Here is a 57,671-nt window from a genome sequence, read left to right as displayed (position 1 = left end):
TCAATATGATGTAAAGAATGAATATCAAAAATAAAAATCCCGCCGTCTTTTAATGATTGAAACACATTTTGAAATACTTTTTCCAAATCATTTTCTTCGGTTATATAATTGATGACATCGCAATAACTAATAGCTGCATCGAATTGTTCTAATCCTTCTATTTCTCTTAAATCTTGATGTAACCATTGTACAGCTAAATTTTGTTTACTTGCTTTTTGCTCAGCAATGGTAAGCATGTCCACAGAAAAATCAACGCCAATCATTTGATAGCCCCTTTTGGCCAAACGCGTAGTAATTTCACCCGTTCCACAGCCTAAATCAACGATTGTAGAAACGTTTACACCGAAATTATCAAATACCTTTTCTGTAAATACCTGCCATGAATCATAAGGAGCATCCTCCATTAATTGGTCATACAAAGCAGCCATTTTTTGATACGACATAATTATTCTTATTCTATAGCCAAAGATACTTGTGCAGCATCTCCCCATAGCCTTTCTAAATTATAATACGTACGTTCATCTTTATGGAAAATGTGGCAAACGATATCACCTAAATCAACTAAAACCCATCTCGCTTGTTCTAAGCCTTCTAAACGTTTAACAGGAATATCATGTTCATCCATCTTTTCCTTCACTGCGCGAGCAATTGCCTGAACTTGACGTTCATTCGTTCCATGACAAATCAAAAAATATTCAGCAACTAATGAAACCTGATCCATATCTAATGCCACGATGTTTTCCGCTCGTTTATCATTGCATGCTTCCGCAGCTAATTGTAATACTTCCTTTATTTCCATCAATTAATTACCTCCGTATAATTGTTTCGTTAAGTCATTATATGCATGAAATGTATCTGGATAAATACTAGTTTGTTTATGAATTAAATAATTTATTGTATTACGTGAAACCATCCAAGCTGTTTTTAACAAATCTTTCTCTGCCATATCTCTTACTTCGTTTAGTCCCGGAAAATCCCTTCCAGGTTCTATATAATCGGCAACAAAGACAATCATATCTAACTTAGACATATTCGCCTTACCTGTTGTATGGCAATATACAGCACTTTTAATTTCCTCGTCTTTGATTCCATGTTCCTGGTCTATTAATAAAGATCCTACCGGTCCATGCCATAGTTCATGGTGATAAGAAAGTAAGTCCTTTGGCAAATAACTTGTTGTAATCCATCTTTCCATTTCATCTAACGGTCTATATTTCGCATAATCATGAAATATAGATGCGATTTCTACCTTTTTTTGTGATTCTCCATAAAGCCCAGCTAAGGTAAGTGCAGTGTCTGCCACTCGTACTGTATGTTCAAACCTTTCTTTTGTTAAATGGGGTTCCACAATGGATAGTGCTTCGCTTCTATTCATACAACTTATTCTCCTTAATAAAAGTGTAAACAGGGTCAGGAACGAAATACCTGATTGATTCTTTTTTGGATAACCGCTCTCTAAGGAAGGATGAGGATATGTCGATCAATGGGATATCCACTTCTTTGATATTATATGGTGTATCCAATGAATGTCCAGGTCTTTTTACACCAACAAAGCTGATCATGTCCTGGAGCTCATCAATTTTATACCAATGTGGAAGATACTCCACCATATCCCCACCAATAATAAAGTAGAACTCCGTATCCTTATGCATTTGGGTTAATGCTTTCATTGTATCAAAGGTATATGATTTTCCTAAGCGATCTATTTCAATTGTATTGATATGAAACGAAGAATTAGCTTCAATAGCTTTTCGAAGCATCGCTAATCGCATATTTACCTTCATTGCTGCCTTTTCCTTATGTGGAGGTTCATATGTTGGAATGAACCATATCTCTTCTAAATTCAGTGCATTCCGAACTTCCTCTGCAATGATTAGATGTCCAATATGTGGTGGGTCAAATGTTCCGCCTAAAATACCGATTCGTCTCATAAAGTACTCCCCCACAGGAAATCAAGGTAATTGAATCTGCTTATTTTCTTCTGATTCTTTATATAATACGATATTATTACCGATGATCTGTACGATTTCACTTCCTGTTCCTTGTTGTAATTGTTCCGCAACTGTATCTTTATCTTCTAAACAATTTTGCAAAATACTTACCTTAATTAATTCTCGCTTTTCTAATGCCTCATTGACTTGTGTAATCATGTTATCATTCACACCAATTTTTCCTACTTGAAAAATCGGTTTTAAATGATGTGCCTCTGAACGTAAAAATCGTTTTTGTTTACCTGTCAGCATGTTGCTTTCCCTCCAAAATAGTTTGTAATTTTTCTTCCATGTCTCCTATACGAACCTTCGTATGTGTCCAAATTTCAAAAGCTGCTTGTGCTTGGTATAACAGCATAGAATGTCCACAATGAACTGAATTCCCTAGTTCTTTCGCTTGTATTAAAAATTCAGTCATGATTGGTTGATATACAATATCACTGATAATCGCTGAATCCTTACGATTCTTTAAATCGATAAGTTGTGCTTTTTCATTCATACCAACATTTGTTGTTTGTATGATTAGTTCGTAATGACCTAGATTTTCTTCTGCTTCTTTTAATGATAGAATCTCCGTAGTTGTTATGTGGTTTCCTAATGCTTTTATCTCTCTAGCCTTCTTTAATGATCGGTTAGCAATATCAATATACCGAAACCCTTCACTTGAAAGTGCAGAGAAAATTCCTCTGGCTGCACCTCCGGCACCAAGAAGGATAATTCGGATATCTTTATCTCTAAATAACGAAGGATACGTTGCCTTTAGTGAATAGATATAGCCTATTCCATCGGTATTATACCCTATCCATTTCCCATCTTTATTAGCAACGGTGTTAACCGCACCAATTTGAGCCGCGTAATCATCTAACTCATCAAGATAGGGAATTATTTCTTGTTTATACGGTGTCGTTACATTAAACCCGTCTATGTCACTCTCCATCAATTCATGAATTTTATTCGCAAACTCATCCTGTTCAATTTCAACTAATGAATAAGATCCATTATGATTAGTTTTTTCAAGAAATTGATTATGTATCCACGGAGAGAGTGAATGCCCAATAGGATATCCAATCAGTCCTAAATGAAAATTCATCTGTCCCCACTCCTAAATTAATGATTTCCTTATGGTTACATTTACTCCTCTAGGACTGTGTGTTACCACAGTTATACTACCTTCCACACTCACCCAACCTAGTCCGGGAAAAACAATATCCGTTTTCTCCCCATGGATGCGGAAAGTAGTTGTCGTTAATTCTGGTAGCTTTGCTAATGATTCCTCATTTGGAGGTGTAAGCATTTCACCAATATGGTCTTCATATAAAGCATCGGCTTTCTCTAATTTTGTTCGGTGAATTGATAATTGATTAGAAAAATAACAAACAAAGGATTGTCGTTCACCCTTTATAAAGTCCAATCGTGCTAATCCACCAAAAAAGAGTGTTTGTTGATCATTTAATTGATAGATTCGTGGTTTTATTTCCTTATTAGGTGTAATAACCTTTAGATCTTTATCTGAAATATAATGAGCGATTTGTTGTTTATTTACAATTCCAGGCGTATCAATTAAAGCAGTCTTATCATCTAAAGGAATTTCAATAAATCCTAGAGTTGTACCAGGAAAATAAGACGTAGTAATTACTTCATTTTCTCCAATTGATTGCTTGATCAACCGATTAATAAAAGTGGATTTTCCGACATTTGTCGTCCCTACAATATAGACATCTTTATTTTCTCGATAATATTCGATACGATCAGTCAAATCATCCATTCCATGACCTTTGATGGATGAAATTAAGAATACATCCTTTACTTTAAAGCCAGCTTCCTTAGCCGAAGATTGCAGCCATTGTTTAAGTTTACGTTGATTTGTAGATTTTGGCAATAAATCCATTTTGTTTCCTACTAATAGGATTGGGTTGTTCCCTACGATTCTTGGTAAACTCTGGATCATCGAGCCATTAACATCAAAGATGTCAATAACATGAACAACCAATGCATCTCTATTGCGTATGGAGCTTACCATTTTTAAAAAATCATCATCTGTCATCGAGACATCTTGAATTTCATTATAATGCTTTAGCCTAAAACAACGCTTGCAAAGTACATTTTCTCGCTCCAGTGAAGATTTCGGTGTGTACCCTAATTCGTGGGGATCGTTTGTTTGAACAAGAACCCCACAACCTTGACAATGTATTTGTTCCATTATTTATCCTCCCAAGTAATTTTGCCTTTTTTACGGAAATAATTTAAAATCCTTCGTTCAATTGTCCTATTAATACGAGTAATTTTTTCATCAGTCTGTACAATTGGAACGACAAGTATCGTATGTAATCCAGCAGAATTCCCACCTAAAACATCGGTTAATAATTGATCACCAATTACAACTATTTCTTCTCTTTCTAACCCCATTTCTTTAGCAGCGACCTTAAATGCTCTTCGCAAGGGTTTTCGAGCACTAAATACATACGGTGCATTTAAAGGCTCGGAGAAAAACTTAACTCGTTCTTCCTTATTATTCGAAATGATCGTAACTTTAATGCCATGATCTTTCATCTGTTTAAACCAATTGACCACCTCAGGAGTGGCTTCTCTTACATCCCATGCAACAAGTGTATTATCTAGGTCTGTTATGATTCCCTTAATACCTTTGTCTTTTAACTCATTTGGTTGTATTTCAAAGATACTTTTAACATGTTCATTAGGTAAAAATCGTTTTAACAAATCGTACACCTCAATTAACTATTTGATTTTCTTATGTATGTTTAATTTTAAACAACATGTGTAATTATACATTATAAATACTATCCTATAATAACTTTTTTTCTATATCAAAAATAGTAATTATATGCTCGAACTTATAGAGAAATTTGCAGATTCACTAAAAAATTTGTAAAATCGTTCGACAAATTGTACCATTTTTCGCATTGTGGATAACTTTATTAACATTATCCACATTGATTTAACAGGTTTTATTCATTTATTAACCCCCTTATTCACAAGTTATCTACAGGATGATGTAGATAACTGGCGGGTTGTACAAGGCTACGAATCATGGTACTTTATTATTACCTTATTTTAAAAAACTTTGTAAAAATATTTAGGAGGGCTGCATTTATGGAGCATTTGTCAGATGAATTATTACTCGAATCTTATCACAAAGCAAATGAATTAAATTTAAGCCCTGATTTTGTTTCACTGATAAAAGAGGAAATTTATCGTCGCGGTTTATTACATAAAATTAAATTTTCATCATAAAGTATTTGTTCTGCCTCTTAAAAATATGTTTGTTTTTTTTACGAATATATTATATAGGAAGAAACTGAAAATCCCTTATCATTCTTTATATGATAAGGGATTTTATATTTTTGTATTCAACAATATTATGGTATTCTATTTCTTAAAGTGGTAACCCAACAACCAGAACAAATGTTACTTAGCATACGTACATGATCCGTTTATTCAATTCAAAAATTGGACACCAATCAATAACGATAGAAACCTTGGCTTTTGTAAAAGGAATTTCTCAAAAGAGTTCTTTGCTTTTTAAAATCCCATATACACTTGAGTGTAAATCTTACTATGTCGAACATCTTATTTGCAAGACTAGGATAAGGAAGATTAATCTTCTTTCTGTCAATAAAGCAATTTCAATAACTACCCTGCCCAACATATTTTTTTAGCATTATTATAATATTAAAGTATAGGCTAATCTTATTAAGGAGGATTACCATTAGATGATATTTGCAGTATTAATTCCACTTATTTTTGCTATTTTTGTACCGATGCTTAGCAAAATAAAACATAAGATACATACAGGCATTTTTGTATTTTTCATCCCCTTTAGTATATTTCTTTATTTCATTAGATTTGTCGGCAATGATTTTAGTCCCGTACGACATGAGTATAGTTGGATTCCTTCACTTGGGATAAACTTTGACTTTTATCTAGATGGTTTAAGTTTATTATTTGTTTTACTTATTAGTGGAATTGGATCACTCGTAGTTCTCTACTCTGTATACTATCTTCATGTATCGGAACGGTTAGGTTCGTTTTATGTGTATTTGTTGATGTTTATGACAGCAATGTTAGGTGTAGTTTTATCTGATAATTTATTTGTTCTTTATACATTTTGGGAATTAACATCGATTTCATCCTTCTTGCTAATTGGTTATTGGCATTGGCGTGAGCGTTCAAGATATGGCGCACAAAAATCAATGCTAATCACTGTATTTGGTGGATTAAGCATGTTAGGTGGATTCGTTCTACTTACTGTTGTAACTGGTACAACTAGTATTCAAGCAATAATTTCACAAATAGATGTTATTTTAGAAAGCAATTACTTACCACTGATCATGGGACTAATTCTTTTAGGTGCATTTACAAAATCTGCTCAGTTTCCATTCCACATTTGGTTGCCAGACGCGATGGAAGCACCAACACCAGTTAGTGCTTATCTACATTCAGCAACAATGGTTAAAGCTGGAATCTATTTAGTTGCACGATTCTCTCCTGTTTTCGCAACGTATGAATGGTTCTTTATCGTAGTGAGTATTGTGGGAATCGTAACATTATGTTGGGCATCATATATGGCTGTAAGACAAACTGACCTAAAAGGAATATTGGCTTTTTCAACTATTAGTCAATTAGGTATGATTATGGCTATGCTTGGGTTTGGAACTAAAGTAGCAGTTTTTGCTGCCATGTTCCATATTTTAAACCACGCCACTTTCAAAGGTAGCTTATTCATGGTTGCAGGTATAATTGATCATGAAACAGGAACAAGAGATATTCGTAGACTTGGTGGCTTATTAACAATTATGCCAATCACAGCTACACTAGCCCTATTTGGTACATTCTCCATGGCTGGTATACCGCTTCCTTTTTTAAATGGTTTTTATAGTAAGGAACTATTTTTCGATTCTACCTTGCACTTGAACGAAGTTATTAATCCAGTAGCTAATGTTCTTATTCCAATTATTCCATATCTAGCAGTGTTTGGAAGTATATTTACATTTGTATACTCTATGTATTTCTTCTTTGGTGTTTTTACTGGTCCGAAGCAATTCGATAAGTTAAAGATCAAGCCACATGAAGCTCCAATTGGGATGCTAATATCCCCTATCATATTGGTGCTAGGAGTAATCTTGATTGGTCTATTCCCAAATATGGTGAATGGTACATTTTTAATTCATGCTGCTGAGGCAGTAAACAGTGCTGTTGAATATAAAAAAGTATACTTTTGGCATGGTTTTGTTCCAGAACTCTATATGTCCTTAGCTGTTGTTGGTATTGGAACAGTTCTTTATATAACTCGTAAAAAATGGAGCAATGTATATCATGTACTCCCAGGAAAAATGAGCTTTAATAAGTTATATGATGCTTTAGTGAAAAACGTAGATATTGTCTCTGCTAAAATAACGAATACGTATATGACTGGATCGTTGAAATTGTATATGACTATTATTTTAGCAGCTATCGTAGTTGTTACGTTTATTGTAATGTTCGTAACGAATGGATTCCAAATGGAGTACAGTAATTTAGCGGAAGTTACGTTTATTGAAGTTGCAGTTGTTGCCATAATTATCATTGCAGCATTGGCAACAATCTTTACAACATCCAAACTAGGGGCAATACTAATTACTGGTGTTGTTGGATATGGAGTTGCTACATTATTTGTTATTTACCGGGCTCCAGATCTTGCATTAACTCAACTAGTGATTGAAACAGTATCTGTAGCACTATTTTTGCTTTGCTTCTATCATTTACCGAAGCTACAAAAGCGAAAGGAATCTACTCGTTCGAAAGTACAAAATGGGATCATTTCCATAGGATTTGGTGCTTTAATGACGATGATTGCCATTTCAGCCCATAGCACAGATTGGTTCGATCCGATTTCTGATTACTTTCTTGAAACAGCGTACAAACTTGGCGGCGGGCATAATGTAGTTAACGTTATCTTAGTTGATATGCGTGGACTAGATACATTATTTGAAATTGCCGTATTAGGTATAGCTGCGCTAGCAATCTTTAGCCTCATAAAACTTCGCAACAACAAGGAGGCGGAATAAATGGAAATACTTATAGCAATTTTAGCTGGTGTACTCATGACTACAGGAGTATATAACTTATTACAAAAGCAAATTCTTCGTATTGTTATTGGTACGGTATTATTATCGCATGGCGCTCACTTATTTATATTAACGATGGGAAAACTAAAACGTGGACAGCCTCCTATTTTAATGGACGGAATTGAAAATTATGCTGACCCACTCCCACAGGCCTTAATCCTTACTTCTATAGTTATTAGTTTTGGGATTACGAGTTTGTTACTAGTACTTGCATATCGTACTGCAAGAGAAAATAATACAGATAATATGGAAAAATTAAGGGGTACCGAAAATGAGTAACTTAGCAGTATTACCAATTATTATCCCGTTAATAGCAGGGATTATCGTTGCTCTATTTAATTCTAGAGTAACGATAACACGTACATTAACCAAACTTCTATCTATCGTTAGTTTAGGGGTTGTCTCTTATGTCACATTGGTTGTATTTACCAAGGGTTCCATTGTCTTAGAAACTGGTGGATGGGTTGCACCATATGGAATAGCATTGGTGGCTGACCCTTTAGCTGCAATCCTCGTTTTAACGACTAATATAGTTGCCGTTGCCTGCGCTTTTTACGCACCGTATTCCTTATCATTAAGACAGGAACAACATTATTTCTATGCTTTTTATTTCTTCTTAATATCTGGAGTATCAGGCGCATTTCTAACTGGAGACTTATTTAACCTTTTCGTATTCTTTGAAGTATTATTAATGGCATCTTACGCCCTAATTGTTTTAGGAGGAGAAAAAATACAGTTAAGAGAATCAATCAAATATGTATTAATTAACTTATTCTCTTCTATCTTGTTTGTTACTGCAGTTGCATTTATCTATGGAGCTGTAGGAACTGTAAATATGGCTCAAATTGCTGAGCGTGTACAAGACGTGGAACAAGGTGGTATCTTAACAACTGTTGCTATTCTGTTATTTTTTGTATTTGCTACAAAAGCAGCATTGTTCCCACTTTACTACTGGATGCCTAACTCATACATTGTACCTAATCCTGTCGTATCAGCATTATTTGCGGCATTATTAACGAAAGTAGGTATCTATTCCATCCTACGTGTATTCTCGTTAATATTCATTCATGATACAAATCTAACCCATCAATTCTTCATCTGGGTTGCAGGACTATCTATGATATTCGGAGTGATCGGAGCTTTATCTACGAACAATATTAAGTTGATTATTGCTTATAACATTATCCCAGCAATTGGGTTTATAATTATGGGTATTGGTGTATTTAATCAGGATGCATTAAGTGGCTCTATTTACTATTTGATTCACGATATGATTATTAAAACGGTACTATTCTTAATTGTAAGTGTGATTGCATATGTAGCCGGAACTTCAGATCTGCGTAAAATGGGCGGTTTAATTCATTACTATCCTCTACTAGGATGGCTATTATTTATCTCGGCATTTGTTTTAGCCGGTATTCCCCCATTCAGTGGATTTATCGGTAAGTTTCTTTTATTAAAAGGTGCACTTACCAATAGTGAAGTAGCAATTGTTATCATTACACTTCTATCCAGCCTATTGATTCTATACTCTGTCATGAAAATCTTTATTCGTGGATTTTGGGGTGAAAAAGATGAGTCAGGTAAATATGAAAAGAAATCAATAAAAGGATTTATCGGACCAATTGTGCTCCTATTAGCATTTTCCGTCTTTTTAGGTGTCGGAGCTGAATTTATTTATCCTTCTATCGAATCTATTTCAGCATATTTACTTGATCCACAGCTTTATATTGATTCTGTATTAAAGGAGTAGCTAATTATGGCCTTTCAGATTGTTATCAATTTAGTGATCGCTTTTATGTGGATGTTTCTAAGTGAATCCTATACGGCACCCAGTTTTATTGCAGGTTACCTATGGGGGATTCTCTTATTACTCCTATTAAATAGATTTATTCCAGGAACATTCTATTTAAGACGGGTTGGCAAAATCCTACGATTAATTTTCTTATTTATAAAAGAGTTAGTACTATCTAACTTTGATATTGTTAAAATCGTCTATAAGCCAAAACCAAATGTTGAACCTGGTATTTTCGCATTTCCAACGGAACTAAAAGGAAACTGGGAAATCACTTTATTGGCAAATTTAATATCTTTAACACCAGGTACCCTTTCCGTTGCAATTTCTGAGGATAATTCTCAAATATTTATTCATTCCATACACATTGATGATGTTGAAGAATCCATTCAATCCATCAAAAATACGTTTGAAAGAGCAATTATGGAGGTGACAAGATGACAGACACATTATACCAAGCATCAGAAGCTTTACTTGAAATTACGGTATTTATTTGTTTTATTGCTATCTCCATTTCGCTCCTTTTATTACTGTACCGGATGATTGATGGACCTACTAGCCCTGACCGTGCAGTTGCGTTAGATACGATTGGAATTAATTTAATGGGTGTTGCAGCACTAGTAGCTATATACTTAGTAACACCGAATTTAAATGACGTCATCTTGCTAATTGCAGTCCTTGCTTTCTTAGGTACGGTAGCTATTGCAAAATACTTGGAAAAGGGTGTTATTATTGATCGAGACATGGATTAATATTCTAGTAAATATTGTTATTGTCATCTGTTTACTTTTGGGTACGTTCTTTGTGTTATCTGGTTCCATCGGTATTGCTCGATTCCCAGATATTTATACAAGATTACATGCTGCAACAAAGGCATCGACATTAGGATTATCAGGAATATTAATCGGCGCATTTTTGTTTCTGTATATTGAGCATAATATTGTGAGCGGAAAATTATTACTGGCTATAGTCTTCATTTTATTAACTGCGCCTGTCTCCGCTCATATGATATCAAGGGCAGCACACAAAGTTGGTGTAAAGCCGATTACCAAAAACAGAAGAGATGAATATGAAGAAGCAATAAGGGAAAATAGTTAACATTAACGGTGTTCATTCGAACACCGTTTTTTTATAAGAATAACTATTTTCAAGAGTTCTTCATGTATAGTTGAAGTAGAATGCGCAGTGACTTCTTTTAAAATTTCAGCTTACAGCCGCTCCTTCGAAACATTGCTAATACCGCTACGCAGAATACTTCGCTATTGATGGCGACTCCCCTAGAATATATCCTTATGTAACTACCTACGCAATATACAATTGGAAAAAGAGACTTAGGGATAAATTATTTTAAAAAATTGCTCGTATAAGTTTTGATGGACAGACACAAATGCATTTTTTGCTTCATAGGGTGGATATATAGGCATAAGCCCAACCGACGCTTTAGGAGGTGTAGTGTTTGTCCGGAATCTTAAGTGTCCTCGCATTGTTAATAAAAGAAGCGCTATTTTTTGTTTCATATGTAAAGAATCATGCTTTTCCACAGCCTCTTTCATCAGAAGAAGAAGCCAAATATATTGAGGAAATGCAAAATGGTAGTGAAACAGCCAGAAATAAACTTATTGAACATAACTTACGGTTGGTTGCCCATATTGTTAAGAAATTTGAAAATACCGGTGAAGATATGGAGGATCTAATTTCTATCGGTACCATTGGATTAATTAAGGGGATTGAGAGCTTCTCTGTAGGAAAAGGAACAAAGCTTGCAACCTACGCGGCAAGGTGTATCGAAAACGAAATTCTTATGCATTTACGAGCGCTTAAAAAGGTTAAAAAGGATGTTTCCCTTCATGACCCAATTGGTCAAGACAAAGAAGGAAACGAAATCAGCCTAATCGATATACTCGAGGCAGAAAATGAAAATGTCATTGAGTATATCCAATTAAATATGGAAATTGAAAAAATGCAGGACTATTTTTCCATTCTAGATAAACGTGAAAAAGAAGTAATTGTCTACAGATATGGATTAAATGATCAAAAAGAGATGACACAAAGGGAAATCGCCAAAAAATTAAATATCTCCAGAAGCTATGTATCTCGTATTGAGAAAAGAGCACTAATGAAAGTCTTTCATGAATATTTTCGAAATGAACGTAGAGGGTGATAAAAAAATGAGCGTATACTATTAAGTACGCTCATTTTTTTCTAATTTCTTCTTTAATTTAACGTATTCAAACGAAATGGCTATACCAACGGCGAGTAATATAACAGATAAGACAAAGAGCTCTACGCCATGATCTGTTTTAGGTTGGATAAATACATTCATTAGTCCACCTAAATACATATACGTACTTACTAAGATCAATGTTGCAATAAACCGTCGATAGTCTTTTAGTTTTAATTCAAGTTGTTTATGATTATCCACCTTACACTCCCCTTCCCTATATCGCATGATAACACACTCTTTTAGGGATTCAGGGAGGGAATTGATGGTAACTTACATATTATTAATCATTGAAATAATTATTTGTGATGCATTTCGTGCTGCAGTCTCCAAGAATTCATCAAACGAAACAGATGATTGTTTACCTGCAATATCAGACAATGCTCGAATGACAACAAAAGGAATATCATATTGATGACAAACCTGAGCAACAGCAGCAGCCTCCATTTCAGCTGCAATCATGCTAGGAAATTTGCTTCTTACAAATGCTACTCGAGCAGCATCCTCCATAAATGAATCTCCTGTCGCAATAATTCCTTCTTCAGCTTCCACATCTAATTCAGCTACAGCTTGCATTGCTTTTGTGATTAGCTCTTTATTTGCGGTAAATCCCTCTGGCATTCCAGGGACCTGTCCATAGGCGTAATCAAAAGCGGTAACATCTACATCATGATGTACGACTTGATCTGAAATGACAATGTCACCAACCTCTAATTTAGACGAAAACCCACCTGCAGAACCAGTATTAATGATATGTGTAGGTGAATAGCGTTCTAATAATATAGTTGTAGCCATAGCAGCATTTACTTTACCAATTCCGGATTTAAGTAATACTATTTCCTTACCCAATAATTTTCCCTGCATAAATAAACAGTTAGCAATAGATTCTTCTTTTACTTCTGTCATTTTTTCTTTAAGTATTGCAACTTCCTCGTCCATTGCTCCTATAATTCCGATTGTCATGTTGTAGTACCTCCTGAGTCCAATTAATCTATATCATTTTCCTTTAATACCTCTACGAGCGTAGGTTGCCATCCTTCATTATCTACCCAGCTAATATACACGCGATAAAATTCGGTGTGAGAACTATTTGATACGGTTCCGATTGCTTTCTGGTCTCCACCATTACCAAGCCATAACGTAATCATATCGTCTTCTGAAAGACCAGTTGCTAGCCGAATTGCCATTAGCATCTCTTTCCAATCTTGAGAATCTGGATCAAATTGAGTAGTATGTGGACCTTCCTGCTCTGTTCCTACTGGTTGCCAGTTTGCTGTGTAGGCTTCAATTACATTGTCATCATCTGAAACGGATTCAGCTGGTTGAGTTTCAATATTCTCTTCACTACTATTATTATCTTCTTCATTTGTTTCTTCATCAGTAGTTTCAGCTTCCTCTGTAACTGTACCATCCTCTACCGAATCATTTAGATCTTCGTTGTCATCTTCCTCGTCATCAGTATCTTCCTCTAACTCAATACCATCCGTTTCATCGGGATCAGTAGAGGAGCCATCCGTAGCTTCATCGTCATTGCCACCAAATACCCATATGCCTAACAGTAAAATGATTAATAGGCCACCTACTACTAAAAGTGCAGTAATGGCTTTTGTATTTTTTCTACGTTTTTCAAATTTATTTACTCTAGTATATCTATCGAAATCACTCACTATTTCTCCCTCCCTATCTATACTTTATTATAGTACCATATTTTATATGCAAACAAATATATTACTTTTTATCGATTTAGATAGTTTTAAATAACTTGTAACAAATTGAAAAGACATGGTAACATAAACTAAATTACCATGTCTTTTCAGAGTAGATACTTCTATTTAGCTAGTTCATCTAAGTCCTGCTCTAATTCTTCTATCCTTTCCTCCCTTTCATCTTCATCAAGCTCTTCGTTAGATTCTAATAATTCAATCTGTTTTTCTAAACCTGCAATTTGAATGGAAACGTCATTTATCTCTTCCCCTAACTGCATAGCCTCATCTGGTTCATTGAGTTCGAGATAGCTACGTGCAGCCAATAGTTTAGCTCTATTATTTTCAGGTATTTCTAAATAGAAATCAACAACTTCTTCATATTGCTGATTTAACCAGGACTTTTCTATAGCTACTTGAGGTACACTTGATTCTAAAAGCAAAATTAGTTCATTTGCTTCTTCCGAGTTAATAGCTACTAATTTTTCAACAATTGTTGGATGATATTCTTTACTAACCTCTGCAGCTTTCGATAAGTGTTCAAGAGAATCAGATTCTAAATATTGTGAGACTAATAATTGTTGTTCATTCGTTTGTAGACTGTCTATTGACTCTAGAATCCGGATTGCTTCTTCTGTCTCTTCATTTAAAATATAATCGTACGCTTCAATTATGGATTCATAATACTCGATCGACTCCTGTAACTTCATGTTTTCTGCTTCTGTAGACTCTTGTTCTGCTTCCAAAGTTGATTCAAAATTTGAAGCAGTCTTACTAAGAGGTATCACTTGTGTTACATATAACACGCTTAAACCACATAAGAAGCCGATTAATATGCCAGACAATAATGATATATTTTGTTTAGGTTTTTCTTTCGATTCTTTCTTGTTAGTGTCCTTAGTAAGAGAAGAGTTAGTACTTTGGGTTTTTGAGCTTGGATTATACTGAAGGACAATTTCGTGTAATTCTTTTAATGTACTTGCTTGATTAATTTGTTTAGTAAACGAAGTAATAGAGCTTTCTTTATCATTAGTCCACTCAGAGGACCATTTACCAGTAAATATCAAAACGATGAGTTCTTTCATCTCTTTCACCAATTGCTTAGAAGTAAATTCAGTAGGTGGTAATACATGCCGTATTCCACGATGTACGAATTTAATACTCCCTTCGTTATTTACATAGATATTATCTGGATGAATCATCGTGGTATACTGAGTTCCTACTAATCTATTAACCTCTAATATGTTTTGAACGATTATTTTTTTCATATCTAAAGATGTATTTATGTAATTATGTAAAGGATTATAGTTTTTATCTCGCTTATAATAAATCTTTACCCATTCACCGTCTACAATAGTATGTTGACAAGGGAAAAATAAATCGTCATACCTTTTTAGCTCATCTAACTGTTCTGCTTCCTTTAATTTGGTTTGTTGATTAGATATTTCGTAAACTATCACTTCCTCATTATCCGTTAAACGACCATACTCTAATCCTTGTTGCTCATGCATATCTTAATAACCTCCTGTCATAGGGAAAGTAATTGGCAGACTCTAGGGTATCATTACATTAGTATAAATGAAGAAAGGAAACCAACCATGAATACTAGGATAGCCATTCCGACAGTAAGCGTGACATAGATTGAAATACCTTTACGGTTAGTCTCATTCAAAGCCTTGACTAATAGCTTTTTAGCATCACTTGCATGCTGCAAACGTTTATTGGGCTCTAATTCAACTAATTGATTTATACACTTAATTAAGCTCTTTGGTAATTTGTTCGAATAATGGGATATTGGCTTTTGAGCAATATACACGTATTTTCCTTGGGAGAGTATATAATAGAGTAGGGCTCCCATAGAAAATAAATCTGTACGTTGATCTGTTTGCTTTTGTTCAAATTGTTCTGGAGCCGCAAAACCAACCGTACCAATTTTTACAGTATCTCTTAACTTTTCTTCACGAAACTTTCTTGAGATACCAAAATCAATTAACTTCATTTCACCATTTTTTTTCATAATAATATTTCCTGGCTTAATATCTCGGTAAATAATGGGTTCTGATCGATTATGTAAGTATTCTAATATATCGCACAATTGAATACCTAATTCAATTACAGCAGTTAATGGAAGTTTATAATCATTTTCATTTAAATATTCAGTTAACACTTCACCCGCAGCATATTCCATTACAAGAAAGATATAGTCTTCCGTGGAGAAAAAATCAATGATTCTAGGTATATTGGGATGCTCTAATTCACTAAGGATTTTTGTCTCATCTATTAACTTCTGCGACAGCTTATTATCCTTATTGGCAACCTTTACTGCCCACCGCTGTGGATTATGTTTATCTACTTCTTCAACAAGATATACCTCAGACATTCCTCCAGAAGCAATGTGATCTAATACCTTATATTTTTCTTCTAAAACATCCTCACTTTTGATCAGAATGCCGTGTTTACTCATTTTTTTCTCCCTTTTCCATTCAATTATTCCCTAATATCGGTAACCAAGTCTTACTTCTTTTAGACTGTACATGTTCAACACGTACGTGTCTTACAAGCATCAACGTAATATTGTCATGAGCATTTGAGAAGTTAGAGAAGTTAATTAAATAATCACAAATAGATTGTAGGTTACCATACTCTTTTTCTAAACTTAACAACATATTTTTAATTTCCTCATTCGGGAATAAGCTATAAAATCCATCACTACACAATAAAAATATGTCATCAGTATGGTATTTTCCAGTTTTGGTATAAGGTTCAATCTGTTTTTCAATACCTAAACATTGAAGAAGAACATTGCGTTTGGGGTGATTTCTTGCTTCTTCACGAGAAAGATTTCCTTTCTTTACCTGTTTTTCAACCCAAGAATGGTCCTCTGTCAACTGAAGCAACTCAGGCTCCATTTCAAGAATTTGCGTTTGTTGGTGGTAAAGCATATCTTCTGATACCTGTTGAAGGTATGGAACTAACTCCTGATTCAATCCCTTCATCTGATACACTCTACTATCACCGATATGGATAACCCCATAATGCCCCATATACATTACTAGCAAGGTAACGGTTGTCCCCATTTTTTTACCAGTATGATTACTCACGGTTATAATTGCTTTATTGATTTTAGAAAGGACTTTTTCTGCTTCTTTTACAAACTGTTCAATGACATTTTTCTTCTTTAAAATTCGACCAATACGCTTATTCCACCACTTATCTAGTGTTTCAATGGCAAGACAGCTAGCGGTATCACCAACTTGATAACCACCCATGCCATCTGCAACTACAAACATTGCGATTTCATTGTCTTTGGTGTCTTTAGAAAATCTTGTTAAAAAGGAGTCTTCGTTTCTTTCTTTTTTGGTACCTTGATGTGTTGCTATCCCTGTATGCCAGTTATTATTCATTCAGATGAACTCCATTTGAAAATGTAGTTTGCCTTTCCTAATACAATTTCATCATTTTCATTTAATGCATACACCTTATAAGGTACCAAAGGGTTTCCGTTTAATTTCGTTCCATTTTTTGAACCCAAATCTTTTAGACCATAACTTGTCGCGTCAATTTTAATAATCTCAGCATGAATTCTAGAAACTCCCGTTGCATCTTCGGCAAAATGAACAGAATCTGCATTTCTACCAATTAAAAAATTATTACTATTAATTACAACCGTGTTCATTTTTCCATCATCACTAGTTCGTTGGAGCAATGGGATGACCCCTTGATCATCGGCTTGCTGTATATCTAAATTTGCTTCATCCTCTAACAAAACTGTATCATCATTTTGTAATGTTAATGATGTTGTGTCTATTGATGAGGCTGCAATGGACTGATGAGCTGAAAATCCTTGATGAACATTAGGTACAAATGTAGGTTGTTCTTGTTTTGGTTGCAATGGATTATTTACGTTTGTTCTTACTCCCGAATTAAATTGTGGAGCTTGTTTTGGATGTTGTTGTCTTTGCATCTGATTTTGTTTTTCCTCTTCTACACTTTCTTCCTCAACAGGAATTTCAACTGCAGGTGTACCAGGTCTCCAGAACTTAGCATAAACTATTAAACAAAAAAGGATGAGAATGGATATAACAGTACAAACACCAAGAATGGCAGGTGTAGAATATACATCATACATCTTCCATGTAAGTCCAATAGCTAATAATGCACCAGCAAACATATAAACTTTCTCTCTTGAGGTTAATGCAGGTAACTGCTTTTTAGCTTTTTTATTTTTTTTCTTCTGACTTTTTGGAACTACTTCGTCAATCTCTGTTGTAGGGGGTCTTTGTCCTACTGCGTTTTGGGATTTTGAAGCAGAATTGTTTTGAACACCTGGGTCTCCTTCAAAGTTAGGCGTTCCATAATTATCATATGGTTGAAACTGATTAACATTAGATCTTAGGGATATCAATTCTAAAAATAGCTTTTTTAATCCTGCAAGACTAAAGGAAGGATTTTTAATATAGTTTAGAATACTTTTAAACTCATTGCCTTGTAAACCTTCTACTTCTCCAGCAATATCAGTCAATAACTGTTTTATATCTTCAGTCACAGAAGAATCTTTTTTTATCCCCTTTACTGGCAAGTATGCAAGGTAGATATCACTTGCATGTTCTCCAACAAAGATAAAGTCTGAGCGTAGGATGAAATTTTGCTGATTAAGCATATAAGAACTACAATCCTCCAGCGCCTTAATAATAGATAAAAACAGTTGGTAGTAATCATTCATTGACGTACTGTTATTTCGAAAGTAAGATGATACTCTATTTTTTGAATTAATATTGAAATGTAGCTTAGTTTTAAGATCAATATTTTCAACGGACAATGCAAGCATATGTGGTATCCGATTGGATTGCATCATCTTCAATTGAACGGAATGTAAATCATTAACAGATAGACTTTGACCATCTTTTTCTTTAAATACAATAGATTGACCGTTTTGGTGTACATAATCGTATCCTAAGTTATAAATAGTCCCCATTTTTTACCTCCATAGTTATAATATTTAACTACCTAATGTAGTTAGTAAGCAAAATAAACATAATAATAAGTCAAGATAACGGCTGGTATTACCGCATACATAAATGGAAAACGCGTACTCTTTGTCGTCTTAAACTCTTCTAAACTAGTTAAATCTTTTGAGAGTACTGAACCTAAAATGTGAAAAAAAGCGCTCGTCATTTTTTGTAAGAGGGTTTTAGTAAATAATAAGATAATGATTGCAATTAACCCTGCAACAATAATAGAGTACATCATCATATACAAAACCATTTGTACGCCCACAATCGCACCAATTGCCGCAAACAGTTTCACATCCCCAGCCCCAAGTGCTTTAAAAACATAAAGTATAAGAAATATACCACCTGCAACTAATAACCCTAAAAAGGAGAATATTAATCCATCAATTCCTCCGTATATAAGATGAAACAATATCCCTACAACCATTCCACCAGCAGTTAACCAATTTGGTATTTTATGTGATCGAACATCAATAATAAATGCAATGATCAAAAATAAAAATAAAATATAATCATGTAGTTGGAGCATTCTAATCCCTCCATTCTAGTTCATCCTCTCACTAGATTGCTTATGATCCATTCCAAATTCTTTCATAGGATGTTTTCTTTAGCACAATTTTTTCGTTTACAAAAGGGAGGGAAAGATCAAATGTATACTGAACATTAATTTCTAAATAATCATCACTACCTCCAACAAGACTTGGAATTTCAACATTCGTAACTTCTAAATTTTCTTCATTAAAAAAGTTCCATCCACCAGTAGCTTCTTTAAACTTATTCTGAATAGTAGGTTCAATAATACCTTGTAAGCTATCTTCAAATAAACTTTCAATCGAACCCTGTATATCGATTCCAAAGAAATCTAACCCTTGCTTTGTCCACTCGATAGCCCCTGTTATATCCACATCCCTTTCGTCCTCAATCGACTTAATCTTATCATTGATGAAATTAGTAGCACCATCTCTCGTTACAGCAACTGGATATGCATAAGCTACAACTAGTTCACTAGTTTCAGAAGCAGCTTTATATAAAGCCATATCGGCAACTGCTAGTCGTATAATCATTGTTAAAAATAATATAAAGAACAGGAAGAATGGGAGGATCATAGCTGCTTCTAAGGTTATACTCCCATTTTCCTTTCTTATGAGATGTTTAATTCTAATCACCTCTTTCCAATTCACATTATTGGACTAATTTGCTTCACCTGCATCGAAATGCCACGTTAATTTATTTCGATACTCCATATCATATCCAAAGTAAATAATATAACTATCGGAACGATGATCGGCTGCGATGAGGACATCGCCCGTTCTTTCATCACCAGGCTCTAATGGCCCCACTTCATTGAAGGAGCTTTCAAACTGTGTAATTCGATCTCCTATTCCAAGTAAATCACTACGATGTGTTACCGCATCATTCTTGATCTTCCCTAAATCTGATCCGTTCACAAGAACTGGATATTCAATTCCTTGAGTTGAAATCCCTATTTCTCCATGGTTTTTTGCTGTAAAATTAGCGATCACATATACTCGCTCAGGGTCTTTTTCAGATGCAGCTTCTTTTCCGTTTATTTCATCCGCTATTTCAACTGAATTTAAAGTAAATTCAAGAATATTTCTGTTTCTCCTATCAACTGTAAAACCACTTTCTCCAATTTTTAACTCGTATTGGTCTTTTATTTCAATTGGGTCAGAGTCCGCGTTTTCAATGAGTTCATCTGGCACGGGTCCTCCACCACTACATGCTATTAGTAAACAAGAGACAATTAGAAACATATTAAAAATTGAAACTTTTCTCTTCATAGATATCTAAATCCCTTCACGTTATTACAAATTCGATATGTATATGCTGTATGCCATTTGGCAATTAACCATACAGCTTAAATTATTTCATTAACTTATAGCACTAAAATCCACTTATCTTATCTAGCTTCATCTGCTTTAATTGTCCAAATTACTTGGTTACTACTTCCAGCGGCTATGTTACCTGGGTCTTTTCTAAAGTAATATTCTTCTGATTCATAAACAAATGTTATAAACTTACCTTCCATTTCTTCATTTGGCTCTAATGGTCCAGATAACTTTTCAAAACCATCAAAAAACTCTGCACCATCCGGAAAACCACTACCTTCAAGGTTGTGAGTAACTTCTAACGAATAAATAATATCTTCAACATTTTGAGTTTCACTACTTGTATTCTTCACAAGAAAATCTAGAATAATAAACCCATCCAACTCAGACTTTTCTCCATTTATTTCCTCTTCTAATTTAGCAGAGACAAGTGTAACATCATAAGTTCCTAACGTTGTATCAAATGTCCCAGTATCCCCAAGACCTAAATCAAGTTGATCCTCGGTTTTAACTTCAAATTTTCCACTACTAGAATTATTACTATCCTCATCAGAATCGTTTTCTAATTCTGTGTCAAATTTGGTTATTATCCTCTTCTAGCGACTGCGATTGATCATTTTTATTAGTATCAGTTTCTTCATCACTACATGCTACCAACCAAAGTGAGATTGAGAAAGCGATCATAATTATGATTATTTTTTTCAATAAAACACACTCCCGATGATAATTTACTTATCTAGCCTCGTCTGTATTTATCTTCCATATCACTTGATTACTACTTCCGCCTGCAACGTTTCCTGGATTTTTTCTAAAGAAATATTCATCTGAATCATAGGATTCAGTAATAAATTGACCTGCTACTGTCTCGCCGGGTTCAATAGTTCCTGTTATCTCTTCAATACTGTCAAATATTCCAGAAGAATCCGTATAACCAGCCATATCTAGGTTATCAGTTGCTTCCATGGATACCATTAAATCATCTAAATCTAATACTTGCTCACTAATGTTCTTAATTGTTATATCAAGTAAAATAAAGTTATCGAATTTTGGTGATATTCCATCTATTTCGCTATTCGTTACCTCTGCTGAATCGACTGTCATTTCATAAGTTCCTAAAGTAGTATCAAATACACCAGTATCTCCAACCTGTAAATCAAGTTGATCCTCTACATCACTATCTAATGCGGAACTGCTGGTATCAGTCTCTTCTTTATTTGATTCCTCAATATTTTCATTATCCTCATTTTCATTTACATCTTGTTCTTCTTCTGTATTAGGGTTTTCTGTATTATTTTGTATCTTATCTGGTTCTTGTTTATCATTACAACCCACTAAAATTGAACAACTAATTACTATTACTGATAAGGTATATAATATGTCTTTCATTTCTTTCACCCTCGTTTAGTAATTGTTCTTTAATTTGAAAATTTAATTTCTTTTTCAATGAAAATCTATTTCCTTCAACTCTGCCATTTATCATATTTTTGTTATCAATGATATCGATAATTTGAGGCAGAAACCATAAATTCACAGTAAAAGTCGCTTGGGCGCTTATATAAGTTGAACTTTCATTTAAATATTGACCTATTTCATCATCAAGAATAGCCATCAATCTATCAAACTTCCATCCTCCCGGGTGTGCGAACAAAAATAGCCTCAAATGATCTTATTGTCCATTGTAAACATTTCATCAGCATTCCCCCTAAAAGGGAATATCACTATTTAACTTCCAGCTATTATACTTTCCATATCAATGGCAATATAAGTAAATGCAAACCCTCGTGCATAAGCCCAAACAAACGTTCCAAAGCCTCTTGCTTTAAGTCTCATAAATCTTGCTGCTAAATTAATAGTAAATCGAACTGCAAATATTTCAGATAAAGCAGTAAAGTAATTCATTCCGTGAAGTTCTTTCTCATAAATAATGTATTCTATTTGGTTATTTTCGAATGCATTAGCCTCAAAACCGCTTTTATCAAGATTATGACTATTAAACCGCAATAAGATATTTTCGTCGCTTATATATACCTCATCTCTTGCAGTTAGTAGTCAACTTACCCAAGTTTTTAAACGATGTATCAATAAATGACATTGCCTCACCTGCCGTGTCGTCACGGTCCTCCATTGAAAATTTCGGTTATTCGTTTCAATAGCTTCACCATAAACATTTACAATTTGTTTCAGTTCAGCTAGTTTCTGGTTTTCACCTGCCGAACTAGTTGCATCGGTATTATCTTTTCTTAAGTTACATTATCTGTATCATTTTAATCACTGCAAGCCACCAAAAATAAACTTATGAATACAATAGAAATTATTAAACTGATTTTTTTATCATGATACCTCTTAATTAAAATTGTAATAATATCAATATGAAAATATTTCTATAGTATTAGACTACAATTAAGTTCATCTCCACAAGCTCTCTACCCAACTAGTAAACAAAAGATAATTTTTAAAATATTCTCTTCAAGATATCGTATACTGATATGGTTAAGCTATATTGCCATTTGTCACATGACAATATAGCTCGATTTTCTCATTAACTTACAGCCTAAAATCTATTTATCTAACCTCGTCTGCTTTAATTGTCCAAATTACTTGGTTACTACTTCCAGCGGCTATGTTACCGGAATCTTTTTTGAAGTAATATTCATCTGCAGAGTAAACATCTGTAATTAATTTTCCTGTTTTCTCTTCACCTGGTGCAATGTCACCCTCAAACTTTTCAATGCTTTCAAAATCCTCTGCTCCATCATAAGAATTGGAACCTTCTAAATCACTTGAAACACCCATGGACTCCATTAATTCTTCAATTTTCATATTGCTATCACTCACATTTTTAATAGTAATTTCAAGCAAGATCAATTCATCCAATAGTGTTTCTTCACCATCCAATTCAGTTCCTAATAATTCTGCACTATTTAAAGTCATTTCATATTTCCCTAACGTTGTATCAAAAATACCAGTGTCTCCAATTCCAAGATCCAATTGATCTTCTACTTCAACTTCAAATTTTCCACCAGAAGACTCTTCATCTTCTTTTTTAACTTTATCTTGTTTCTCATCATCTTCTATATCATTTTCATCTTGTTGTTGATCATTATTTTCATTATCAGATTTGATCTCATCAATATTATCGTCATTTGCATCATCATTACTACACGCAACTAATCCCAAAAAAGAAATAAACACCATAATGGTAATCATCATTATTTTCTTCATAAGTAACCACCTCTGTATAAAATTAATATGAAAAGTTAACATCTTTTTCAATGAAAAATTTATTTCCTTCTACTCTTCCATTGATAATGTTTGTTGAATCTATTAAATCAATAATTTGTGGTAGGAACCATAATCTCATAGAAGCTGTTGCTTCAGCTGAAACATAAGAGGATCGCTCTCTAAGATCTTCACCGGTTTCATCATCTAAAACCGCCATTAATCTATCAAACTTCCCCCCTTCTGGATGAGCAAATAAAAATAACCTTAAGTGATCTCTATAATTCATTCTCGGACTTCTCTTTCCTGGATAAAGTGAAATAGAACGGCCACTAGTTAAATCAACCATATTATCAGCTGTTTGCCCAAAAGAATATGCCATTGCATAAGCCCAAATAAACGGTCCAAACCCTCTTGCTTCAGGTCTCATAAATCCTGCCGCTAAATTAATAGCAAATCGAACCGCAAATATTTCGGATAGAGCAGCAAAGTAATTCATTCCGTGAAGTTCTTTCCCATAAATAATGTATTCTACTTGGTTATTTTCGAATTTATTAGCTTCAAAACCGCTTTTATCAAAATCATGGCTATTAAACCGCATTAAGATATATTCGTTTATATATACCTCATCTCTTGCAGTTAGTAGCACGTTACCTAAGTTTTTAAACAATGTATCGATAAAAGACATTGCCTCATCTGCCGTGTCGTCTCTGTCCTCCATTGAAAATTCTTGATTATTCGCTTCAATAGCTTCACCATAATCATTTGCTTTTTGTCCCATTTCGGCTAGTTTTTGATTGTCTCCTGCTGCACCAGCAGCATTATTGATAGCATCTTCTATTTCCTCTAGTTGATCTTTACTCTCATCCATCCCTTCATCTGCTTCATTTTCTTTTTCTGTGATTTCATCCTCTGCATCCTTATATTCAGCCCGACCATTTTCTAAAATATCTATAGCTTCTTCAACTTTATTTGTTGTGTTAGTGTGATATTCTCTTGAAAAATCGATATCCCTAATAATGCTACCTTTATTACGTTCAAAGTCTGTTTCGATAGCTGGCCGAAAGTCATTCTCTAATTTCGTTATTAAAGCATCTGTTCTTGGACCACTCTCAACCCTTAACGATTGAATTGCATTTTCAACGGTGTCCTTTAAGTTCGTAAATAATTCTTCATCATATACATAATCGTCTAAACTACCCTCCGTGTTATCACCCACGGTACTTTCATTTAATTCTTCGCTAACATCTTTAGCATTATCATAATCACCACTTGAACCGCTATTGGTATGATCTTCTAATTTATCTAACATATCTGAATTGATTCCTTCAGCTTCTTCGATTAATTCCAATGCATCCTCTAATTTCTCTACAGCATTACGAGAAGTTGCTATTATGTCGTCTAGTAGGCTCAACGATTGATTTTTAAATGTACGTGTACGTTCCTTAAGTTCTTCTACATCTATTTCTTCAGCTTCATCTCCTTCAGATTCCCCTTCTTCAGAACCTTCATCCTCTTCTTGTTCAGCATTCTCTATATCATCCAGATCATCAGTGTATTTCACATGATGTCTACGAATATCCTCAATAACTTGAACATTCGGATAAGTGGAAGAAGAGGGATTGTGTATTTCCCCATGAATACTATCTAATAAATCTTTTGCTTCCTGAATCAATTCTTCTGCATCATCTAATAACTCTTCTCGTTCTTTAGCATCATCGTTTAATTCTTTTGCAATTTTAGCATAGTCTGAAGCTTCTTCTACTTGTTCCGAAACAGATAAAAAGTCCTTTATTAAGGATAATCCAACTTCTACTGGAGCCTTATATTTCATTTCCTCCAAAATTTGATATTTAAGAATATCCTTATTTGCTAGGCTTCTTTCTAAGTGTATATCTAGAGAGATTTCATCCTCTACTGGGCGTAATCCCAAGAAATTAAATTGTTCCCCTTCACCTGTAGAGAGATTTTTTTGAAATACTTCCCTAAATATATTTTCAGCTTCCCCTTGTTTTCCGTTAAATGCAAACAATCCTTTATTTTGCAATGAGGTGTTGTACGATGACATTGTTGACCGCAAAGCTGTTTTAGCTGCTTCTTCCGTTTGACGTTCAGCCACTAATATTCGAGCATAGTCAATTAAGACGGCATTAAATAATAATAGAAGTAACGCTACAACTATTAAATAAATGGAAACTGCACCATGCTCATTGATGAAAAATTTATGCCAAATCTTTTTAAAAAATCGTCTCAAACATACCTCCCCCTTCCCATTTTCAAAGAATCATTAACTCTCATCATCTCTATTGAAAAAAGGAATATATTTAGCTGCATACTCTTTGAATAAATCAAACCCATATAGCATAAAGTCAGTGTTACGAATTATTTCCGTTTGATCTACTACGGGATGTTTTGCAGTTGCACCAACTTTACTAACTCCAAAAATATCCGATATTACACTGGGAAGGGCAAGGTTTTTATCGAGTGATACTACAATTTCCTGGACAAACAATCCATTATCAAACGTAACATTTCCAGCATATTGGCCAACTCTATCTTTCTTTTTGGATACCACACCATTATCACTTAAATTTAATCCAAACTTGTTAAACCCATTATTTGAAGTGATTCGCCAATACAAACCATCCCCATTGTTAATAATATAATCGGACTTATTGAGTTCCCCTGTTTCAATATTCATTGTACTACTGCCCCAGGTATGTGCCATCCTAGTTGCAATTTGATTTGCTTTGTATTGTAAGGTTACCTTTTCATAGATTACTAGACTAAAAAATACAAATAACAGGACTAAAATGAGAAGGATTGGAAAAATTAGAGTTGCTTCTAAAGTAAAGCTACCTCTAGTATCATGCTTGAACTGATCCATTATTTTTCTCATACAAATACCTTCCTATTTTGGTAATTGCTAATTCCCTGGATTAAAGTCATCGATATTGTCATTACCAAAGCCAATTAATTTGTTTACCCAACCAATTATGGTTTCCCTAAATAACAACGCGATGAAGACAACAACTGCAATGATCAATAAAATCTCCAGTGTTTGTAGTCCCTCTTCATCATTCCAAAACCTTGACATAAAATCCTTTAATTTCCCCATTCGTTTTTCCTCCCAAAATATTAAATTCTATATTTTTTTATGATAAACCTGCTGCTACATAATCGTAATTGCAGGATAACCAACTATAATCATTACTGCCACAAATATTAATATTAGTGGAAAAACCAATTTAGAAGATGCCTCTTCCCCTTTGGTTTTAGAAATATTTTTTCTCTTTTCCCATAACTCCCTGGAAAGATCTCTTAGTGCGATAATTAAATCATTTCCACCTTTTCTATAGTTAAGTAAAATAGTAGTGGTAAAAATAGATATTTCTTGAATTCCACATTTTTTACTAAAATCATTGAGCACTTGATGGAAAGGTTCATTACTCACCATTTTATTAACAGCTTCTGTTAACTCCACGATTAATGGTGAGTTTGGATTATTAGCTGTTGTTACACATCGAACTAGTGCCTGTTGAACAGTTTCACCTGCGTTGATTAACAATATTAATTTATTTACTACTTCTGGAAGCTCAATAAGTATTTTGTCTTTACGCTCCTTTTCTTGACTAGAAAGTTTATTAACCATTGCATAAGGCATTATCAAAGTGAAAAATAAACCTACTATTAAAATGGCCACATCACCTTCTGCTAATGCTGTAAAAAGTAGCGTCGCAACCAAACAAATTAGTATAATAGAAATAAGTTGAGCCAAGTACATTCTAGTATGCTGTAACGCTGTTCTGTTTCCATATAAGCTAATCATCTTTTGCTGAACTTTAACGATCTGTCCATAGAGTCGTTCCATTATCTTATACTGATCAATCAAATACAGCGATACTGGTGCCATGAATAAAAAAGGATATTGTCCTTTGAATTGTTCAATTACAATTTCATATCGTTTACCAACACGTAAAGATATAACAAAAATAATACATATTATGACTAACGCTGGAACCAAATAAAAGACCATTACTTGCTCACACCTTAATATTCATTATTTTTTGACTTAACCAGTATGCAAATAATAATATAGCTAAACAAACTGTCATAATAATGGGACCACTACTTGACCATTCATACATGGGTGCTAAGTAATCGCCAGCACTATATTTAAGGAGTAAAATCATCCCTAATGGAGCAACACTTAGAATTCTTGATTCAAATCTTTTTTGTGCAATCATGACGGAAACTTCCTGCTGAATGTCAATCTTTTCACTAATAATATCTGAGGTTCTCCGAATAACTTCTACTAAGTTGCCTCCAGTTCGTTTACATGTAATAAATACATTTGCAAAATTTATAATATCCTCTATGTCAGAGCGTACGCTAAAGTCACGTATAGCATTTTCAACTGTTTCACCATTTTCAATCCTTCGGTTTATAATTTCAAATTCACGAATAATATATGTGTTAGGATCTGGATAGAGTAAATATAAATCTGCTACAACCTCCTTGAAACTATTCTCAATGGATCTTCCTGCAGCTAATGATGAAGATAATGATGCAATTGCTTCCTTGAACTGAACCTTAAGTTTTTCCTTACGTTGTTCAAGTAATTTTTTCTTTTGTATTTTAGGATAAAAGAAGCCTAAACCCGCAAGAATAAAAGAAACAATAAAGCTTTCGTAAAATAAATAGCCAATAAAAAAGAACACAATTGCAGCTAAAATAGCATAGAAGAAATATTCTTTTATGGTTAACCTATAAACAGAATAGTCAACTAGATGAGCTTCAATTTCCCTGTTCGATTTTTCCTTTACTTTCTCCATAAAATGTTGTTTTTTTAGTAGCTCTAGCTCAGTATCTGGTTTTAACTTTTCAATAACTGCGGGCTCCATTTGCATTTCCTTCTCTTTCTTTTTCCGTTTAACAACTACATAGATATAGGTAATGATTAGCCCAATTAATATAATTAAAATAACCAAATCTGTCATTTTTTCACCCACCTATCCACTACTTCCAACTGTAATTCCTGCCAATTGTGCTTTTGACTTATTTAAAATGTGATTACCTGTAGATCTGAGCTCACCAATTACTTTTCCTTCCTCTGTTTCTCCTTCTTCAACAAATTCATATATGGGGTTGAGAACAACTTCTCCATTCTCAATATCAACTACTTCACTAATGGCAACAACTTTTCTAGTATTATCTCGTAGTCTCATTAAGTGAATCATAATGTCAATGGCTGAACTAATTTGTTTTCGAATTACACTTACAGGGAGTTCTGCACCGTTTAACACCATTGTCTCTAATCTGCTCAACATATCTTTTGTTGAGTTTGCATGTCCTGTAGATAGAGATCCATCGTGACCAGTGTTCATGGCTTGTAGCATATCAAGAGCTTCAGCTCCACGAACCTCCCCAACAATAATACGGTCTGGCCTCATACGTAAGGATGTTCGGATTAAATCACGAATGGTTATTTCTCCTTTTCCTTCTGTGTTAGCATTTCTCGTTTCCATACTAACTAAGTTAGGAACACTTTTAATTTGTAATTCCGCTGAATCTTCTATTGTTATAATCCGTTCATCCTTTGGAATGAAATTAGATAATACGTTTAAAAATGTTGTTTTTCCTGAACCAGTACCCCCACTAATAAAAATATTGTATTTAGAAACAACTAACTTTTGTAAGAAATCTGCCGCTTCTCTTGTAATGGATCTATAGGCTATTAAATCTTCAATTGTTAATGGATTGGCAGGGAATTTACGAATAGTCATAACTGGCCCTTTTAAGGCAATTGGAGGTAATACAACATTTACCCTAGAACCATCACTTAGTCTCGCATCAACAATTGGTGATGATTCATTTACAACACGATTCACTCTAGATACTATAGCCTGTATAATATCCTCAAGTTTTTGCTCACTCTCAAACTGAACATCGACCTGGGTTGTCACTCCATTTCTTTCTATAAAAACTTCCTTATGATTATTTACCATGATCTCCGTTATAGATTTATCATCAATTAAAGGTTGTAAAACATCGTAACCTCTGAAAGCATTAAATATCCTCTCTACCAAATATTTAATTTCATTAGATTTTAATTTCTCCTCTTTTGCATAATCAAAAACCGCAGCTTCAACGTATTCAATTAGTTCCTCATTAGAGATGGAGTGCATTAAATCAAGCGTTTCACGTAATTGCTTAATTAACGTCTTTACAATCTTGTCATCATCCACTATTGACTACTCCTTCCCCATCATTAACTATAATTTTTCTAATAATCGTTTGTAATTCTTGATTAAATTCATCATTCCCTAATAAATCTACTTTTGATTGGTGATGGATCCAATTTTGTATGAATGGTAAATAACCATCAATAGTTAATTCAACTTCACTGAAATCTCCAATTAAATTTCCATTAAACTTATTTAGAATAAGCGACATCTTGTCTTTGACAAGATTTTCTCTCCCAAATAACTTCTCTTCTTCATCTAATAATGATTTAGTTTTGAGCACTCCAGTTAAATCATTAGCTACAACCCAAAATAAAATATCACATTCTTTAATTGCTGTAATATTTCTTTCATGTAAAGAGCTGTCAAGATCTAAAACAATATAATCATATGTATTTGTTTCTAACAGACCTTTTATTAACCGATTAATAGTTTCATCAGTTAACTCAAGCATTTCTTCTGCATTAATTTGGATATCAAAATAATTTACCATAGAATACGGATCATACTTTTTTAAAGTTTCAATCTTTGAAAGTAATTGATTAGAATTCGTTTTAGCGTAATAAAAAATTTGTAAAGAAGGATTCTCTTCTTCATCATCAGACAGAAATAACTTTGTCGAATTAAAAGTTTCAAGATTTAAATAAAATACCTTTGCATCATTAATTGCCAGCTGTTTACAGAGATTTACGGCAACTGTTGTTTTTCCTGTTCCACCATTTGGGGAATAAACGGAAATAATCTTAGTTTGATTCGTTCGAACCAATAGCTTTCCAGCTTCTTCATTATTTTCATAATACTGACCTAGAATATTAGCAACGAGCTGGTCTAATCTTTGATATCTATAAATCGTTGGATGTGACTTTACAGAACGAGCTAAGGCATCATCCTCCAATAAAATAACCAAGGTGTCTTTAGATGTTTGTATATCTGATCGATTCATCTCAGGACTTATTAGTAAAATGTCAATGATTTCCCCTTGATGAATATATTTCTGTAATGATTCAAAATTTGAAAAATACGTGACAATAAATTGTTTACTGTTACTTGATGTACGCATATAAGCACCAAGTGATTCTAAATAATCTTTATTTGTATCTGCAATTACGATCCGAATCTTCTTCAACAAGAAACACCACCATTAATTGTTATATATACTTTATAAATTTTACTAAAATTACAATTAAATTAAATAGTATTACCTAAAAACAGGAAATTATACCCATTTTATTTGTGTAAATATACTTAATTAAAGATACAAGAATTAAATATTTCTTCTAACTCCTCTAAAACCGAACAATATTACAATTATTTTAAAAACTCGTACGCATATAACATATATTACCAACTGAGAAGTATCGAAAAATGTCGAATTGGAATTTTCGTAGAAATACAAAAAAGAGATGAAATAATATAAAAGAAATAACAAGTACTTTTTGTCTAGTTCTTAGGGATTATAATTGGGTGATTTTAATAATTACGTAATAATTTTGTAATATAATTGAAATATAATTAATCCGTTAGTTACCTAATTCATACTTTTTCAGATTCATTGATAATTCATATTACTTAATCTATAAATCAATCTTTTTTAAATAGTGAAAAAGTTGCATAATTTTTATTCCTACATATGGTATGATTTAATGTAGAAGTGGAGATTAGGGGTGAGAACTATTGAAATTGAAATGTATTAGTTGTGGCCATGATTTAGCTACAGACATTCAGTACTGTCCTGAATGTGGCAATAAGATAGAAAAACAACCTAAGAGAAAATTCTCTAAAAAGCTGATCACATTATTGTCACTTGGACTATTACTAGTAGTATCATTTATCGTCTTTTATTTAGTAGGAAATTCTCAACATAATCCAATACATAAAATTAATTCATTCGAAGAAGCAGTTTTAACAGAGAATCAAGAAGAACTTACTAACTTATTAGTTGCTTACGAGGATTCATTTACAATTACTGAAGACAACATAGCAACATTATTAAGCTTTTTCCAAGAAAATCCAGATTCTTTTGAAACCATTATAAACAAGTTAAAGGAAGAAGCAGAATCCTATCAGAACGGTGATGTTCCTTCTACATCAGAAACTTACGCAACCATAACTCTCGAAAAAAATGGATCAAGATGGTTATTCTTCGATGATTACAAATTAGTGGTTATACCTGCTTTCATTGAGGTATTTACCACGGATAATAGTGTAGAACTTTTTATTGATGAAGAGAAAATAGATACAACAGTTGAAGAAGGCGTTCATGAAAAAAAATACGGACCTTTTATGCCAGGTACGCATGTTTTAAAAGCCCTCTTTGATAACTCTTATGCTTCTACCGAAGAAGAGATAGAAATTAACTTGTTTAACATGGATTCAAACTCAACTAGACAAGAGATAGAAGTAAATGTAGGGAATTTTAATATTGTTTCAACCTTTGAAGACGAAGCAACCTTATTCGTAAACGATCAAGAAACCGATATCATAATTAACAAGGGAAGCCAAGTCGTAGGACCATTTCCACTAAGTGAAAATATAGAAATACACCTTCAAAAAGAAATGCCTTGGGAAACAATCATTAGTCAATCTGAAATCATTAATGATGATGTACAAGAAATTCGAATTAGTAAGGTACCTACTATTTCAGATTCAGAAGAGGAAAAAATAATCCAAATTATAAATGACGTATTCTTAACTTATACAGAAGCATTAAATGCTCGAGACGTATCCCTACTACAAGATCACATAACAGAGAATATGATACAAACTCTCGAAGAACAAATAGAATATATTGAAGAAGAGATACCTGAATACGAAGGAACCTTACGTAAAGCGCAGTATCGAGTAGACTGGTATCAAGACCCGGAATATGATGAAGAGGTAGAAGCCTATGTATTTGATATTGATGTCATGTTCACTTATTATGAACCGAATGGTAATCTTGGAAGGTTATTTAAAGGAGAAAATGATCACGAATATGAACGTGGAGTTAAAGTATTCTTACTTTATGATGAACAGGAAGCAGAATGGAAAATTGATCAATTTGATAATAGGCATTTCTTTGTATTTGAGGAAGACCCTGTTTATGAATTAGAGTAAAAAAGGTTATGCCTTAGCATAACCTTTTTTACTCTCTATTCAACTTTTAAAATTTTAACTTGAATATCTCCACCTGGTGTAGCAACCTTAAGCTCTTCACCAACAGTATGGCCTAATAAGCTTTTTGCCATAGGTGAATCGTTAGAGATTTTACCTTCAAATGGATCTGCTTCTGCACTACCTACAATCGTATATGTTTCTTCGTCGCCATCAGGTAACTCTTGAAATGTAACCGATTTACCTAAGGATACCATATCGGGATTATCATTATCATTTTCAATAATAACAGCATTACGAATCATTTTTTCTACCTGAGCAATTCTTGATTCCACAAATGCTTGCTCATCTTTAGCAGAATCATACTCTGAGTTCTCTGAAAGATCTCCGAAATCGCGGGCTACTTTAATACGTTCTACAACTTCTTGTCTTCTTTCTGTTTTTAAGTACAATAATTCCTTTTCTAATTTCTCTTTCCCCTCTTGTGTCATATAATAATTTTTCTCTACTGCCATTTAAAAAACACTCCTTTTTTATCTAATCGCGAGATCGCGGGATCCATAATAATTGAATGAACAGTATAAATTGTATGATACTATTTATACTAATTAGTCTCAAGCATTATATTAAAAAAGTTCACTTTTCATTACTATGGCAGATTTTCTTTTTATTCGCAATAGTTTCTGCTTAATAATTCGTTTGATACTTCTTCAAAATTTGTTCAATTTTTGTAGCCATTAAATCAATAGCTACATGATTTTGACCACCTTCTGGAATAATTATATCAGCATACCGCTTTGTAGGTTCCACAAATTGCAAATGCATTGGTCTAACTGCATTTAAGTATTGGTCAATAACAGAATCTAACGTTCTCCCTCGCTCCTTGATATCTCTTAACAGACGTCTAATAATTCGTAAATCAGCATCTGTATCTACAAATACTTTAATATCCATTAAATCCACTAATCTAGGGTCTTCAAGGATTAATATACCTTCAAGAATAATTACATCTTTTGGTTCTACGTCAATAACTTCCTTAGAACGAGTGTGTAACTTATAGTCATATACTGGTTTTTCAATTGGCTGATGATTTAACAATGCGTGGATGTGCTCAATTAATAAATCATTATCAAATGCCAGTGGGTGATCGTAGTTAGTATTTAATCTTTCTTCAAAAGGTAAATGACTTTGATCTTTATAATAATAGTCTTGTTCAATGACTAATATTGTTTTATCTGAAAATCGATTATAAATGGACCTGGTGACAGATGTTTTACCACTTCCGCTTCCACCTGCAACTCCAATTACTACTGGTTTATCTCGCATGCCAACATTTGGCCCCTTTCTCTTACTTTTTATAGCTAACGGCTACACCGTCTCCAATTGGTAAAATCGTTGTAACATAATCTGGATGATTCATGAGCCATTGATTAAATGCCCTTATTTTCTCTACCATTTTTTTATATCTTGGATGTTCAAAATCAGGGTTGGCAACATAACCTCTAAATAATACATTATCTGTAATAATAAATCCATTATCTTGTAGTAATGGGCTAGATAATTCGAAAAATCGCTTATATTGTCCTTTTGCAGCATCAATGAAAATACATTGGAATTTTTCCTTTTGACTTACTAGCTTTTCAATCTCTTCTAGTGCATCCCCGTGAATGACTTGTACATTAGTATGCTTATTATGTTTGGTTATATTTTCAATTGCTTGTTTGTACCGGTTTTCATCCTTCTCTATTGTTACAATTTCACTTTCGGGATTTACATGATGCATTCGCAAAGCAGAATAACCTATTGCGGTACCGACTTCCAATATCCGTTTTGGTTTATTCAATCGAATTAATTGTAGAAGAAATTCAATCCCGCTTGATTCCATGATTGGAACACGGTCAGCGGTAGCTTGTTGTTTTAATTCTTTAATCCACTCTTCATCTGGAGGTGTGATTTCCGATATATAGTTCATGATCTCTTCATTCATGGGAAAACCTCTTTGTTATTTAGATTTTAGATAACACAACATACGTTTATAACAAATTACTTTGTCCTCTTATACTTTCTTATCTCTTAAAAAACTTGGCATTCGCCAAGCCTTTATGGTGAATGCCTTAGTTGCACTTATGCAGGATAGGAAAGTTTAAACTTTTCTATCTGCCAAAAAAACGGGAAATGTGAATTAAATTCACACTTCCACTTCATTTATTGTATATATTTTCTTCTATTTTCATTATGCTCATCATTCGTTTCTGCATAATGAATATTACCTTCATCATCATGCAAGAAATATAGATAATCCGTCTCTTCTGGATATAATGTTGACTCTAATGCACTTTGTGAGAAATTTGATATTGGACCGATTGGCAAAGCGTCAATAACATACGTATTATACGGTGACTTAATTTCTAAATCGGATAATAAAACCTTCCCTTTATGGGTTCCAATAGCATATAGAACTGTTGGGTCTGTTTGGAGACGCATTCCCTCATCCATTCGATTATAAAAGATACCTGCTATTGTTTTACGCTGTTCTTCGGTTACTGCTTCTTTTTCCACTAATGATGCCATCGTAATCGCTTCATGGATGGAAAATTCTGTTTCATTTATTCCATCAATATATTCATATACAACTTCCCTCGTCTTATCCAACATATTAGTTATTAAAACTTCAACTGGTGGATCAGCTTCGTATATATCATAAGTTGCAGCAAATAAATATCCTTCTAAAGGTGTTTTAATGTCTTCATGTAAAATTTCCTCAGATAATATGGAAGGATACTCTTCCATTAATTCCTCAATATAATCCATATCATTCACTTTATCTAAGAACTCATCCTTTGTAATTGGTAACGTATCCGCATATACTTCAGCAATCTGCTCAACTGTATATCCTTCTGGAATAGTAATACGGTAAACAGGATCCTTAATAATTCTTCCACTTTTTAATGACTCAATTATTTCATCAAAGGTCATAGACTTTGTAAACGTATATTCACCAGCTTGAAATCCAGATTCATTCTTGAATTTTATGTAAAATCTAAAGATACGCGAATCTTTAATGATACCATTTTCTTCAAGTACTGAAGCGATTGTTGATGAAGATGAGCCTAATGGTATTTCTACTTCAACACCTTGTTCATTATCCGGGTCAACTGGCTGTAAACCAGATTTAATATAATTATACCCAGATATCCCACCTACTACTAAAATTAATAGTAAAGAAATAATAATAATTGCTACAATCTTACGAACAGTTCTAGCTTCTTCACCTCGTGCAATAAGATTATCTCTATATTTACCTGTCTTCTTTTTATCAGACATTCAACATACCCCTCTCATCCGGTATATTATACTAAAAAAATATAATATACGCTAGACTTAGATGATAGTCTACATTGTATTACCTTGGTTAATTTTCACATAAAAGTAGCTGATGTCAGCATGACATCAGCTACTAGAAATTTGTATACTAATTATTGATTTAACTCTTCTTCATCTGCTAATGTGTTTAGCATTTCTTCAACCATTTCCCACTCTTCATCTGATTCGATAGGAAATAGAGATAAATCATTATCATCTTTTTCTTTTTCCTCATAGCGGAACGCATAAACTTCTACTTCATCATCATCTTTTTGTTCTACTGGTACAACAGCAATATATGATTGGTTTGTCTCATCTACATCAAATGTAAACAACACTTCAAATAAGTGCTCTTCACCATTTTCATCTGGGATGATAATACGCTCTTTTTCTTCTAAAGCCATACAATACTCTCCTTTGTTATTTTTGATCAAGATAGCCCTGTAAAATCATTACGGCAGCCATTTTGTCGATAACTTTCTTGCGTTTTTTTCTACTCATGTCTGCCTCTAGTAAGACTCTTTCAGCAGCCATTGTTGTCAATCGTTCGTCCCATAAAACGGTTGGTATGTTATGCGTTTCCTCCACATGCTTAGCAAATGCTTGTGAGGCCTCACCACGTTCACCAATGGTACCGTTCATATTTTTTGGTAACCCAATAATAGCTTTCCCAATATCATATTTCGTTATAATCTCTTTTAATTCTTCATCCGCAGACGATATTTCATTTTCATCCCATTTAATAGTTGTTACACCTTGAGCAGTCCATCCTAACTCATCACTAACGGCAACACCTATAGTTTTGGAACCTACATCTAGACCCATTAATTTCATTTATTTATCCTTTTGTTGTTGCTCTAAGTAGTATTTAACTAATTCCTCAATCACTTCATCGCGTTCAACTTTGCGGATTAAATTTCTAGCATCTTTATAGCGTGGGATATAAGCCGGATCACCAGACAATAAGTAACCAACAATTTGATTGATTGGGTTATATCCTTTTTCCTGCAAAGCCTCATGTACTGTCATAAGAATCTCTTTTATGTCTTGGTCAAATGGTTCTTCTGAAAAATTAAACTTCATCGTTTTGTCAATCGAGCTCATCGTGACACCTCATTCCATATATTACCCTTCTTCCATTATTTTAACATGTTTAAAAGATTAAATATATCTTTTTTACATGATCAAAGTAGGGCTGATTATTTATTATCCAAATTATTCGTCACGTATTCTTTTACATGTGAGAGGGCTTCATTAATTTTACTAGGATCTTTTCCACCAGCTTGTGCCATATCGGGGCGTCCACCACCGCCACCGCCACAAATTTGTGCAACCTCTTTGATCAGATTACCTGCATGCAGTCCTCTCTCAATTAAATCTTTGGATACTCCTACTGTTAATTGTACTTTTTGATTATTTTCTGCTGCTAATAATATAATTCCCGACCCAATTTTTTGTTTTAATTCATCAACCATATTACGTAGCTGGTTCATGTCCTTAACATTTACTTTTTGAGCTAATATATTTATATCGTTAACTGTTTCTACTTGATCTAAAATATTAGAAGCTTCCAAATTTGATAACTTAGCATGTAGGGATTCATTTTCTTTTTGAACAGCTTTTATTTCTTGGAATAACCCTTCAATTCGTTCTGGTAGTTTTTCTTCGCTAGTCTTCACTAATTGTGCAGATTGCTGTAATAAGTCTAATTTTCCTGTTAAGTAGTTGTATGCCTCTTTACTTGTAACAGCTTCAATTCTTCTAGTTCCAGCACCTATTCCACCTTCAGAGACCAATTTAAACAAGCCAATTTCTGAAGTATTTCGAACATGACATCCACCACATAATTCGATACTATAATCACCTATTTGAACAACGCGAACAACATCTCCGTATTTTTCACCAAATAAAGCCATTGCTCCCATTTCTTTTGCTTCTGCTAGCTTTTTATTATCAATGACCACAGGAATCGAATTCCAAACCTTTTCATTTACGATTTTCTCTATTTGTTGTAATTCTTCCTTAGTTACTGCACTAAAATGTGAGAAGTCAAATCGTAATCGATCAGGAGTCACTAAAGAACCAGCTTGATTTACATGTGTTCCTAAGACATCTTTTAATGCTTGATGTAATAAATGAGTCGCCGTATGATTTTTAATGATGGATGTTCGGAATTGGTTATCAACCATTGCTTTCACTTGATCTCCTACTTTAAGCTCGCCATCTTTTACACGAACTTTATGAATATGATCGCCTTTAGGAGATTTTTGCACATCTTCTACATATGCAGAAGCACTATCCGTATAGATCCATCCCTTGTCTGCAACTTGACCGCCGCTTTCAGCATAAAATGGTGTTTCTTGTAAAAACACATAAACCTCTTCACCAGCACTTACAGATTCTATCGTTTCTTTTCCACTTATAATGGTCTGAACGGTCGTTTGAGATTCTAGTGAATCATACCCAACAAAATCACTTTGTACGTCTATCTTACTTAGTATATCATCTTGAACTTTCATAGAATCTACCTTTTGTCGAGCATTTCTAGCACGCTCACGCTGTTTTTCCATTTCTTTATTAAATGCTTCTTCGTCTATTGTAAACCCTTGTTGCTCAACATACTCTTCTGTTAGTTCTTTAGGGAAGCCATACGTATCGTAAAGGCGAAACACCTCTTCGCCTGGAAACACCTTACTACCCTTTTCCTTCTCTTTTTCAATAATTGACGTTAGGATGTCTAATCCATCATTTAATGTTTCATGGAATCGCTCTTCTTCTACCTTAATAATGTTTTGAATGAAATCTTTTTGTTTCAATACTTCTGCATAGAAATCCTTCATGATTTCGCCTACTGTTGGAACTAGTTCATACATAAATGGTCGATCAATACCAAGCTCTTTTGCAAATCGTACAGCACGGCGTAATAATCTTCGTAATACATATCCTCTTCCCTCATTTGAAGGAAGTGCACCATCACTAACGGCAAAGCTAACGGTTCGAATATGGTCAGCAATAACTTTATAAGCTGTATCGCTTTCCTTTTGCTTTCCATACGGTGTTTGCGTTAATTTTTCTGTTTTCTGAATGATTGGCATGAATAAATCTGTTTCGAAGTTAGTTGGTACATCTTGAATAACAGACACCATTCTCTCAAGTCCCATACCAGTATCAATATTTTTCTTCGGTAGTGGTGTATATGTGTCGTCAGGATTATGATTGAATTGAGAAAATACAAGATTCCAAATCTCTAAATAACGATCATTTTCTCCACCTGGGTAAAGCTCTGGATCATTTGGATCATTCCCATATTTCTCTCCTCGGTCATAAAAAATTTCTGTGTTTGGCCCACTTGGCCCTTCTCCAATATCCCAAAAATTCTCTTCAAGACGAATGATTCTTTCTTTAGGTATCTTCATATCGTTTAACCATATGTCATATGCTTCGTCATCTTCAGGATGAACAGTTACCGATAATCGTTCTGGATTAAATCCTATCCACTTATCGCTTGTTAAAAACTCCCAAGCCCATTCAATTGCTTCCTTTTTAAAATAATCGCCAATCGAAAAATTGCCTAACATCTCGAAAAATGTATGATGTCTTGCTGTATATCCTACATTTTCAATGTCATTCGTACGAATAGATTTCTGTGCATTAACGATGCGTGGGTTATCTGGTATCACACGACCGTCAAAGTATTTCTTTAATGTCGCTACCCCACTATTGATCCATAGTAGGGTTGGATCATCCTTCGGTACAAGTGATGCACTTGGTTCGATGCGATGTCCCTTTTCTTTGAAAAAGTCTAAAAACATTTGCCTAACTTGTGCAGAAGTTAACTGTTTCATTTTTATTACCTCCGAAAATTTGTTTTTTACAAAAGTTGTTCTAAAAGATGCTATTAAAACATAAAAAAATCTCCTCTCTGCTTAATTGCAGGGACGAGATATATCGCGGTACCACCCTAATTATGAACAACATATTATATTGCTCATCACTTGATCATGGTAACGGTTTGAAACCGACGGGGATTGGCCGCACTCCAGTTTAGCTTTCCATGGCTCTTAATTAGGATTTTTTTCAGCCCAGCGAAAATCCCTCTCTGAAAATTTGAGTTCCATGTACTCTTCACCTTCAACATATTATCAATATAACGTTATGCGATATTATAGAAAACTTTTACTAAAAAGTCAACGCTCACGACCTATGGTAATGACATGTTTTGTAATTACGTTGAAAATTGTCAGCAATGGTACAGCGAGTATCATTCCAAGTACTCCGCCCACTTTTCCCCCTAGTAGCAATGCAAAGATAATAGCTACCGGATGAATGGAAACACTTTTTCCTACAATATATGGCTGCAGTAAATTACTTTCTATTAATTGAATCACAAAAATAGAAATAATTACAAACAAAACTAGCTTTCCTGACATGGTTAATGCAATTCCAATAGCAGGAATCGCACCAATTATTGGACCAAAATAGGGGATAAAGTTTGTTATTCCCATTATGATAGCAAGTAGCAATGCATATTTTAACCCTAGAAAATAGAAAATCACGTATGAAGTGAGACTGACAAATAGACAAACGATCAATTGTCCACGAATATAATTCCCCAGACTTTCATCGATTGCATGTATTAATTTACTTGCTTGTGGCTGATATTTCTGTGGAATAAACCCTTTCATATACCCTCTTATTTTGGTATAGTCTTTTAAAAAATAAAAAACAAGAACGGGAATGACTGTAATTATAACAATCATATCGAATATTCGTGTGAAACCACCCATTACATTTCCGATTAAACGTTCCATGTATGTTTCAACATTGCCTATGATATCATCAATCTTGTCATGAACAGCCTCTGGAAGAAAAGAAGTTGATTCATAAATTTGATAAATTAGGTCTTGATATAATTTGACCAGTTGTGGCAAATACTCATTCAAATCCCGTAACTGGTGTACTACCGCTGGATAAATGCGGTATATTAAATAACCAACACCACCAAAAAATAAAAGATAAATGATTAATACTGCGATGCTTCTTGGGATGTTATAATGATGTATTTTGTTAACGATCGGATAAAGAAGATATGCTATTAAGCAAGCAATTAAAAAAGGTGTAAAAAGCTGTAATAAAAATGCAAAAAATGCTTGATAAAATGGAAATAACGTAACAAGTAAATAAATAAATAAAAATAATAATATACCTGTTATAATCCAATAAAGGAAGTTTAATGGTTTCTTGTGCATAAACATAGATGACCTCTCCTTAGTATAAAAATAGGGTTACATATTACACTAAGGGTTACCATTTTAGCTTCCTTTCATCATCAGTAAATAAATCATTTAACGAGCTTAACGAACCATCTGCTTCGACTTGATGAACGGTTAGTTCATCCCCGGTGACAGACATCTCAATAAAGCAATTCCAGCAATAGAATTGCTGAGACCCAATTTTACCTATATCCTTTCCATTACAGTTTGGGCATTGCATAAACATAATATCTCCCCTATTATTGCTAAGATATTATGTTATGCTAACCGAAATTTAGTAAATTATACCTTCGTTACATAAAATCATATGGAGAGATATCCTCTGCCTCTATCGTTACTGTTGAATTCAAGTCGTCATCTTTCCTACTACTCTCTAATCGTTCTGATAGATGTTCCTTTAGTGATGTATATCTTTTATTGGTATCAAGTGTTTGAATACCTCTCAATAGCGCATTTGTTTCCCCACAAATAATTAATGATTGTTTTCCTCTTGTAATCGCCGTATAAATTAAGTTCTTACGTAACATACGATGATATGCTGAAACGATAGGTAAAATTACAATAGGAAACTCACTACCCTGGGATTTATGGATGGAGACACAGTAGGCATGCATAAGATTTGTATAGTCTTTCCGTACATAAACGACCTCTTTCTCATCAAATAAAACAACCATTTGTTCAACATGATCTACGTTTTCATCTTCTTCAAAAATAGCTACTACTTCACCTATGTCCCCATTGAAAACACCATCTTCAGGTTGATTCACCAGTTGAATTACTTTATCCCCTATACGAAAAATCGAATCATTCACTTTTACTTCACGTTTCTTGGAAGTTTTCGGATTCACTAGCTGCTGTAATGCTTTATTAATCATGGTGATCCCTGCTTGATTACGATACATTGGTGCTAGCACTTGAATATCTCGGACATCTATACCTTTATCGACAGCTCGTTTAAACACTTTTGTGATCACATCAACTACTTGATGCTCACGACAATTTATAAAGCTAAAATCTTTATCATTGTGCAACAAATCGGTTTGAAAGGAATCATTTTTTATAGCGTGTGCTAACTGAATAATTTTCGATCCTTCTTTTTGTCGATATACTTCATGTAAACTAACAGTTGAAATAATGGCACTTTCTAATAAATCGGTAAGTACTTGCCCTGGACCAACAGAAGGCAATTGGTCCTCATCACCAACTAACAAGACTTGCATATCATCTGGAATTGCTTTAAATAAATGATTTGCAAGCCAAATATCTACCATAGAAAACTCATCTACAATTAATACTTTTCCAGATAATTGTTCATGTTCATTCTTTTCAAATCCATCATTACCATTCCAACCAAGTAATCGATGAATCGTTACAGCAGGTAGACCGGTAGATTCATTTAGTCGTTTAGCGGCACGGCCTGTTGGTGCAGTTAAAACAAATGGAAAATCAGATTTATTTTCATAGTCCATCGGATCGATGGATAAGCTATGAATGGCACCATACGCCTTAATAATTCCTTTAATAACCGTTGTTTTTCCAGTACCTGGACCACCTGTTAAAATCATAAGTTTCGAGTGCAGCGCTTGATTAATTGCATTAAATTGTTCTTTTCCATAGCTTAAAACTTCATCTTCTTCTATATCGCCAATAATTTTCATCAACTCTGCCATCGTTGTATCAAATTCGAGTTCTTTTTCTAGTAGTCGTTTAACATGAGAGGCAAATCCATCTTCTGCATAATAAAGGGATGGCAAATAGACATTACCATTTTGTAAAATAACTGTTTTTGCTTTATTTAATTCTTCAAGCTGTTTGGTAATAATAGATTCATCTAGAGACTGTTCTGGGTTTATTAGCAATTGAAGAACTTGTTGTATACAATCTTTGATAGGCAAAAACACATGTCCTTCTTGAACGCTCTTTTGTAATACAAAAATACAACCTGCACCAATTCTATTAGGATGTGTTAACGATAACCCATTTCGTTTAGCAATTTCATCAGCAGTTTGAAACCCAAACCCTTCGATATCAAAAACATATCGGTAGGGATCTTCTTGCAAAATATCAATTGCATCTTCTTTATAGACTTGGTAGATCTTTTGTGCCATTTTCAACCCAATATTGTACTTAGAAAGATTCACAACAACATGTTCAAACCCTTGATGTTCTCGCAAACGTTTAGCTAATTCTTCTGCATTCTCTTTCTTTAAACCTGGTACAGATGAGAGTGCATTCTCATCATTGAGAATCTTAGACACTGCCGTTTCACCTAAATGACTAACAATTTTCTTAGCAGTTTTCTTGCCTATACCATAAAACAGGTCACTAGATAAATAGGCTATTAGGCCGTCTGTTGTATCTGGAATAAAGGTCTGGTAGGAACTCACATGGTACTGTGTCCCATATCTAGGATGATTTTCAAATTCCCCATAAAAATAATAAATATTACCTTCTTGGAGACTGGAAAAATACCCCTTAGCTACAATTTCCTTTTCACGATAGCTAGTATTTGTGTCGTGGATTTTTATTTTAACAATTGAAAAATGCTCTGCATCATTTTTAAATATCGTATAAAGAAGTTCACCTTTGATATATTCTTTTTCCCCAGAACCTATTTCCATCAACATAACCCCACTGTCTTACTGATCTTTTTCCGCTAATAATTCTTCCAGCTTACTTTTCCCATTTGCTGCTAACACATGATCTGGTTGAATGACTAGTGCTTGATTAAAATGGCTAAGTGCCTCTTCAGCCTGATCTTGAAATAATTCTATTACTCCCAAATTATAATGAGCATCACTATGTTCGTTATCTTTTGCTAATACCTGTTGGAAGACTTCTTTTGCATCTTCAATCAGATTACTTTGCGCAAGAGCTAGTCCATATTGAAAAAGAAGTTCTACATCATCTGGATTTAATTCTGTTGCACGTAATAAATATGGTAATGCTAATTTATAATGCTCTTGATGTTGAAACGTCATTCCAAGCATAAAATAAACATCCGCTTCTTCTAGACCTAGTTCAATTGCTTTTTGATAATACTCTTGTGCTTTATGATAATCAGCTTGTTCAAAAAATAAATTTCCTAACCCATAGTAAGCAATTGCAGCTTTATCATCTAATTCAATTGCTTTTTCAAAAAATCGTTTCGCACGTTCTTCATCCTTTACATGTAATAAAAGATTTCCGAAATTTATATAGCCAAGAGGTTCTTCCGGATTTTCTTGAATAACTTCATTAAAGATACTCGCTGCTTCTTCAAACTTATTTTCCTTCATTAATTGAATTGCTTTTGCATTTTTATCCATATGTAATTCTCCTTACATGTTAAAACGGATCACGCACATGTGAATTTTATTCATTTAGAGCGTGATCCTGCTTATTTAACCTACATAATCTAAAGCTATCTCATTTTTAATTACTTCATCAATCGTTCCGCCACCAAGACAGACATCCCCATTATAGAAAACAACAGCCTGTCCTGGAGTAATTGCACGTTGCTTTTCATCAAATACTACCTTTACATTACCATCTTCCAATACATGAACAGTAACCCCACAATCTTCTTGACGATAGCGGAATTTTGCTGTGCAGCTAAATGTACGTTCTATATCATCAGGGTTAATCCAATTTACATCGGTAGCAAGTAAAGAATCCGAATATAATTTTTCATTATGATAACCTTGCTCTACATACAAAATATTTTCTTTTAAATTCTTTCCAACCACAAACCAAGGATCACCAGCTCCACCAATTCCCAACCCTTGTCGTTGTCCTATCGTGTAATACATCAAGCCATCATGCTTACCCTTTACAATCCCGTCTAAGGTTTGCATTTCTCCAGGTTGTGCAGGTAAATATTCACTAAGAAACTCTTTGAAATTACGTTCACCAATAAAGCAAATTCCAGTACTATCCTTTTTGGTTGCTGTTACAAGTCCATAGTCCTTAGCAATTTCTCTGACTTTAGATTTCGGTAAATGACCTAATGGAAACATTACCTTTTGTAGAACATCTTCTGATAGTTGATTTAAGAAGTATGTTTGGTCTTTATTATCATCAACACCCCGTAGCATTTCATATTTCCCATTATTTTCGCGAACCTGTGCATAGTGACCAGTTGCCAAATAATCTGCTCCAAGGGACAAGGCATGATCTAAAAATGCCTTGAATTTAATTTCTTTATTACACATAACATCTGGATTAGGAGTTCTTCCTGCTTTATATTCATCCAAGAAGTACGTAAACACTTTATCCCAATACTGCTTTTCAAAGTTTACTGCATAATATGGTATATCTAATTGATTACAAACACGAACTACATCATCAAAATCTTCGGTAGCTGTACATACTCCGAATTCATCGGTGTCATCCCAATTTTTCATAAAGATACCGACCACGTCATACCCTTGTTCTTTTAACAGAAGTGCTGCAACGGATGAATCCACTCCACCACTCATTCCAACTACAACTCGTGTGTTTTGATTGTCACTCATGTTGTTCACCACCCTTTTACTTTGTTAATCGTTTAATAATTGTAGCAACCCTACTTGCTGCTTCTGTCACATTCTCTTTTGTGTTAAATATACCGAAGCTAAAACGAATCGAGTTAGTTGTACATTCATTATTTTCACCGTATATCGCAGACAATACGTGCGAAGGCTCTACAGATCCAGCAGTACATGCACTCCCGCTTGATGCTGCAATACCTGCTAAATCAAAATTAGTTAATAAAGTCTCTACATTTGTACCAGGAAAGCTAATATTAACTATTGCAGGTACCGTATTCTCCTGTCTTCCGTTCAAATCAAACGTAATTCCTTCTTCTTTTAATACAGAAAGGAATAAATCTTTAAATTGATGATACTCTTGTCTTCGAGATACCCTATTTTCCATGGCCAACTCAACAGCTTTTTGAAAGCCTACTGCACCAACTACATTTTCCGTTCCCGGACGACGTTTGCGTTCTTGTTCCCCACCATATTGAAGTGATTGAAGTTTTACATCTTCACCAGCATAAAGAAACCCTATTCCTTTTGGTCCATTGATTTTATGTGCAGAAACCGTTAATAAATCTATTCCCATTTCCTTTACATCAATATCTAACAATCCATATGCTTGAACAGCATCTGTATGGAAGTATGCTTGATGATCACGTAGTAATGACGCTACTTCTTCGATTGGCTGTATGACTCCCGTTTCATTATTAACATACATAACGGAAACAAGAATTGTTTGATCTGTTAGTGCTGCTTTCAAATCCTCAACACGGATCACTCCATCCTCCGTTACAGGTAAATACGTTACTTCAAAGCCCTCTTTTTCCAAATATTCGGCAGTGTGGAGTGTCGCATGGTGTTCCTGTATTGTCGTAATAATATGGTTCCCTTTATCTTTATTTGCATTAGCTGTTCCTATTATTGCTAAGTTATCTGCTTCGGTGCCTCCACTAGTGAAGATAATTTCTTTCTCATTTGCATGAATACTATTAGCTAGTACCCTTCTTGATTCATCTAATAGTTGTCTAGCTTTTCTACCAAATGAGTGAACACTAGATGGATTACCAAAAACCTCATTAAAAATAGGATACATTGCATCAACTACACGTTTATCCATTGGGGTTGTTGCTGCATGGTCCAAATATATGTGTTCCATGTTGGTCTTCCCTTCCTTCCATTAAATATAGAACATATATGCATCCTGTACTAATTCATCTTCATCATAATTGATTAAGTCTTGTAATGTTGTTGTATCTAATACATCTTTAACAGCATCTCGAATTCGTAACCAAAGCTGTTGTTTTGCTGGCTCTTCATCTTCAATCCCTTCTACCGGTGTAATTGGACCTTCTAATACACGGATAATATCCCCAGCACTAATTTCTCTAGGCTCCTTCGGTAACATATACCCTCCGTAAGCACCTCGAACACTTTTGATCAACCCAGCATTTCTTAATGGTGTTGCAAGCTGCTCTAAATAATGCTCTGATAAATCATTTTCTCTAGCAATGACTTTTAAAGGTGTTGGTCCATCACCGTATTTCTTAGCTAACTCGATCATTATTGTTAAACCGTAACGGCCTTTTGTAGAAATTTTCATAATAACATACTCCCCTAATAACCTTTATCCATACAAATATAACATATTGTGAACAAAGATTTGAATACATGGTATTATAGCACGAAATATTAGTCTCTTGCATTTTATCGAATTCAGGCTTAGTGTTAAATTAGAAAATTATTATTAAAAAGGACGAGTACCATGAAACAACAACCATTAGCTTATCGAATGAGACCATCTCATATTTCAGAAATAATTGGACAAGAACATTTAGTTGGTGAAGGAAAAATAATACATCGAATGATTAAAGCAGAACGATTAGCGTCTATGATCCTCTTCGGACCACCTGGTACTGGTAAGACGTCAATGGCTGTCGCATTAGCCAAAAGTTTGAACTTACCTGTTAGACTATTAAATGCTGTAGTTGATAAAAAGAAAGATATAGAAATAGTTGTAGAGGAAGCAAAAATGTCTGGACAGATAGTCTTGATATTAGATGAAGTACATCGATTAGATAAAGCAAAACAAGATTTCTTGCTTCCTCATTTAGAGAGTAATTTAATTACATTGATCGGTTGTACTACTAGTAATCCCTATCATGCAATTAACCCAGCTATTAGAAGTAGATGTCATCTTTTTGAACTTAAAGCACTAACTGTAGAAGAAGTTAAAGTTGCATTACAAAGAGCGATTATTGACGATGAAAAAGGGCTAGGCAACTTCCATATTGATATTACAGACGATGCTCTTGAACATTTAGCAGGTAGTTCGAATGGCGATATGCGTTCTGCTTTAAATGGATTGGAGTTAGCCGTTTCTTCTACACCTAAAAATGAAAGTAATCAGGTTTTCATTAATCTAAATACTGCGGAAGAATGTATGCAGAAAAAGAGTTTTTCACATGACAAAGATGGGGATGCCCATTATGATGTGCTTTCAGCATTTCAAAAGTCCATCAGAGGCAGTGACGTTGACGCTGCACTTCACTATTTAGGAAGATTAATTGAAGCTGGTGACTTAGATAGTATTGCAAGAAGAATGATTGTAATTGCTTATGAAGATATTGGGCTTGCGAACCCACAGGCAGGACCACGAGCAGTTGCAGCTGTTGAAGCAGCTGAGCGTCTAGGCTTTCCTGAAGCTCGAATCCCTTTATCCGTTGCAATAGTTGAACTCTGTCTATCACCTAAATCCAATACTGCATACAAAGCACTTGATTCTGCATTAGCTGATATTCGTAGTGGAAAATCTGGTGAAATACCAATTCATCTTAAAGATTCTCATTATCAAGGCGCGAAAAAATTAGGAAGAGGAGTAGAGTATAAGTATCCTCATAATTATGAAAATGGATGGGTAAGCCAGCAATATCTACCTGATTCAATAAAAAACAAACAATATTATCATCCGAAAAGTACAGGAAAATTTGAACAAGCTATGAAACAAGTTTACGAAAAAATACGTTTAGATAAAAAGAACAGTAATTAATACGTATAAATCCTTTTCCAAACGGTCAAACTAATAAAAAATAAACTATGTGTTCAAAAAGCCATTCAATCTAATTAAACTTTGTATCTATATACTGAAGGGACTTTTTGAGAGAAATTAATAGTTATAAAATCTATTGTTTATGAATCAACGCTGTGATTTGGAAAAGGAGATGAAATAAAAATGGTTAAAGTTAGACAAGATGCTTGGTCACATGAAGATGATCTATTATTAGCAGAAACCGTCTTGCGCCATATTAGAGAAGGCAGTACACAATTAAATGCATTTGAGGAAGTTGGAGATAAGTTAAATCGAACTTCAGCAGCGTGTGGGTTTCGTTGGAACGCAGAGATAAGGCAAAAATATGAAGATGCTATTGATCTTGCAAAAAGACAACGAAAAGAGAAAAAGCGTGCTTTGGAACGGTCCAAATCCAGGACCAAAAAGCCTGTCGTTGCGCTACAACAAGAGTATAATAGTGAAGAAATATCACAAAATGAAGTTACTAGTGAATCTACGATAACGTTAGATACTGTTATCCAATTTCTCAAACAAATGAAAAAAGACTATTATGCTTCTAATCAATCAAAGCTAACACTAGATCAAACACAAAAAGAAAATGAAATGCTAAAACAAAAGATTAGTAAATTAGAAAAACAATTAGTTCAAACTGAGGAACAATTAAATACAATTCAAGAAGATTATCAAGTATTTGTCCAAATTATGGATCGTGCTAGAAAAATGACAGTCTTAGATGACCATGGTTCATCCATGAAAGCACCAGCATTCCGAATGGATAAAAACGGTAACCTAGAGCAATTGGCTCAAGGTTCAAATTAATCATCTGTTTACCTCCCATATTTCAATTAATATTTATATGGGAGGTTTTAATGTATAAAAACGGCATGAAATCATCCCAGTGATGAATTTCATGCCGTTTACATATTATGTATTCGTCAATCCCAATAGTGCCGTCTATTTGATAGTTTTGATCCCGCTCGCAGCAGGTGGGTGCCCTGTTTTATATGTGTTGTACTTCCTCTGTGTATGAGGCATGCACGCAATATAAAAACGATTAGGCTCCCAATCATTTAAATGTTCGGTCAAAACATTTTACCTAGACGTACACATCAGGATTGATAACAATTTCTATTTGTAAAAATATATTAACATATTGACTCTGTTTTTTCAATAAAGCCCCGTATGAATTATTCATTACAAATGTTACAACTTATAAACAAATCTCTAAATTACTCATATTTACTATTTACTTGGATAGCTAGTTCAGTCAGTTGTGCGTCACTAACTTCATCCGGTGCGTTTGTGAGTAAGTCAGAAGCAGATGCAGTTTTAGGGAATAAAATGGTATCACGTAAATTCGATCTTCCTGCTAGTAACATAACAATTCGATCCAACCCTAAAGCTATTCCTCCATGTGGTGGTGCACCATATTCTAATGCATCCAATAAGAAACCAAACTGCTCTTCTGCCTGTTCCTTCGAAAATCCTAACACTTCAAACATTTTATCTTGTTGCTCTCGTTTATAGATCCGTAATGATCCACCACCAAGCTCATACCCATTTAAGACAAGATCATAGGCAATAGCACGAACACTTCCTGGATCAGTTGATAATTTTTCTACATCTTCTTCTACTGGCATGGTAAACGGATGATGTGCAGCTGTATAACGACCTAACGATTCATCATATTCTAGTAACGGCCAGTCTGTAACCCATAGGAAATTAAATTTAGATTCATCAATTAAATTCAAATCTTTTCCTAATTTTAGTCGGAGAGCACCTAAACTATCGTATACAATCGATGTTTTATCTGCTCCAAATAATAATAAGTCACCATCTTTAGCATTTGCTCTTTCCATTAATCCAGCTTTTTCTTCGTCAGTAATGAACTTAGCAATAGGTCCCTTTAAGTCATCACCTTCCACCTTAAGCCAAGCTAATCCCTTTGCACCATACACTTTTACAAAATCAGTTAACTTATCAATATCCTTACGAGAGTAATTATTTGCCTGCCCTTCTACATTCAACAGACAAACCGTTCCGCCAGATTCGAGTGCGCCTTGGAAAACTTTAAAAGTAGAATTAACAACAATATCAGAAACATGTATTAGTTCTAAACCAAATCTAGTATCGGGTTTATCTGATCCATATCGTTCCATTGCTTCCTTATAAGGCATTCGTTGTAATGGCAATTCTAAATCGATACCTTTTACTTCTTTCATCACTCGTTCCATCATCTTTTCAGTCATTTCCATGATTTCATCACTAGACAAAAACGATGTTTCAATATCGATTTGAGTAAATTCTGGCTGCCGATCTGCTCGTAAGTCTTCATCACGGAAACAGCGAGCTATTTGATAATACTTTTCAAAGCCACCCATCATGATTAATTGCTTAAACAATTGTGGTGACTGTGGTAATGCATAAAATTCACCTGGATGTACTCGACTAGGAACAAGGTAATCACGTGCACCTTCTGGAGTACTTTTCGTTAAAATTGGTGTTTCCATTTCTAAGTAGCCATCTTCATTTAGAAAATTACGTACAGATTGAGTTATCTGATGACGCATTTTAAATGTATGTTGTAAAGGACTCCTTCGTAAATCCATGTAACGATATTTTAGTCTTAAATCCTCTGCTACATCAGACTCATCCTGGATCAGGAACGGAGGGTTTTTGGCTTTATTTAGTACACTTACCTCTGAAGCAAATACTTCAATATTCCCTGTTTCCATAGAAGGATTAACTGTGCTCTCATCCCTTTTGACAACCTTTCCTTTAACTTCAAGGACATATTCACTACGTACAGATTCTGCAATTTCCAAAGCATCCCTCGAAAAATCAGGATTAAAAACAATTTGAACAATTCCTGATCGATCTCGTAAATCAATAAAGATTAATCCACCTAGATCTCGGCGTTTTTGCACCCAGCCTTTTAGCAATACTGTAGATTCTATGTCTGTTTCTCGAATAGTACCAGCTAACTTTCGTTTATTCATGTCCTTTTCCTCCTAGAAGCTTTTTCTGCATTGCTTCACCAATATCATGTAAAGAAACTTCAGATTGCTCGCCCGTTTCCATTTCTTTCATATTTATAACTTGTTTTTGTAGCTCGTCCTCACCAAGTATGAGGACATATTTTGAGCGATAACGATCAGCTGCTTTAAATTGTGCCTTCATTTTTCGACCTTGGTAGTCCATATCAATCTGTATACCACTATTACGTAATTCATGGACAAGTTTTACTGCTTGTTCCTTTGTTTCGTCTCCTACTGCAACCAAGTACACATCTAATTGCTCATCTATGTTTAATTCCTTGTCTTCGGCTTCGAGAGCCATAAGTAACCGTTCAATTCCCATTCCAAACCCAATTCCTGGAGTGTCTGGCCCACCAATCTCTTCAACCAGGCCATTATATCTTCCACCACCAGCTAGCGTTGTTATCGCTCCAAATCCTTCTGCCTCACTCATAATTTCAAAGGCAGTATGATTGTAGTAATCTAGACCACGAACTAAATTAGGATCAACTTCAAATTCAAGGCCCATCGTTGTCAAATATGCCTTGACTCGCTCAAAATAACTGCTTGATTCGTCATTTAAATAATCCAAAATAGATGGTGCTGTACTCATGGAAGGATGTTCTCTATCCTTTTTACAATCCAGAATTCGCATTGGATTTTGGTTTAATCTACTCTGACAATCATGACAAAGCTCTTCTTTGTGTGGTGTAAAATGTTTAACTAAAGCCTCACGATAATTAGTACGACTCTCCTGATCCCCTAATGAGTTAATAACTAATTTTAATGAATTTAAACCCAATTCTTTATATACAGTCATTGCAAGGTCAATTACTTCTGCATCAACTGCTGGATCTGCACTACCTAGAACCTCTACACCAAATTGGTTTAGCTGTCGCATTCTCCCTTGCTGCGGGCGTTCGTAACGAAACATTTGCATGAAATAAAATAACTTAACAGGTTGATTTGCATCCCCATATAATTTATTTTGCACAAATGCTCGTGCAACAGATGCTGTTCCTTCAGGACGGAGTGTTAAGCTTCTCCCACCTCTGTCTTCAAATGTATACATTTCCTTTTGAACGATATCTGTTGAATCACCAACTCCTCGTTGGAATAGTTCCGTATGTTCAAATAATGGTGTACGAATTTCATTATAATGATATCGATCGCAAATATTCTTAATTCTATTCTCTACATACTGCCATTTCTTTGCCTCACCAGGTAAAACATCTGCTGTACCTCTTGGAGCTTTTATATTCATTGCTCTAACCCCCACTTTTTAATATATGTACCTGAAAATATAAAAAACTCCCGTCCCCTAAATAATAAGGGACGAGAGTTACCCGCGTTGCCACCCTAGTTGATGCATCTATGCATCCGCTCTTCACAGTTAACGCCTGCAAAACGTCCATATCTACTTAAGGTTCAATACGGATCCTCAGGAGTGTCTTTCATTAGAGCATCATGTAAAATGTTTTCAGCCAATGACATTTTTTCTCTTTCCAGATGACATCTAACTACTTTTTCCTTCATTGGTTCATCTATATTATCCGATTTAATACATTTGAATGACTATTATCTTAATGTTTCTAGGATTGATTGTCAAGTACGATTTATTTTTTTCTTTAAAGATTTCACTTCCCCTAATGATATCCCCAATTCTTGAGCAATTTCCATATGATTGGAAGACTCTTCTAACTCTACAAAACGGTGAAAATTTACACCGAAAATATCTTTATTATTTTTTGAAGACCATTGCTTTTCATTAAATCGCACGTCAATTCCTCCTTCTAATGATAATAGTTTTGCCTAATTGGAATTTTTTTATTAAAATAAAAAGAGAATTTGATGCGAAAATATTACCAAGTGACATCGAAAGTGAGAACAGGAGGAACTCTATTGCAACGTAAAATTAAATTGCTCATAGCAATGGGTGTGATATTATTCATACTTCCCATTAATCAAATTGTTTACGCAAATGAAGCAATCATTAATGTAGATAATTTAAATGTTCGAAGTGGACCAGGAACAAACTTTGGGGTTGTAGGTCAAATACATACTGATGAAACGTATAAAATTATTCAAATAGACGATGAATGGGTTGAAATTCAATTAGAAACTGGCACTGGTTGGGTAAGTAGAGAATTTATAACCACCAAAGGCGATCAAGAAGAAACCTCTCCATCAATTCCGATAGAAGGAGAGAAATCAATAGAAATCGTATTTGAAAATACACAAATTCGTAATGGACCGTCTACCGATTACGATATTATTGATTTTGTTAATAAGGGAACAAAATTAAATGTTGTAGCAGAAACTGAAGATTGGTATCAAATTGAGAATGATTCAGTAGAAGGTTATGTCCTTAAAAAACTGGTGGACAAGCAGGATGTTATATCAAGTGGCTTCGAGGATAAAACCATTGTGATTGATGCTGGACATGGTGGAAGAGATGTTGGAGCTATTGGTGTAAACGAAACGTATGAGAAGAATTTAACTTATAAAACAGCTCAGGAATTAGCTCAAGAACTTACCCAGTTAGGGGCAGAAGTAATTTTAACTAGAAGTGCAGATGAATATATATTTTTGAGTAGTAGATCTGCTATATCAAATAATTTAAGTACGGATGCTTTTATTAGCATTCATTATGACAGTATACCAGAGTTACCAAGCGTTTCAGGGATCTCTACGTATTACTATCACGATCAAAACGAAGAGCTTGCAAAATACATTCAGCAGGGGGTTATAAAAGAAACTGGAGCAAATGATCGTAAAGCAAGTCATGGAGACTACCAAGTTCTTCGCCAAAATTATAAACCTGCCGTATTAATGGAGTTAGGGTTCATGTCTAACTCTGAGGAAGAGCTTCTCTTATTAACGAACGCATATCAAAAGAAGATCGTGTCTGGGATTATCGAGGGATTAGGAAAATACTTCGCTAATAATTAACTGTTAGTGAGCAAATAAAAATTTGAAAAATCCATAGTCTTGCTTCAATCTAGGGATTTTTTGAAAATAACGGAATGAGGATTCATTAAAACCAGTGAAGTGGATCCCTATTCCGTTATTAAAATAGCTCCCTTACTGGTACCTTGCACGTGGCAAAGTAGACACTGTAAAAAAGACAATATGGAGCATCGAACAGATGTCGCCCTTGTACTGGAAGTTAAAGCGACTGACCGCAGCCTTGCTATTACTTTATCTATAAGAATAACTTAAAGAAATGAAAGCAAATAAAAAACGGTGTCCAAATAAAATGGACACCGTTTTTTATTTATCTTGGCTATCTATTATGAGCGTAACAGGTCCATCATTAGTTAATTGAACATCCATCATAGCTCCAAATTCGCCAGTTTCAACATGAATTCCCTCATTTGCTACAAGTTCATTAAATTTTTCATATAAATCATTTGCGATTTTAGGTTTTGCAGCTTGAAGGAAATTAGGTCTTCTTCCTTTACGAGTATCACCATATAACGTAAATTGCGATATCGATAGTACACTACCACCAACATCTTTTAATGATAAATTCATTTTTTCATTTTCATCTTCAAACACTCGTAAATGTACTAGTTTATTTGCGATATATTTTGCATCTTCAATTGTATCTTCATGTGTTACACCTAGTAGAACAACAAAACCATGTTCTACTTGTCCAACTACTTGACCTTCAACAGTAACACTAGCATCTCTCGCTCGTTGTATAACTGCTTTCATTACGTAAAACTCCTTTATTGCACCGTACGTGTTACGGAGTAAATATCTTTTATCTGTTTAATTCGTTCAACAATTTTTCGTAAATGATCTGTATTGTGGATTAAAATAGTAATTTGAATTACAGCCATCTTATTACGATCCGACCGCCCATTAACATGGGTAATATTGGTTTTCGTCTCATTTACAGCTTGTAACACTTCATTTAGTAATCCTCTTCGATCATATCCTGATATTTCTAAATCAACATGATATTGTTTTTGTGTTTGATGTTTTTCCCATTCTACATGTAAATGTCTTTGTTTTGCTTCCTCTGTTTGGATATTTGGACAATCCTCCCGGTGAACAGAAACACCTCGTCCTTTTGTAATGTACCCTACAATTTCATCTCCGGGTACAGGACTACAGCATTTGGAGAGTCTAACTAATAAATTATCGACACCCTCAACTTTAACACCAGAATCCTTTTTATGTGCCTTCTTCTCTTTTGCATCGTTATTAACTTCCTCGATCGTTTGAGCAAGATCCTGTTCCTTTTGTCTTGTTTGTCGAATTTTATCCGTTAAGCGCGTAGCAATAAGTGCTGCAGTAATCCCTTGATAACCAACCGCTGCGTACATATCTTCTGCATTTACAAAATTGAATCTTTCATATACTCGTTTTAAATTCTCTTCTGTCATAACATCCTTAGGTTCAATCCCTAAAGCACGAATCTCTTTATCAACAAGCTCTTTTCCTTTACTTATGTTCTCTTCTCTACGTTGCTTTTTAAAGAACTGTCTAATTTTATTTTTAGCTTGTGATGTTTGTGTAATCTTCAACCAATCCTGTGACGGTCCATAGGAATGCTTCGAAGTCATCACTTCAACAATATCGCCATTCTTCAACTCATAATCTAGTGGCTCCATTTTCCCATTCACCTTAGCACCTATGGTTTGATTCCCTATTTCTGTATGAATTCGGTAAGCAAAATCAAGAGGTACTGAACCAGAAGGAAGTTCAATCACATCACCCTTTGGTGTAAATACATAAACCATATCGGAAAATAAATCAATTTTTAGCGATTCAATAAATTCTTCAGCATCGTGAGTTTCCGTTTGCCATTCCAAGATTTCGCGGAACCACGTAAGCTTTTCTTCAAACGATTTTTTTCCTGTCTGAATCTGTTTTCCTTCTTTATATGCCCAATGGGCGGCAATTCCGTATTCAGCAATTTCATGCATTTCCTTGGTCCGAATTTGTACTTCTAAAGGATCCCCTTTCGGACCTATTACGGTTGTGTGTAAGGATTGATAAAGATTAGGTTTTGGCATTGCTATATAATCTTTGAATCTGCCAGGCATTGGTTTCCAACACGTATGAATGATACCTAGAACTGCATAGCAATCTTTAATACTATCGACAATTACTCGAACAGCTAATAAATCATAAATTTCGTTAAATTGCTTGTTTTGTTCCGACATTTTACGATAAATACTATA

62 protein-coding genes, 1 other RNA gene and 2 other annotated features (2 of these 65 only partly in view) are annotated in these 57,671 nt (G+C 34.3%); of the genes, 12 read left to right on the top strand and 51 right to left on the bottom strand.

Translation table 11 applies throughout. From position 1 onward, the window contains the following. The 8 genes in view from GMD78_RS01450 to GMD78_RS01415 are tightly spaced (at most 21 nt apart) and all read right to left on the bottom strand, a layout consistent with a single transcriptional unit that may run on beyond the window. Window positions 1-443 carry the 5' portion of a class I SAM-dependent DNA methyltransferase gene (locus GMD78_RS01450; RefSeq protein WP_155666422.1) on the bottom strand. Its footprint begins 313 nt before the window's first position, so 443 of the gene's 756 nt are visible here — the first part of the coding sequence; its start codon is at window positions 441-443; its stop codon lies off the left edge, out of view. A gap of 8 nt (window positions 444-451) precedes the next feature. After that, the gene (gene rsfS / locus GMD78_RS01445) at window positions 452-799 is read right to left on the bottom strand and encodes a ribosome silencing factor (RefSeq protein WP_155666922.1); all 348 of its coding nucleotides are present in this window, start codon (window positions 797-799) and stop codon (window positions 452-454) included. 3 nt (window positions 800-802) lie between these two features. After that, window positions 803-1,375 (bottom strand): bis(5'-nucleosyl)-tetraphosphatase (symmetrical) YqeK, encoded by a 573-nt coding sequence (yqeK, locus tag GMD78_RS01440; protein WP_155666420.1) that lies wholly within the window; start codon window positions 1,373-1,375, stop codon window positions 803-805. Beyond that, a complete protein-coding gene (locus GMD78_RS01435) occupies window positions 1,368-1,931 on the bottom strand; it encodes a nicotinate-nucleotide adenylyltransferase (protein WP_155666418.1) in 564 nt (187 codons plus the stop codon). Before GMD78_RS01435 ends, yqeK begins: the two co-directional genes overlap by 8 nt. Window positions 1,932-1,952: 21 nt before the next feature. Further along, window positions 1,953-2,243, bottom strand: coding sequence for a ribosome assembly RNA-binding protein YhbY (yhbY, locus tag GMD78_RS01430; protein ID WP_155666416.1), 291 nt, complete (start codon window positions 2,241-2,243; stop codon window positions 1,953-1,955). Then, window positions 2,230-3,081, bottom strand: coding sequence for a shikimate dehydrogenase (gene aroE, locus GMD78_RS01425; RefSeq protein WP_155666414.1), 852 nt, complete (start codon window positions 3,079-3,081; stop codon window positions 2,230-2,232). Before aroE ends, yhbY begins: the two co-directional genes overlap by 14 nt. Window positions 3,082-3,093: 12 nt before the next feature. Then, the gene (yqeH, locus tag GMD78_RS01420) at window positions 3,094-4,191 is read right to left on the bottom strand and encodes a ribosome biogenesis GTPase YqeH (protein ID WP_155666412.1); all 1,098 of its coding nucleotides are present in this window, start codon (window positions 4,189-4,191) and stop codon (window positions 3,094-3,096) included. Continuing rightward, window positions 4,191-4,709, bottom strand: a complete 519-nt coding sequence (locus GMD78_RS01415) for a YqeG family HAD IIIA-type phosphatase (RefSeq protein WP_155666410.1) — start codon at window positions 4,707-4,709, stop codon at window positions 4,191-4,193. Before GMD78_RS01415 ends, yqeH begins: the two co-directional genes overlap by 1 nt. Before the next feature lie 393 nt (window positions 4,710-5,102). Here GMD78_RS01415 and sda point away from each other — a divergent pair, with 393 nt between their 5' ends. From sda to sigK, 8 genes are all read left to right on the top strand, one after another. Next, window positions 5,103-5,243 carry a sporulation histidine kinase inhibitor Sda gene (sda, locus tag GMD78_RS01410; RefSeq protein ID WP_155666408.1) on the top strand — a complete coding sequence of 47 codons (141 nt, stop codon included), beginning with the start codon at window positions 5,103-5,105 and terminating at the stop codon, window positions 5,241-5,243. 479 nt (window positions 5,244-5,722) lie between these two features. Beyond that, window positions 5,723-8,056: a Na+/H+ antiporter subunit A gene (locus GMD78_RS01405; protein ID WP_155666406.1), complete on the top strand. Its 2,334-nt coding sequence runs from the start codon at window positions 5,723-5,725 to the stop codon at window positions 8,054-8,056. Further along, complete coding sequence (locus GMD78_RS01400; RefSeq protein WP_155666404.1) at window positions 8,057-8,395, top strand: Na(+)/H(+) antiporter subunit C; 339 nt, start codon at window positions 8,057-8,059, stop codon at window positions 8,393-8,395. Next, window positions 8,388-9,869, top strand: a complete 1,482-nt coding sequence (locus tag GMD78_RS01395; RefSeq protein WP_155666402.1) for a Na+/H+ antiporter subunit D — start codon at window positions 8,388-8,390, stop codon at window positions 9,867-9,869. The genes GMD78_RS01400 and GMD78_RS01395 overlap by 8 nt, the downstream gene beginning before the upstream one ends. 6 nt (window positions 9,870-9,875) lie before the next feature. Next, window positions 9,876-10,352, top strand: coding sequence for a Na+/H+ antiporter subunit E (locus GMD78_RS01390; protein ID WP_155666400.1), 477 nt, complete (start codon window positions 9,876-9,878; stop codon window positions 10,350-10,352). Next, entirely contained in the window at window positions 10,349-10,663 is a 315-nt protein-coding gene (locus GMD78_RS01385) for a Na(+)/H(+) antiporter subunit F1 (RefSeq protein ID WP_155666398.1), read from the top strand. The genes GMD78_RS01390 and GMD78_RS01385 overlap by 4 nt, the downstream gene beginning before the upstream one ends. Then, on the top strand, window positions 10,644-11,009 hold the full coding sequence (gene mnhG, locus GMD78_RS01380; RefSeq protein ID WP_155666396.1) for a monovalent cation/H(+) antiporter subunit G: 366 nt from the start codon (window positions 10,644-10,646) through the stop codon (window positions 11,007-11,009). The genes GMD78_RS01385 and mnhG overlap by 20 nt, the downstream gene beginning before the upstream one ends. 358 nt (window positions 11,010-11,367) lie before the next feature. Further along, a complete protein-coding gene (gene sigK / locus GMD78_RS01375) occupies window positions 11,368-12,072 on the top strand; it encodes an RNA polymerase sporulation sigma factor SigK (protein WP_155666394.1) in 705 nt (234 codons plus the stop codon). A 21-nt stretch (window positions 12,073-12,093) separates the two neighbouring features. Here sigK and GMD78_RS01370 read toward each other — a convergent pair whose 3' ends face one another. From GMD78_RS01370 to GMD78_RS01265, 22 genes are all read right to left on the bottom strand, one after another. Next, on the bottom strand, window positions 12,094-12,333 hold the full coding sequence (locus GMD78_RS01370; protein WP_196493687.1) for a YrhC family protein: 240 nt from the start codon (window positions 12,331-12,333) through the stop codon (window positions 12,094-12,096). Between the two features lie 72 nt (window positions 12,334-12,405). After that, window positions 12,406-13,095, bottom strand: coding sequence for a 5'-methylthioadenosine/S-adenosylhomocysteine nucleosidase (mtnN, locus tag GMD78_RS01365; protein WP_155666390.1), 690 nt, complete (start codon window positions 13,093-13,095; stop codon window positions 12,406-12,408). Between the two features lie 23 nt (window positions 13,096-13,118). Next, window positions 13,119-13,799 carry a YrrS family protein gene (locus tag GMD78_RS01360; protein ID WP_343042051.1) on the bottom strand — a complete coding sequence of 227 codons (681 nt, stop codon included), beginning with the start codon at window positions 13,797-13,799 and terminating at the stop codon, window positions 13,119-13,121. Between the two features lie 161 nt (window positions 13,800-13,960). Next, entirely contained in the window at window positions 13,961-15,346 is a 1,386-nt protein-coding gene (locus GMD78_RS01355; protein ID WP_155666388.1) for a type VII secretion protein EssB/YukC, read from the bottom strand. A gap of 53 nt (window positions 15,347-15,399) precedes the next feature. Next, window positions 15,400-16,299, bottom strand: a complete 900-nt coding sequence (locus GMD78_RS01350; protein ID WP_155666386.1) for a serine/threonine protein kinase — start codon at window positions 16,297-16,299, stop codon at window positions 15,400-15,402. A 19-nt stretch (window positions 16,300-16,318) separates the two neighbouring features. Continuing rightward, window positions 16,319-17,239 carry a PP2C family protein-serine/threonine phosphatase gene (locus GMD78_RS01345; protein ID WP_155666384.1) on the bottom strand — a complete coding sequence of 307 codons (921 nt, stop codon included), beginning with the start codon at window positions 17,237-17,239 and terminating at the stop codon, window positions 16,319-16,321. After that, window positions 17,236-18,810 (bottom strand): DUF6382 and FHA domain-containing protein, encoded by a 1,575-nt coding sequence (locus GMD78_RS01340; protein WP_155666382.1) that lies wholly within the window; start codon window positions 18,808-18,810, stop codon window positions 17,236-17,238. Before GMD78_RS01340 ends, GMD78_RS01345 begins: the two co-directional genes overlap by 4 nt. Window positions 18,811-18,851: 41 nt before the next feature. Further along, on the bottom strand, window positions 18,852-19,376 hold the full coding sequence (locus tag GMD78_RS01335; RefSeq protein WP_155666380.1) for an A24 family peptidase: 525 nt from the start codon (window positions 19,374-19,376) through the stop codon (window positions 18,852-18,854). Window positions 19,377-19,416: 40 nt separating this feature from the next. Beyond that, on the bottom strand, window positions 19,417-20,028 hold the full coding sequence (locus GMD78_RS01330) for a hypothetical protein (RefSeq protein ID WP_155666378.1): 612 nt from the start codon (window positions 20,026-20,028) through the stop codon (window positions 19,417-19,419). 9 nt (window positions 20,029-20,037) lie between these two features. Continuing rightward, window positions 20,038-20,649, bottom strand: coding sequence for a hypothetical protein (locus tag GMD78_RS01325; protein WP_155666376.1), 612 nt, complete (start codon window positions 20,647-20,649; stop codon window positions 20,038-20,040). 119 nt (window positions 20,650-20,768) lie between these two features. After that, the gene (locus tag GMD78_RS01320; protein WP_155666374.1) at window positions 20,769-21,080 is read right to left on the bottom strand and encodes a hypothetical protein; all 312 of its coding nucleotides are present in this window, start codon (window positions 21,078-21,080) and stop codon (window positions 20,769-20,771) included. A gap of 349 nt (window positions 21,081-21,429) precedes the next feature. Then, window positions 21,430-22,083, bottom strand: a complete 654-nt coding sequence (locus tag GMD78_RS01315) for a DUF4352 domain-containing protein (protein WP_155666372.1) — start codon at window positions 22,081-22,083, stop codon at window positions 21,430-21,432. After that, the gene (locus GMD78_RS01310; RefSeq protein ID WP_155666370.1) at window positions 22,043-22,306 is read right to left on the bottom strand and encodes a hypothetical protein; all 264 of its coding nucleotides are present in this window, start codon (window positions 22,304-22,306) and stop codon (window positions 22,043-22,045) included. Before GMD78_RS01310 ends, GMD78_RS01315 begins: the two co-directional genes overlap by 41 nt. Before the next feature lie 113 nt (window positions 22,307-22,419). After that, complete coding sequence (locus GMD78_RS01305; protein ID WP_155666368.1) at window positions 22,420-22,698, bottom strand: hypothetical protein; 279 nt, start codon at window positions 22,696-22,698, stop codon at window positions 22,420-22,422. Between the two features lie 561 nt (window positions 22,699-23,259). Then, window positions 23,260-23,919, bottom strand: coding sequence for a hypothetical protein (locus GMD78_RS01300; protein WP_155666366.1), 660 nt, complete (start codon window positions 23,917-23,919; stop codon window positions 23,260-23,262). A 22-nt stretch (window positions 23,920-23,941) separates the two neighbouring features. Further along, window positions 23,942-26,170 carry a DUF5702 domain-containing protein gene (locus GMD78_RS01295; RefSeq protein WP_155666364.1) on the bottom strand — a complete coding sequence of 743 codons (2,229 nt, stop codon included), beginning with the start codon at window positions 26,168-26,170 and terminating at the stop codon, window positions 23,942-23,944. A 33-nt stretch (window positions 26,171-26,203) separates the two neighbouring features. Further along, entirely contained in the window at window positions 26,204-26,815 is a 612-nt protein-coding gene (locus tag GMD78_RS01290) for a TadE/TadG family type IV pilus assembly protein (protein WP_155666362.1), read from the bottom strand. A 27-nt stretch (window positions 26,816-26,842) separates the two neighbouring features. Beyond that, window positions 26,843-27,034: a Flp1 family type IVb pilin gene (locus GMD78_RS01285; RefSeq protein ID WP_155666360.1), complete on the bottom strand. Its 192-nt coding sequence runs from the start codon at window positions 27,032-27,034 to the stop codon at window positions 26,843-26,845. Between the two features lie 54 nt (window positions 27,035-27,088). After that, window positions 27,089-27,952, bottom strand: a complete 864-nt coding sequence (locus tag GMD78_RS01280) for a type II secretion system F family protein (RefSeq protein ID WP_155666358.1) — start codon at window positions 27,950-27,952, stop codon at window positions 27,089-27,091. A 7-nt stretch (window positions 27,953-27,959) separates the two neighbouring features. Continuing rightward, entirely contained in the window at window positions 27,960-28,916 is a 957-nt protein-coding gene (locus GMD78_RS01275; protein WP_155666356.1) for a type II secretion system F family protein, read from the bottom strand. Window positions 28,917-28,928: 12 nt separating this feature from the next. Further along, the gene (locus tag GMD78_RS01270) at window positions 28,929-30,164 is read right to left on the bottom strand and encodes a TadA family conjugal transfer-associated ATPase (RefSeq protein WP_343042050.1); all 1,236 of its coding nucleotides are present in this window, start codon (window positions 30,162-30,164) and stop codon (window positions 28,929-28,931) included. After that, window positions 30,157-31,290, bottom strand: a complete 1,134-nt coding sequence (locus tag GMD78_RS01265; protein WP_196493686.1) for an AAA family ATPase — start codon at window positions 31,288-31,290, stop codon at window positions 30,157-30,159. The genes GMD78_RS01270 and GMD78_RS01265 overlap by 8 nt, the downstream gene beginning before the upstream one ends. 545 nt (window positions 31,291-31,835) lie before the next feature. Here GMD78_RS01265 and GMD78_RS01260 point away from each other — a divergent pair. Beyond that, window positions 31,836-33,257: a zinc ribbon domain-containing protein gene (locus GMD78_RS01260; protein WP_155666353.1), complete on the top strand. Its 1,422-nt coding sequence runs from the start codon at window positions 31,836-31,838 to the stop codon at window positions 33,255-33,257. 35 nt (window positions 33,258-33,292) lie between these two features. Here the strand turns inward: GMD78_RS01260 and greA are convergent, their stop codons facing one another. The 15 genes from greA to cymR all read right to left on the bottom strand — a co-directional run bounded on the left by greA (window position 33,293) and on the right by cymR (window position 47,989). Further along, on the bottom strand, window positions 33,293-33,769 hold the full coding sequence (greA, locus tag GMD78_RS01255; RefSeq protein ID WP_155666351.1) for a transcription elongation factor GreA: 477 nt from the start codon (window positions 33,767-33,769) through the stop codon (window positions 33,293-33,295). 172 nt (window positions 33,770-33,941) lie between these two features. Continuing rightward, window positions 33,942-34,580: a uridine kinase gene (gene udk, locus GMD78_RS01250; protein ID WP_155666349.1), complete on the bottom strand. Its 639-nt coding sequence runs from the start codon at window positions 34,578-34,580 to the stop codon at window positions 33,942-33,944. A gap of 22 nt (window positions 34,581-34,602) precedes the next feature. After that, on the bottom strand, window positions 34,603-35,241 hold the full coding sequence (locus tag GMD78_RS01245; RefSeq protein WP_155666346.1) for an O-methyltransferase: 639 nt from the start codon (window positions 35,239-35,241) through the stop codon (window positions 34,603-34,605). Window positions 35,242-35,459: 218 nt separating this feature from the next. Further along, window positions 35,460-36,578 (bottom strand): endolytic transglycosylase MltG, encoded by a 1,119-nt coding sequence (gene mltG, locus GMD78_RS01240; RefSeq protein WP_155666344.1) that lies wholly within the window; start codon window positions 36,576-36,578, stop codon window positions 35,460-35,462. Between the two features lie 152 nt (window positions 36,579-36,730). Beyond that, on the bottom strand, window positions 36,731-37,021 hold the full coding sequence (locus tag GMD78_RS01235) for a DUF1292 domain-containing protein (RefSeq protein WP_155666342.1): 291 nt from the start codon (window positions 37,019-37,021) through the stop codon (window positions 36,731-36,733). Between the two features lie 16 nt (window positions 37,022-37,037). Next, complete coding sequence (ruvX, locus tag GMD78_RS01230) at window positions 37,038-37,451, bottom strand: Holliday junction resolvase RuvX (RefSeq protein WP_155666340.1); 414 nt, start codon at window positions 37,449-37,451, stop codon at window positions 37,038-37,040. Next, entirely contained in the window at window positions 37,452-37,721 is a 270-nt protein-coding gene (locus GMD78_RS01225) for an IreB family regulatory phosphoprotein (RefSeq protein ID WP_155666338.1), read from the bottom strand. It lies immediately after the preceding gene. Between the two features lie 95 nt (window positions 37,722-37,816). Continuing rightward, complete coding sequence (alaS, locus tag GMD78_RS01220) at window positions 37,817-40,462, bottom strand: alanine--tRNA ligase (protein WP_155666336.1); 2,646 nt, start codon at window positions 40,460-40,462, stop codon at window positions 37,817-37,819. Between the two features lie 86 nt (window positions 40,463-40,548). Beyond that, window positions 40,549-40,761: a binding site (T-box leader), on the bottom strand. A 43-nt stretch (window positions 40,762-40,804) separates the two neighbouring features. Then, window positions 40,805-41,872: an AI-2E family transporter gene (locus tag GMD78_RS01215; protein ID WP_155666334.1), complete on the bottom strand. Its 1,068-nt coding sequence runs from the start codon at window positions 41,870-41,872 to the stop codon at window positions 40,805-40,807. Window positions 41,873-41,921: 49 nt separating this feature from the next. Continuing rightward, window positions 41,922-42,110, bottom strand: a complete 189-nt coding sequence (locus GMD78_RS01210) for a hypothetical protein (RefSeq protein ID WP_155666918.1) — start codon at window positions 42,108-42,110, stop codon at window positions 41,922-41,924. A gap of 73 nt (window positions 42,111-42,183) precedes the next feature. Beyond that, complete coding sequence (gene recD2, locus GMD78_RS01205) at window positions 42,184-44,517, bottom strand: SF1B family DNA helicase RecD2 (protein ID WP_155666332.1); 2,334 nt, start codon at window positions 44,515-44,517, stop codon at window positions 42,184-42,186. Between the two features lie 12 nt (window positions 44,518-44,529). Continuing rightward, window positions 44,530-45,198 carry a tetratricopeptide repeat protein gene (locus GMD78_RS01200; protein WP_155666330.1) on the bottom strand — a complete coding sequence of 223 codons (669 nt, stop codon included), beginning with the start codon at window positions 45,196-45,198 and terminating at the stop codon, window positions 44,530-44,532. 75 nt (window positions 45,199-45,273) lie between these two features. After that, complete coding sequence (mnmA, locus tag GMD78_RS01195) at window positions 45,274-46,386, bottom strand: tRNA 2-thiouridine(34) synthase MnmA (protein WP_155666328.1); 1,113 nt, start codon at window positions 46,384-46,386, stop codon at window positions 45,274-45,276. Window positions 46,387-46,402: 16 nt separating this feature from the next. After that, the gene (locus tag GMD78_RS01190; RefSeq protein ID WP_155666325.1) at window positions 46,403-47,545 is read right to left on the bottom strand and encodes a cysteine desulfurase family protein; all 1,143 of its coding nucleotides are present in this window, start codon (window positions 47,543-47,545) and stop codon (window positions 46,403-46,405) included. Between the two features lie 21 nt (window positions 47,546-47,566). Then, a complete protein-coding gene (cymR, locus tag GMD78_RS01185; RefSeq protein ID WP_155666323.1) occupies window positions 47,567-47,989 on the bottom strand; it encodes a cysteine metabolism transcriptional regulator CymR in 423 nt (140 codons plus the stop codon). Between the two features lie 162 nt (window positions 47,990-48,151). Here cymR and GMD78_RS01180 point away from each other — a divergent pair, with 162 nt between their 5' ends. Both GMD78_RS01180 and GMD78_RS01175 read left to right on the top strand, forming a co-directional pair. Next, window positions 48,152-49,435, top strand: coding sequence for a replication-associated recombination protein A (locus tag GMD78_RS01180; RefSeq protein ID WP_155666321.1), 1,284 nt, complete (start codon window positions 48,152-48,154; stop codon window positions 49,433-49,435). Window positions 49,436-49,618: 183 nt separating this feature from the next. After that, on the top strand, window positions 49,619-50,275 hold the full coding sequence (locus GMD78_RS01175) for an RsfA family transcriptional regulator (protein ID WP_155666320.1): 657 nt from the start codon (window positions 49,619-49,621) through the stop codon (window positions 50,273-50,275). A 115-nt stretch (window positions 50,276-50,390) separates the two neighbouring features. Here the strand turns inward: GMD78_RS01175 and ssrS are convergent. The 4 genes from ssrS to GMD78_RS01155 all read right to left on the bottom strand — a co-directional run bounded on the left by ssrS (window position 50,391) and on the right by GMD78_RS01155 (window position 54,252). Continuing rightward, a non-coding RNA gene (ssrS, locus tag GMD78_RS01170) (6S RNA) lies at window positions 50,391-50,575 on the bottom strand. Window positions 50,576-50,685: 110 nt separating this feature from the next. Beyond that, complete coding sequence (gene aspS / locus GMD78_RS01165) at window positions 50,686-52,455, bottom strand: aspartate--tRNA ligase (RefSeq protein ID WP_155666318.1); 1,770 nt, start codon at window positions 52,453-52,455, stop codon at window positions 50,686-50,688. Further along, window positions 52,448-53,737 carry a histidine--tRNA ligase gene (gene hisS / locus GMD78_RS01160; RefSeq protein WP_155666316.1) on the bottom strand — a complete coding sequence of 430 codons (1,290 nt, stop codon included), beginning with the start codon at window positions 53,735-53,737 and terminating at the stop codon, window positions 52,448-52,450. Before hisS ends, aspS begins: the two co-directional genes overlap by 8 nt. 64 nt (window positions 53,738-53,801) lie before the next feature. After that, window positions 53,802-54,018, bottom strand: a binding site (T-box leader). 60 nt (window positions 54,019-54,078) lie between these two features. Continuing rightward, window positions 54,079-54,252 (bottom strand): hypothetical protein, encoded by a 174-nt coding sequence (locus tag GMD78_RS01155; RefSeq protein ID WP_155666314.1) that lies wholly within the window; start codon window positions 54,250-54,252, stop codon window positions 54,079-54,081. A 123-nt stretch (window positions 54,253-54,375) separates the two neighbouring features. Between GMD78_RS01155 and GMD78_RS01150 the strand changes: the two genes are divergently transcribed. After that, on the top strand, window positions 54,376-55,425 hold the full coding sequence (locus GMD78_RS01150) for an N-acetylmuramoyl-L-alanine amidase family protein (protein ID WP_246187534.1): 1,050 nt from the start codon (window positions 54,376-54,378) through the stop codon (window positions 55,423-55,425). Between the two features lie 321 nt (window positions 55,426-55,746). Here GMD78_RS01150 and dtd read toward each other — a convergent pair whose 3' ends face one another. Both dtd and GMD78_RS01140 read right to left on the bottom strand, forming a co-directional pair. Continuing rightward, a complete protein-coding gene (gene dtd / locus GMD78_RS01145) occupies window positions 55,747-56,193 on the bottom strand; it encodes a D-aminoacyl-tRNA deacylase (protein ID WP_155666310.1) in 447 nt (148 codons plus the stop codon). Between the two features lie 14 nt (window positions 56,194-56,207). After that, a protein-coding gene (locus tag GMD78_RS01140; RefSeq protein ID WP_155666917.1) for a RelA/SpoT family protein crosses the window boundary here: on the bottom strand, window positions 56,208-57,671 show its 3' portion. Its footprint extends 735 nt past the window's final position; the window shows 1,464 of its 2,199 coding nt (coding positions 736-2,199); its start codon lies off the right edge, out of view; the stop codon is at window positions 56,208-56,210.

The sequence above is a fragment of the Ornithinibacillus caprae genome, from assembly GCF_009728145.1.
Classification (GTDB): domain Bacteria; phylum Bacillota; class Bacilli; order Bacillales; family Amphibacillaceae; genus Ornithinibacillus; species Ornithinibacillus caprae.
This window is presented reverse-complemented; position numbering and strand designations above follow the sequence as displayed.

Bases quoted from the DNA above. Each gene is read 5' to 3' on its own strand.
- rsfS (WP_155666922.1), bottom strand. From the start codon at position 799: ATGGAAATAAAGGAAGTATTACAATTAGCTGCGGAAGCATGCAATGAT.
- yqeK (WP_155666420.1), bottom strand. From the start codon at position 1,375: ATGAATAGAAGCGAAGCACTATCCATTGTGGAACCCCATTTAACAAAA.
- GMD78_RS01435 (WP_155666418.1), bottom strand. From the start codon at position 1,931: ATGAGACGAATCGGTATTTTAGGCGGAACATTTGACCCACCACATATT.
- yhbY (WP_155666416.1), bottom strand. From the start codon at position 2,243: ATGCTGACAGGTAAACAAAAACGATTTTTACGTTCAGAGGCACATCAT.
- aroE (WP_155666414.1), bottom strand. From the start codon at position 3,081: ATGAATTTTCATTTAGGACTGATTGGATATCCTATTGGGCATTCACTC.
- yqeH (WP_155666412.1), bottom strand. From the start codon at position 4,191: ATGGAACAAATACATTGTCAAGGTTGTGGGGTTCTTGTTCAAACAAAC.
- sda (WP_155666408.1), top strand. From the start codon at position 5,103: ATGGAGCATTTGTCAGATGAATTATTACTCGAATCTTATCACAAAGCA.
- GMD78_RS01405 (WP_155666406.1), top strand. From the start codon at position 5,723: ATGATATTTGCAGTATTAATTCCACTTATTTTTGCTATTTTTGTACCG.
- GMD78_RS01400 (WP_155666404.1), top strand. From the start codon at position 8,057: ATGGAAATACTTATAGCAATTTTAGCTGGTGTACTCATGACTACAGGA.
- GMD78_RS01395 (WP_155666402.1), top strand. From the start codon at position 8,388: ATGAGTAACTTAGCAGTATTACCAATTATTATCCCGTTAATAGCAGGG.
- GMD78_RS01390 (WP_155666400.1), top strand. From the start codon at position 9,876: ATGGCCTTTCAGATTGTTATCAATTTAGTGATCGCTTTTATGTGGATG.
- GMD78_RS01385 (WP_155666398.1), top strand. From the start codon at position 10,349: ATGACAGACACATTATACCAAGCATCAGAAGCTTTACTTGAAATTACG.
- mtnN (WP_155666390.1), bottom strand. From the start codon at position 13,095: ATGACAATCGGAATTATAGGAGCAATGGACGAGGAAGTTGCAATACTT.
- GMD78_RS01355 (WP_155666388.1), bottom strand. From the start codon at position 15,346: ATGCATGAGCAACAAGGATTAGAGTATGGTCGTTTAACGGATAATGAG.
- GMD78_RS01350 (WP_155666386.1), bottom strand. From the start codon at position 16,299: ATGAGTAAACACGGCATTCTGATCAAAAGTGAGGATGTTTTAGAAGAA.
- GMD78_RS01345 (WP_155666384.1), bottom strand. From the start codon at position 17,239: ATGAATAATAACTGGCATACAGGGATAGCAACACATCAAGGTACCAAA.
- GMD78_RS01340 (WP_155666382.1), bottom strand. From the start codon at position 18,810: ATGGGGACTATTTATAACTTAGGATACGATTATGTACACCAAAACGGT.
- GMD78_RS01335 (WP_155666380.1), bottom strand. From the start codon at position 19,376: ATGCTCCAACTACATGATTATATTTTATTTTTATTTTTGATCATTGCA.
- GMD78_RS01325 (WP_155666376.1), bottom strand. From the start codon at position 20,649: ATGAAGAGAAAAGTTTCAATTTTTAATATGTTTCTAATTGTCTCTTGT.
- GMD78_RS01315 (WP_155666372.1), bottom strand. From the start codon at position 22,083: ATGAAAGACATATTATATACCTTATCAGTAATAGTAATTAGTTGTTCA.
- GMD78_RS01310 (WP_155666370.1), bottom strand. From the start codon at position 22,306: ATGGCTATTCTTGATGATGAAATAGGTCAATATTTAAATGAAAGTTCA.
- GMD78_RS01300 (WP_155666366.1), bottom strand. From the start codon at position 23,919: ATGAAGAAAATAATGATGATTACCATTATGGTGTTTATTTCTTTTTTG.
- GMD78_RS01290 (WP_155666362.1), bottom strand. From the start codon at position 26,815: ATGAGAAAAATAATGGATCAGTTCAAGCATGATACTAGAGGTAGCTTT.
- GMD78_RS01285 (WP_155666360.1), bottom strand. From the start codon at position 27,034: ATGGGGAAATTAAAGGATTTTATGTCAAGGTTTTGGAATGATGAAGAG.
- GMD78_RS01280 (WP_155666358.1), bottom strand. From the start codon at position 27,952: ATGGTCTTTTATTTGGTTCCAGCGTTAGTCATAATATGTATTATTTTT.
- GMD78_RS01275 (WP_155666356.1), bottom strand. From the start codon at position 28,916: ATGACAGATTTGGTTATTTTAATTATATTAATTGGGCTAATCATTACC.
- greA (WP_155666351.1), bottom strand. From the start codon at position 33,769: ATGGCAGTAGAGAAAAATTATTATATGACACAAGAGGGGAAAGAGAAA.
- udk (WP_155666349.1), bottom strand. From the start codon at position 34,580: ATGCGAGATAAACCAGTAGTAATTGGAGTTGCAGGTGGAAGCGGAAGT.
- GMD78_RS01245 (WP_155666346.1), bottom strand. From the start codon at position 35,241: ATGAATGAAGAGATCATGAACTATATATCGGAAATCACACCTCCAGAT.
- mltG (WP_155666344.1), bottom strand. From the start codon at position 36,578: ATGTCTGATAAAAAGAAGACAGGTAAATATAGAGATAATCTTATTGCA.
- GMD78_RS01235 (WP_155666342.1), bottom strand. From the start codon at position 37,021: ATGGCTTTAGAAGAAAAAGAGCGTATTATCATCCCAGATGAAAATGGT.
- ruvX (WP_155666340.1), bottom strand. From the start codon at position 37,451: ATGAAATTAATGGGTCTAGATGTAGGTTCCAAAACTATAGGTGTTGCC.
- GMD78_RS01225 (WP_155666338.1), bottom strand. From the start codon at position 37,721: ATGAGCTCGATTGACAAAACGATGAAGTTTAATTTTTCAGAAGAACCA.
- alaS (WP_155666336.1), bottom strand. From the start codon at position 40,462: ATGAAACAGTTAACTTCTGCACAAGTTAGGCAAATGTTTTTAGACTTT.
- GMD78_RS01215 (WP_155666334.1), bottom strand. From the start codon at position 41,872: ATGTTTATGCACAAGAAACCATTAAACTTCCTTTATTGGATTATAACA.
- GMD78_RS01210 (WP_155666918.1), bottom strand. From the start codon at position 42,110: ATGCAATGCCCAAACTGTAATGGAAAGGATATAGGTAAAATTGGGTCT.
- recD2 (WP_155666332.1), bottom strand. From the start codon at position 44,517: ATGTTGATGGAAATAGGTTCTGGGGAAAAAGAATATATCAAAGGTGAA.
- GMD78_RS01200 (WP_155666330.1), bottom strand. From the start codon at position 45,198: ATGGATAAAAATGCAAAAGCAATTCAATTAATGAAGGAAAATAAGTTT.
- mnmA (WP_155666328.1), bottom strand. From the start codon at position 46,386: ATGAGTGACAATCAAAACACACGAGTTGTAGTTGGAATGAGTGGTGGA.
- GMD78_RS01190 (WP_155666325.1), bottom strand. From the start codon at position 47,545: ATGGAACACATATATTTGGACCATGCAGCAACAACCCCAATGGATAAA.
- cymR (WP_155666323.1), bottom strand. From the start codon at position 47,989: ATGAAAATTTCTACAAAAGGCCGTTACGGTTTAACAATAATGATCGAG.
- GMD78_RS01180 (WP_155666321.1), top strand. From the start codon at position 48,152: ATGAAACAACAACCATTAGCTTATCGAATGAGACCATCTCATATTTCA.
- GMD78_RS01175 (WP_155666320.1), top strand. From the start codon at position 49,619: ATGGTTAAAGTTAGACAAGATGCTTGGTCACATGAAGATGATCTATTA.
- aspS (WP_155666318.1), bottom strand. From the start codon at position 52,455: ATGAATAAACGAAAGTTAGCTGGTACTATTCGAGAAACAGACATAGAA.
- hisS (WP_155666316.1), bottom strand. From the start codon at position 53,737: ATGAATATAAAAGCTCCAAGAGGTACAGCAGATGTTTTACCTGGTGAG.
- dtd (WP_155666310.1), bottom strand. From the start codon at position 56,193: ATGAAAGCAGTTATACAACGAGCGAGAGATGCTAGTGTTACTGTTGAA.